This window comes from Psychromonas arctica, from assembly GCF_036697365.1.
In the GTDB taxonomy this organism is placed as follows: Bacteria; Pseudomonadota; Gammaproteobacteria; order Enterobacterales; family Psychromonadaceae; genus Psychromonas; species Psychromonas arctica_A.
This window is the reverse complement of record NZ_JBAHZA010000001.1, coordinates 1-57,671: the sequence shown is the minus strand read 5'-3', so window position 1 is coordinate 57,671 and position 57,671 is coordinate 1. Positions and strand designations below refer to the sequence as shown.

Annotated in this window: 47 protein-coding genes, 1 tRNA gene and 1 pseudogene (1 of these 49 running past the window's edge); 29 read left to right on the top strand and 20 right to left on the bottom strand. The window is 36.9% G+C overall.

Features of this window, described 5'->3' with window-relative positions; translation table 11 throughout:
- The 4 genes in view from V5290_RS00245 to V5290_RS00230 are tightly spaced (at most 2 nt apart) and all read left to right on the top strand, a layout consistent with a single transcriptional unit that may run on beyond the window.
- On the top strand, positions 1-805 hold the 3' portion of the coding sequence (locus V5290_RS00245; RefSeq protein WP_333380544.1) for an ABC transporter ATP-binding protein. Its footprint begins 89 nt before the window's first position; 805 of the gene's 894 nt are visible here — the last part of the coding sequence; its start codon lies off the left edge, out of view; its stop codon occupies positions 803-805.
- Positions 805-1,851, top strand: a complete 1,047-nt coding sequence (locus V5290_RS00240; protein WP_333380542.1) for an iron-siderophore ABC transporter substrate-binding protein — start codon at positions 805-807, stop codon at positions 1,849-1,851. Before V5290_RS00245 ends, V5290_RS00240 begins: the two co-directional genes overlap by 1 nt.
- Positions 1,841-3,772: an iron ABC transporter permease gene (locus tag V5290_RS00235; protein ID WP_333380540.1), complete on the top strand. Its 1,932-nt coding sequence runs from the start codon at positions 1,841-1,843 to the stop codon at positions 3,770-3,772. Before V5290_RS00240 ends, V5290_RS00235 begins: the two co-directional genes overlap by 11 nt.
- A 2-nt stretch (positions 3,773-3,774) precedes the next feature.
- Positions 3,775-4,371 carry a nitroreductase gene (locus tag V5290_RS00230; RefSeq protein ID WP_333380538.1) on the top strand — a complete coding sequence of 199 codons (597 nt, stop codon included), beginning with the start codon at positions 3,775-3,777 and terminating at the stop codon, positions 4,369-4,371.
- Positions 4,372-4,463: 92 nt separating this feature from the next.
- Here V5290_RS00230 and V5290_RS00225 read toward each other — a convergent pair whose 3' ends face one another.
- Complete coding sequence (locus V5290_RS00225; RefSeq protein ID WP_333380536.1) at positions 4,464-6,275, bottom strand: DUF3413 domain-containing protein; 1,812 nt, start codon at positions 6,273-6,275, stop codon at positions 4,464-4,466.
- A gap of 4 nt (positions 6,276-6,279) precedes the next feature.
- Positions 6,280-6,504 (bottom strand): DUF1414 domain-containing protein, encoded by a 225-nt coding sequence (locus V5290_RS00220; RefSeq protein WP_290037766.1) that lies wholly within the window; start codon positions 6,502-6,504, stop codon positions 6,280-6,282.
- 190 nt (positions 6,505-6,694) lie between these two features.
- Between V5290_RS00220 and yejK the strand changes: the two genes are divergently transcribed.
- The 6 genes from yejK (at position 6,695) to V5290_RS00190 (ending at position 12,097) form a co-directional block, all read left to right on the top strand.
- A complete protein-coding gene (gene yejK, locus V5290_RS00215) occupies positions 6,695-7,771 on the top strand; it encodes a nucleoid-associated protein YejK (RefSeq protein ID WP_333380534.1) in 1,077 nt (358 codons plus the stop codon).
- Positions 7,772-7,837: 66 nt separating this feature from the next.
- Positions 7,838-8,704, top strand: a complete 867-nt coding sequence (locus V5290_RS00210; protein WP_333380531.1) for a 6-carboxytetrahydropterin synthase — start codon at positions 7,838-7,840, stop codon at positions 8,702-8,704.
- Between the two features lie 67 nt (positions 8,705-8,771).
- On the top strand, positions 8,772-9,119 hold the full coding sequence (locus V5290_RS00205; RefSeq protein ID WP_333380529.1) for an HIT domain-containing protein: 348 nt from the start codon (positions 8,772-8,774) through the stop codon (positions 9,117-9,119).
- Between the two features lie 57 nt (positions 9,120-9,176).
- Positions 9,177-9,776: a penicillin-binding protein activator LpoB gene (locus V5290_RS00200; RefSeq protein WP_333380527.1), complete on the top strand. Its 600-nt coding sequence runs from the start codon at positions 9,177-9,179 to the stop codon at positions 9,774-9,776.
- A gap of 60 nt (positions 9,777-9,836) precedes the next feature.
- Positions 9,837-11,069: a hypothetical protein gene (locus tag V5290_RS00195; protein WP_333380525.1), complete on the top strand. Its 1,233-nt coding sequence runs from the start codon at positions 9,837-9,839 to the stop codon at positions 11,067-11,069.
- 23 nt (positions 11,070-11,092) lie between these two features.
- Positions 11,093-12,097, top strand: a complete 1,005-nt coding sequence (locus V5290_RS00190; protein WP_333380523.1) for an LPP20 family lipoprotein — start codon at positions 11,093-11,095, stop codon at positions 12,095-12,097.
- Here the strand turns inward: V5290_RS00190 and V5290_RS00185 are convergent.
- Positions 12,075-13,001: a 2-dehydropantoate 2-reductase gene (locus V5290_RS00185; protein WP_333380521.1), complete on the bottom strand. Its 927-nt coding sequence runs from the start codon at positions 12,999-13,001 to the stop codon at positions 12,075-12,077. The two genes, V5290_RS00190 and V5290_RS00185, sit on opposite strands and share 23 nt — an antisense overlap.
- A 188-nt stretch (positions 13,002-13,189) precedes the next feature.
- Here V5290_RS00185 and V5290_RS00180 point away from each other — a divergent pair, with 188 nt between their 5' ends.
- Positions 13,190-13,672, top strand: coding sequence for a YajQ family cyclic di-GMP-binding protein (locus V5290_RS00180; RefSeq protein ID WP_113818794.1), 483 nt, complete (start codon positions 13,190-13,192; stop codon positions 13,670-13,672).
- Between the two features lie 80 nt (positions 13,673-13,752).
- On the opposite strand, the gene V5290_RS00175 is transcribed toward V5290_RS00180, so the two are convergent.
- From V5290_RS00175 to V5290_RS00130, 10 genes are all read right to left on the bottom strand, one after another.
- Positions 13,753-14,424: a M15 family metallopeptidase gene (locus tag V5290_RS00175; RefSeq protein WP_333380518.1), complete on the bottom strand. Its 672-nt coding sequence runs from the start codon at positions 14,422-14,424 to the stop codon at positions 13,753-13,755.
- Positions 14,421-15,554 (bottom strand): succinyl-diaminopimelate desuccinylase, encoded by a 1,134-nt coding sequence (gene dapE / locus V5290_RS00170; RefSeq protein ID WP_333380516.1) that lies wholly within the window; start codon positions 15,552-15,554, stop codon positions 14,421-14,423. The genes V5290_RS00175 and dapE overlap by 4 nt, the downstream gene beginning before the upstream one ends.
- 9 nt (positions 15,555-15,563) lie before the next feature.
- On the bottom strand, positions 15,564-15,914 hold the full coding sequence (locus V5290_RS00165; RefSeq protein ID WP_333380515.1) for an ArsC family reductase: 351 nt from the start codon (positions 15,912-15,914) through the stop codon (positions 15,564-15,566).
- A gap of 124 nt (positions 15,915-16,038) precedes the next feature.
- On the bottom strand, positions 16,039-16,548 hold the full coding sequence (crr, locus tag V5290_RS00160) for a PTS glucose transporter subunit IIA (protein ID WP_113818790.1): 510 nt from the start codon (positions 16,546-16,548) through the stop codon (positions 16,039-16,041).
- Positions 16,549-16,614: 66 nt separating this feature from the next.
- Positions 16,615-18,336, bottom strand: coding sequence for a phosphoenolpyruvate-protein phosphotransferase PtsI (gene ptsI / locus V5290_RS00155; protein ID WP_333380512.1), 1,722 nt, complete (start codon positions 18,334-18,336; stop codon positions 16,615-16,617).
- Between the two features lie 49 nt (positions 18,337-18,385).
- A complete protein-coding gene (locus V5290_RS00150) occupies positions 18,386-18,643 on the bottom strand; it encodes an HPr family phosphocarrier protein (RefSeq protein ID WP_113818788.1) in 258 nt (85 codons plus the stop codon).
- 398 nt (positions 18,644-19,041) lie between these two features.
- Complete coding sequence (gene cysK / locus V5290_RS00145; RefSeq protein ID WP_333381268.1) at positions 19,042-20,007, bottom strand: cysteine synthase A; 966 nt, start codon at positions 20,005-20,007, stop codon at positions 19,042-19,044.
- Positions 20,008-20,266: 259 nt separating this feature from the next.
- Positions 20,267-21,694 carry an exodeoxyribonuclease I gene (sbcB, locus tag V5290_RS00140; protein ID WP_333380508.1) on the bottom strand — a complete coding sequence of 476 codons (1,428 nt, stop codon included), beginning with the start codon at positions 21,692-21,694 and terminating at the stop codon, positions 20,267-20,269.
- Between the two features lie 1,226 nt (positions 21,695-22,920).
- Complete coding sequence (gap, locus tag V5290_RS00135) at positions 22,921-23,913, bottom strand: type I glyceraldehyde-3-phosphate dehydrogenase (protein WP_333380506.1); 993 nt, start codon at positions 23,911-23,913, stop codon at positions 22,921-22,923.
- 363 nt (positions 23,914-24,276) lie between these two features.
- Entirely contained in the window at positions 24,277-25,170 is an 894-nt protein-coding gene (locus tag V5290_RS00130; RefSeq protein ID WP_333380504.1) for a D-hexose-6-phosphate mutarotase, read from the bottom strand.
- Positions 25,171-25,434: 264 nt separating this feature from the next.
- Here V5290_RS00130 and malQ point away from each other — a divergent pair, with 264 nt between their 5' ends.
- The 7 genes from malQ to V5290_RS00095 all read left to right on the top strand — a co-directional run bounded on the left by malQ (position 25,435) and on the right by V5290_RS00095 (position 36,183).
- Complete coding sequence (malQ, locus tag V5290_RS00125) at positions 25,435-27,642, top strand: 4-alpha-glucanotransferase (protein ID WP_333380503.1); 2,208 nt, start codon at positions 25,435-25,437, stop codon at positions 27,640-27,642.
- A 38-nt stretch (positions 27,643-27,680) separates the two neighbouring features.
- A complete protein-coding gene (gene glgB / locus V5290_RS00120; RefSeq protein ID WP_416351589.1) occupies positions 27,681-29,996 on the top strand; it encodes a 1,4-alpha-glucan branching protein GlgB in 2,316 nt (771 codons plus the stop codon).
- Positions 29,997-32,099, top strand: coding sequence for a glycogen debranching protein GlgX (glgX, locus tag V5290_RS00115; RefSeq protein ID WP_333380500.1), 2,103 nt, complete (start codon positions 29,997-29,999; stop codon positions 32,097-32,099).
- A 124-nt stretch (positions 32,100-32,223) separates the two neighbouring features.
- Positions 32,224-32,508 carry a YeaC family protein gene (locus V5290_RS00110; protein WP_333380498.1) on the top strand — a complete coding sequence of 95 codons (285 nt, stop codon included), beginning with the start codon at positions 32,224-32,226 and terminating at the stop codon, positions 32,506-32,508.
- 314 nt (positions 32,509-32,822) lie between these two features.
- Positions 32,823-33,398, top strand: a complete 576-nt coding sequence (lpcA, locus tag V5290_RS00105) for a D-sedoheptulose 7-phosphate isomerase (RefSeq protein ID WP_333380496.1) — start codon at positions 32,823-32,825, stop codon at positions 33,396-33,398.
- Positions 33,399-33,409: 11 nt separating this feature from the next.
- Entirely contained in the window at positions 33,410-34,177 is a 768-nt protein-coding gene (locus V5290_RS00100; RefSeq protein WP_333380494.1) for a class II glutamine amidotransferase, read from the top strand.
- Positions 34,178-34,872: 695 nt separating this feature from the next.
- The gene (locus tag V5290_RS00095) at positions 34,873-36,183 is read left to right on the top strand and encodes a dicarboxylate/amino acid:cation symporter (RefSeq protein WP_333380492.1); all 1,311 of its coding nucleotides are present in this window, start codon (positions 34,873-34,875) and stop codon (positions 36,181-36,183) included.
- Positions 36,184-36,243: 60 nt separating this feature from the next.
- Here the strand turns inward: V5290_RS00095 and V5290_RS00090 are convergent, their stop codons facing one another.
- Together V5290_RS00090 and V5290_RS00085 are read right to left on the bottom strand one after the other, a co-directional pair.
- Complete coding sequence (locus V5290_RS00090; RefSeq protein ID WP_333380490.1) at positions 36,244-36,630, bottom strand: MerR family DNA-binding protein; 387 nt, start codon at positions 36,628-36,630, stop codon at positions 36,244-36,246.
- 69 nt (positions 36,631-36,699) lie between these two features.
- A complete protein-coding gene (locus V5290_RS00085) occupies positions 36,700-39,081 on the bottom strand; it encodes a heavy metal translocating P-type ATPase (protein WP_333380488.1) in 2,382 nt (793 codons plus the stop codon).
- A 287-nt stretch (positions 39,082-39,368) separates the two neighbouring features.
- Here V5290_RS00085 and dinB point away from each other — a divergent pair, with 287 nt between their 5' ends.
- Positions 39,369-40,430: a DNA polymerase IV gene (dinB, locus tag V5290_RS00080; protein ID WP_333381266.1), complete on the top strand. Its 1,062-nt coding sequence runs from the start codon at positions 39,369-39,371 to the stop codon at positions 40,428-40,430.
- Positions 40,431-40,454: 24 nt separating this feature from the next.
- Here the strand turns inward: dinB and V5290_RS00075 are convergent, their stop codons facing one another.
- Positions 40,455-41,054, bottom strand: a complete 600-nt coding sequence (locus V5290_RS00075; RefSeq protein WP_333380486.1) for a MarC family protein — start codon at positions 41,052-41,054, stop codon at positions 40,455-40,457.
- A 107-nt stretch (positions 41,055-41,161) separates the two neighbouring features.
- Positions 41,162-42,439, bottom strand: coding sequence for a YjiH family protein (locus V5290_RS00070; protein WP_416351590.1), 1,278 nt, complete (start codon positions 42,437-42,439; stop codon positions 41,162-41,164).
- A gap of 429 nt (positions 42,440-42,868) precedes the next feature.
- On the opposite strand from V5290_RS00070, the gene V5290_RS00065 reads away from it, so the two are divergent.
- Both V5290_RS00065 and V5290_RS00060 read left to right on the top strand, forming a co-directional pair.
- A complete protein-coding gene (locus V5290_RS00065; protein ID WP_333380482.1) occupies positions 42,869-43,888 on the top strand; it encodes a GGDEF domain-containing protein in 1,020 nt (339 codons plus the stop codon).
- A 540-nt stretch (positions 43,889-44,428) separates the two neighbouring features.
- Positions 44,429-44,989: a glutathione S-transferase gene (locus V5290_RS00060; RefSeq protein ID WP_333380480.1), complete on the top strand. Its 561-nt coding sequence runs from the start codon at positions 44,429-44,431 to the stop codon at positions 44,987-44,989.
- 122 nt (positions 44,990-45,111) lie between these two features.
- Here V5290_RS00060 and pyk read toward each other — a convergent pair whose 3' ends face one another.
- Positions 45,112-46,542, bottom strand: coding sequence for a pyruvate kinase (gene pyk / locus V5290_RS00055; protein WP_333380478.1), 1,431 nt, complete (start codon positions 46,540-46,542; stop codon positions 45,112-45,114).
- Between the two features lie 74 nt (positions 46,543-46,616).
- A complete protein-coding gene (locus V5290_RS00050) occupies positions 46,617-47,477 on the bottom strand; it encodes a MurR/RpiR family transcriptional regulator (RefSeq protein WP_333380476.1) in 861 nt (286 codons plus the stop codon).
- Between the two features lie 217 nt (positions 47,478-47,694).
- On the opposite strand from V5290_RS00050, the gene V5290_RS00045 reads away from it, so the two are divergent.
- The 4 genes from V5290_RS00045 (at position 47,695) to V5290_RS00030 (ending at position 52,886) form a co-directional block, all read left to right on the top strand.
- A complete protein-coding gene (locus V5290_RS00045; protein WP_333380475.1) occupies positions 47,695-48,669 on the top strand; it encodes a glucokinase in 975 nt (324 codons plus the stop codon).
- Between the two features lie 109 nt (positions 48,670-48,778).
- Positions 48,779-48,866, top strand: a tRNA-Ser gene (locus V5290_RS00040).
- Positions 48,867-49,214: 348 nt separating this feature from the next.
- Positions 49,215-52,424: an RNA-directed DNA polymerase gene (locus V5290_RS00035; RefSeq protein ID WP_333380473.1), complete on the top strand. Its 3,210-nt coding sequence runs from the start codon at positions 49,215-49,217 to the stop codon at positions 52,422-52,424.
- A 9-nt stretch (positions 52,425-52,433) separates the two neighbouring features.
- Positions 52,434-52,886, top strand: coding sequence for a hypothetical protein (locus V5290_RS00030; RefSeq protein ID WP_333380471.1), 453 nt, complete (start codon positions 52,434-52,436; stop codon positions 52,884-52,886).
- Positions 52,887-53,252: 366 nt separating this feature from the next.
- Here the strand turns inward: V5290_RS00030 and V5290_RS00025 are convergent, their stop codons facing one another.
- Complete coding sequence (locus V5290_RS00025; protein WP_333380469.1) at positions 53,253-53,615, bottom strand: hypothetical protein; 363 nt, start codon at positions 53,613-53,615, stop codon at positions 53,253-53,255.
- 666 nt (positions 53,616-54,281) lie between these two features.
- On the opposite strand from V5290_RS00025, the gene V5290_RS00020 reads away from it, so the two are divergent.
- From V5290_RS00020 to V5290_RS00005, 4 genes and pseudogenes are all read left to right on the top strand, one after another.
- Entirely contained in the window at positions 54,282-54,452 is a 171-nt protein-coding gene (locus V5290_RS00020; protein WP_333380467.1) for a hypothetical protein, read from the top strand.
- A 355-nt stretch (positions 54,453-54,807) separates the two neighbouring features.
- Entirely contained in the window at positions 54,808-55,476 is a 669-nt protein-coding gene (locus tag V5290_RS00015) for a glutathione S-transferase family protein (RefSeq protein ID WP_333380461.1), read from the top strand.
- Between the two features lie 95 nt (positions 55,477-55,571).
- On the top strand, positions 55,572-56,699 hold the full coding sequence (locus V5290_RS00010; RefSeq protein ID WP_333381263.1) for a zinc-binding dehydrogenase: 1,128 nt from the start codon (positions 55,572-55,574) through the stop codon (positions 56,697-56,699).
- An 837-nt stretch (positions 56,700-57,536) separates the two neighbouring features.
- Positions 57,537-57,647 (top strand): annotated as a pseudogene (locus V5290_RS00005) (transposase); the annotation flags it as partial.
- Between the last annotated feature and the right edge of the window lie 24 nt (positions 57,648-57,671).

Sequence of the window (57,671 nt, the reverse complement as noted above, 5' to 3'; positions counted from 1 at the left end):
TGGCCCGAACGGCTCTGGTAAAAGTACATTACTAAAACTGATTGCTGGCTTGGAAAAAATTAATACAGGAGAGATTAAATTATCAGGAAAAGGAATAACGCAGTATTCCCGCGCTGACTTAGCACTTAAACTTGCCATGTTGCCACAACGTCATAGTACACCAGTTGGCTTGACGGTTGCTGATTTGGTTGAGTTTGGTCGTCATCCTCATCGACGTTGGTTTGCACCATTAACTAAACAAGATAAAGAAAAGATGCATTGGGCAATGCAAGAAGCCGGTGTGCTTGAATTTGCAGATTTAGCGATTGAAACATTATCGGGTGGTGAAGCTCAGCGTTGTTGGTTAGCAATGGTATTAGCACAAGATACCGATATTGTTTTGTTAGATGAACCGACGTCTTGGTTAGATATTGGGCATCAAGTTGAATTGTTGCATATCGTTAAACGTCTTAATGAACAATATGGTAAAACCATCATTTGGGTGTTACATGACCTTAACCATGCACAAGAATTTAGCCACCATGCGATTATGTTAGAAAAAGGCAAAGTGGTCGCCGCAGGTGATATCGATTTAGTATTAACGGCGGAACAAGTCTCTCAAGTTTATAATACGTCGGTCGCGCGTGTTGAAGTGGAAGGGCAAACTTTATTGTGGCCACGAACTAATGCGGTTAAATTGAATGATGCTAAGTTCATCGCTAATACCGAATTTTCTACCAATCTCGATTCCTCTACTAATACCAAATCAAGTGTAAAGACTAAGTTAAATGAAAAGACTGAATCAAATGCAAAGAGGGTTGACTGATGTTACGTTGGTTTATACCTATTGCTGCAATGTCCAGTTTTTTTGTACTACCTCATAGTGCTTGTAGTGAACAAGTGAAGCAGACGTTTGATCAATCTGTTAGTGAACAATCAGATGAAATAACAAACGTTAAAGCGACAACTAAAGTTAAAAATTTTGAAACCATTGACGTTTCAGATGATGCTATTTTACCTTTATCACTACCCACTACACTGATTAATACGCCTCGAGCGGTGGCCTTAAATTGGTCTGCTGCTGAAATGTTATTGTCTTTAGGCATTAAACCCGTTGCACTGACGTCAATTAATGGTTATCGAAAATGGCAATCTAATCATCCTGCTCTACCTGAAGGTGTTGCTGAAGTCGGTAATCGTGCTTTTCCTAGCCTACCTGCCGTTATAGAACAAAAACCTGATCTTATTATTGGTTATCCATTCCGCCATGCCCGTTTATTAGATGAGTTAAATGCCATCGCTCCGACGTTATTACTTCAACAATTTTCACGTTTTGAGCAAACTGATTATCGGTATATGAATCAAATGCGAAACAACTATATACAACTTGCAGAGCGTGTTGGTAAAACGGCAGTAGCGAAACAACAGTTGTTGGAAATGGATGCAGAGTTAGCTCGTTTACGTTTGATATTAGCCAGTGAAGGTTTGCAAAATAAGAAAATAGCTTATGGGAAATTTGTGGGGATGGGTTATGGCTTACGTGTTTTTTCTAAACAAAGTTTAGCGGCATCTATTGCGATGCAACTAGGGCTAGATTATCAATGGGACATTACATTGCCAGGTAAGGACTTTACTCATTTACAACTAGAGCAAATTAAAATGTTACAAGATACGGCTCTTATTCTGGTGCAAGAAACGGCCGGTAAAGGTGAAAGAATGATGACATCACCATTATGGGCACAACATCAGTTCGTTAAAAATGATGATATTTATACGGTGTCTCCACTGTGGAGTTTTGGTGGCCCTGTTTCTGTTGTAAGAATGGCGCGAGCATTCACTCACACCTTGTTGGAGAAAAATCATGCTCGCTAAATACGCTGAATTAATAAAAGGACGAAGTACTGCTTGGTCACTTATCTCATTATTTATTATCATTGTTGCTATATTTAGCTGGCAACACTACCAGCAAACAGTATTGATTAACGAGTATGAAACAACTTACTTTTATCAATTGTTACTACCTACTTTATTAATGGCTCTTTTATGCGGTGCTTTGTTGGCTCAATCGGGGGCAGTGGTCCAAACTGCTTTAGGTAATTCATTTGCTTCACCTTCAACTATTGGTATTAATGCTGGTGCGTTATTAGGTGCAATGGTTATTAATCTTTTTGTTGATGACCCGAGTATTTGGGAAGTGTGGATCGCTGCTTTTTCTTTTGCTTTAGTTATTTCAATGTTGATTTTGTTACTTTCGCAGGTTATTGGTGGCGGTAAATTACAGCTTATCTTAATCGGCATGGCGATGAGTCTTGCCGTGGGCGCTTTGTCATCTGCGATTATGATTTATGCAGAACAACGTATGGATGGTTTATTTCTGTGGGGCAGTGGCAATATTGGTCAAAGCGATGGTCAATTAGTCAGCCTAATTTTTATCCCTTCTTTATTGCTATTGGCATTACCTTTGTTATGCCACCGCCAATTAGATATGTTGAGTTTAGGTGATGATACAGCCAATGTTGTTGGCTTATCTGTTAGACGTTGGCGCGCCGTGTTGTTATTGATTGCGGTATTACAAGCATCATTAGTGACAGCGATGGTGGGTGTATTAGGCTTTGTTGGTTTAATGGCACCTCACATTGCCCGTATGCTAGGATTTAACAAATCACGTCAGCAGGTTATCTGTGCCAGTGTTTTTGGTGCTTTATTAGTGATTGTTGCTGAGCTCTTTTCGCGTTCATTACCTGTTTCAGGTTTCCGTTTACCGACGGGTGTATTAACCGTCTTAATCGGTATGCCATTTTTTTTGTACCTGCTCACGCGCAAAAAAGGTGCGATGGGCATGGCGATGCAAGAAAGTGGGTTTGGATTAGCTGCATTAATTAAGTTACCTAAATTCTTTGCCATTGCGATCCCTGCTTTTTTGTTGATACTCACAGCGCTGTATTTTTGGCCTAGTGAGATTGGTTTTGAATTTACAGCATCACGTATGGGTGTTGCTGTGATGGCGGGTATTGGTTTAGGAATGGCGGGTTGTACTTTACAAGCGCTGTTTAGAAACCCTATGGCAAGTCCAGATATATCCGGAGCAACGTCGGCATCAGTGTTATGTATTATATTAGCTTTACAGGTTTGGCCTGACGCTTCCCGTATTGATCTCTTTTTGTGGGCATTAGTTGGCGCCGCTATTGTGGTGTGTATTTTATTTATCGCAATGCGTTATCAATTACGTGTTTCTCAACTCGCGCTATTAGGGATTGCTATCTCTGCTTGGTGCGGAACCATTGCATCGATGGTATTAACATTTGGTTCTGGAGCTGCTTCTGTGACAGTGCTTTGGTTGACTGGGACAACTTATGGTGCCGATGCTCAGATTGGTTGGTTACTGATGATGGTGACATTACCTTGTTGTTTCGCATTATTAGCGTTGGCTCGGCAATTAGATTTATTCACTTTAGGTGAAGATTGGGGATTACACCTCGGACAACCGTTAATGAAACTACGTTTATTAATCATTTTGTTAGTGGTTTTGTTAACTGCAGCGGCAGTTGCAGCAGTCGGTGCGATTGCGTTTGTTGGATTACTTTCTCCACATATTTTACGCTTGATGGGGCAAACTCGTCATTGGGTATTATTGCTTGGCAGTGGTTTAGTCGGCGCTTGGTTATTATTACTGGCTGATGGACTGGGTAGAACCTTAATTGCACCTTTTGAAATTGCTAGTGGTATTTTGGTGTCGATTATTGGTGGTTTGTACTTTATTTGTTTAATTTTGTTAGGTTATAAAAGGAATTAAGAGTGTCAGCATTAGATCTTATTTATCAACGGAGTTCATGTCATGTACATGAAATGGAAGCTCCAGCTCCAGACTCAAAGAAATTAAAACGTATTTTTCAATCCGTTATGAGTGCACCAGACCATGGAAATATTAAGCCTTGGCATATTGTTGTTGTGGGTGCTGAGGAAGTACCAAGTATGTGTGAATTAATGTGTGAGGCCTGGCTACAACATGCTGAACATATTGAACCAGCCCGAATTCGTCGACTGACAAATTACTTAAAAGCATCTCCAATGGTCGTATTAGTCTCTGCAAATATTGTAGAGCCACATGCTGTATCTCGACGAGATCAAGTTTTAGCTGTTGCTGCTGGGTGTCAAAATATTTTATTAGCTGCCGAACAAGAAAATGTCGCAGCAATTTGGTACAGCACTGACGCAGCTGAATTAACGCAAGTACATGAGCTATTTGGTTTGACGTCAAAACAAGAGCCGGTAGCTTTTATTATGTTAGGAACGAAAAAACTGCAGGATACAAAAAAAAATAGGTCTGATGTGGCAGAGCATTGTTACCGTTGGGTGGGGAATGAGCAATTAGAACCGTTATTTAAGGAGTAGTTTTTAATTTATGAGATTAGTTTTAAACCAATATAAATAACTTATATTGGTTTAAAACTTAATGAGATATCAGTAGATAAGCTTATAACTTATTATTTTTGATTAAAACGTCTTAACTTAGATAATACATCAATTAGTAAAGTGATATTCGATGCATCATTGTCAGCATTTTGCTCAATATAATTACCTTGCCAGTCAATACTATCAATATCCCCATTGCCAGAAAATTGAGTAATACGTCTATTCTCATAGATGACGAAGTTATTGCTATCCCCTGACAATACAAAGTCTCGATCTTGTTTAGTAAATAAAGAGTACCCACTGCTAAATTGATTAGTTGGATTCTCAACACCAAACACATCTTGCATTAAGGTTGGCATGAGATCGACATGGCTCGTCATCTCATAAATAGTACGAGGTAGTTTATCTGGCCATACAATGACCATTGGAACACTTGCACCACTGATTAATGTATCGTTGGTATTTTGTTCTTTAAAAGATTGCCCATTGGTACCAGTAATCACGATAATGGTATCTTGGTAAGATTTTTGTGCTTTTAAACTATCTATTAAACGCTGTATTTTTGCATCTATTGCATGTACTTGAGATTGATAAAGCGTTAATTGCTCTGTTTGCTCAGGTATGGTTTTTTTAGTTGGCTGTGCAAATAAATGATCGTTTTGTTGTTCTAAATAAACATAAGCAAACCATGGGGTGTCTTGTTGCTGAGTTTTAATCCACTCTTCCCATTGTTGCACTACTTGGTTGTTATTCGCAGCATCAGAATAGTAAACCTTTGGTGCTTGCTTTAATTGGCTAAAGCTACTCTGTAAAAACTCAGGATGTACAAAGCCAATGCTCGAGAATAAGCCGATAGGGCGTTGCTCTTCGACAATTTTTGTCATAAATACTGGTGCGATATGATTATCGGTAATGTCATCCCAATAACTATTAGGCAGGCTGTAAAGCAAGCTAAATACACCTTGTGCGCTATTGTTCGCGCCACTAAAGTGATTTTTAAAATTAATAGCAGTATCACTTAATGTTTGCAGGTGCGGCATATTCTGCGGGTTAAGCATATCAGCACGAAGTGACTCAACGTTAACGAGTAAAATATTATAGTTTGCGCTAACCGTTGGTTCTGCAGCGTAAGTTAGATCCTGTAAAGGGTAGTTTAATACTTTAGGGTTGGTGCCCAAGGCGTTTAATTCACTTTTTTGGATAGCATCTTCGTTTAACCATCCTTGTTTAGTCAAGAACGTTCGTGCGGTCATCGGATAAGATAGTGGGTATAGTGAACGTTGATGAGTAATTGGTCGGTACTGCGTCGCATCAGCCCAAATATATACTAGATGGCTGAGAACAAAGCTTGCGAATAGGAATAAAGCAATAGGTTTACCAATCTGTTTTGCATGGATATGTCTAACTTTTTTCCACAAAATGATAGAGAAAAAGGCTTCAAGAGCAAAGGTAATCGGAATAGAAATATAATGAAGATTGATTGAGTAGATTTCTTCTACTTGCTCTGGCTTTTGTAAAAATTGCCAAATCAAGGGATTGAGGTGAAACTCATATAACCTAAATATTTGTGTATCAACAATTAAAAATGTGATCGCCGTAGTGGCGATCAAAATTGAAACTAGGCGATAAATTAAATTATTTGATATTAAAAAGGCTAGCGGAAATAATAAAATTCCAAATACCACAGCGGCTAGGAAGCTAAAATGTCCTATTAAGCTGATAAATTGATAGGTGATGCCGAGCCCTGTATCAGCTAAACCTGAGTACGCAATATAGCGTAAACTGATTAAAGATATAGCAATAATATTAAAGAACGTAAACCAATGTGCCCAAGTGACATTTTTAGCTACGTTATCGTGAAATTTATGACCTGTTTCAACCATCTTGTTATTTATCTTTTGTGTTGATAGAAGCACTTAATGCTTTAACGAATTTGTCACTGATTGCTTGACGTTGCGCTGTTGGTACTTGGCTATTAATAACATGAGTAATACTGTTACCTAAAATCATTAAGCTAAGATCGACAGAAACGTCGTTGTCATGAAGTACATCCATTACTTGATCCAGGATTGATTCGATTTTTTGGCTAGAGTACTTTGATTGAATTGGCATAATAAACTTCTAATGTAAGGAATAATAATTGCGTTATGATACCGCACTCGTATTATTATACCAATGACTTAACTCCTCGATTTTGAAAAGTTACACAGATAATTAAGCGAATAATTACTGTTTCAAGATTGATTGCGGTGTGTATAATTTGCCAATTAAGTTTATTCGTTTCTCACAAGGTCATATTTCTATGAACGTTTCCGCTACCAATATTATTTTACACTCTTTAAATTACAACAGTGAAGGCGTTTTATCGTGCAAAATGCGTGAAGGCGAACTGCCTATTTCACCCTCTATTGAACAGTTGGTGATGGACTTACATCGCAGCTACCAGAGCAAATCAAATAAAGCTTTTGCATTTTTTGCTGATGAAGGTGAAAAGTCACAGGTTTTTCAACGTGCTTTAACTGAAGAGATGAATGGTGAATTAGATTTTGTTGGATTTTCTCAACAAGCTGCTGGTCGTTTGGTTGATGAATTAAAAGATCACGATTTTGCTGAAGAAGGTGTGCTATTGATTAGCAAGTATACTTGGACAACCAGTGATTATTTACTCGTTGCCTTATTACAAAATAATCAATCGATTAGTGTTAACGAAAATCTTGAATTACAGGTTAGCCAGCATATTGAAACGAGCAAAATTCAATTAGTCGCACGTATTGATCTTACTTTATTAAAACGCGATCCAGAAGCTAACCGTTACATTTCCTTTATTAAGGGGCGTGTTGGTCGTAAAGTTTCTGATTTTTTCTTAGATTTTATGGGCGCGAAAGAAGGTTTTGATGCAAAAGTACAGAACGAAGGCCTTCTTAAGGCGGTAGAAGAGTTCTGTGAGAAGCAAGAATTGCCAACGGAGCAAAAACAAGAAGTACGAGAAGTTACTTTTAACTACTGTAAAGAACAAATAAAGGAAGGGCAGGATATCGACCTGTCTAGTTTATCGGAGGAATTTCAGTCAACGTCAAATCTAGAAGGTAGTTTCTATGACTTTGTTAGCGAAGATTATCAATTAGAGGAAAACTTTCCTGCAGATAAAACCTTAGTAAGAAAGTTAACTAAATATGTAGGTACCGGCGGCGGCATGAACATTAGCTTCGACCAAAAACATTTGGGCTCATCTATTCTTTATGATGAAGCGTCGGATACATTAACAATTCAAGGTATCCCACCAAACTTACGTGAGCAATTAAAACGTGATGCATTGATTGAGGCTGGTGAAACGGTTATCACCGACACTGTTAAGGATGATGGAAAAGCACCTTTTTAAGCATTAAGACAATATTCCGTTTAAATCGCTGTTGATGGAGCGTTTAAACAAAAAAGAGATAAAAGAATGAAATTATTTGTACGAGATTTAACTGTTATTGATTCAACTTACTTAGACGATGTTCGAGGTTTTGTAGGAGAAAGTTATCAAGTTGACGTGGTGTTGGATGGTCAACTAAACGAACAATCTATGATTTTAGACTTTTCTTTAGTAAAAAAACAGATTAAAGCGATTATCGATGCTGAAGTTGATCATAAACTGTTAGTCCCAGTCCTGTCTCCAGCTTGCTCTGTTATTCAAGAGGATGACCGTACGCAAGTTAATTATCGACTGACAAAAGATGATATTATTCAAGTTAAAGCGCCCCATGAAGCTTACTGTTTACTTCAATGTGAAGCATTAACAGAGGCATTTTTAGCCGATTACTTAGAACAAGTTATCTTAAATAAATTACCGGATAATGTAACTGGATTAAGCATTAGTTTACGCCCAGAGAAGATTGATACTCCGTTTTATCATTATACGCATGGCTTAAAAAAACATAATGGTAATTGCCAACGTATTGCGCATGGGCATCGCTCTAAAATTGATATTTATATTAACGATCAATACAGCAGCAATTGGGTTGAGCAATGGGCTGTCCGTTGGGCTGATATTTATTTAGCAAGCAATAGTGATGTGGTTAAACGTAGTGATTTATCATTTATAACAGAAAAACCTACTACAGAAGTGCACTGCTCTGCTTATCATGCACCACAAGGATATTTTGAGTTATTAATGCCAGCAAGTCGTTGTGAAGTATTAAACAATGATACAACAGTAGAAGAACTAGCTCGCTTTATTTGTGAAACCATTAAGGACAAAGAAGGTGATAACAAAGTCACTGTATTTGCCTATGAAGGTATTGGTAAAGGTGCCATTGTAGAGCTGTAAAATATTTTAGTAGATAATATTTAACATATATTATTAAAAGAATTTAAATGATTATTGAGGATTTAAGATGGCTGAAGAAACGATATTTAGAAAAATAATTGATAAAGAAATTCCATCGGAAACATTGTATCAAGATCAATATGTTACTGCCTTTCGAGATATCTCACCGCAGGCACCTGTACATATCCTTATCATTCCTAATAAATTGATTCCAACAGCTAATGATATTCAAGTTGAAGATGAAGTATTAGTTGGTAAGTTGTATACGGTAGCTAAACAATTAGCTAAAGAAGAAGGGATTGCTGAATCAGGTTATCGATTAATAATGAATTGTAATAGTGATGGTGGGCAAGAGGTTTACCATATACATTTACATCTATTAGGTGGAAAAAAATTAGGAAAGTTAGTAAGTTAACTTTTTAAATATGGTAAGTTACTGATAATATTTATTCTTTACAAGGTGGATTTTACGATGAAAATACATACTAGTTTATTACTGGTGGTCATGAGCAGTGTAATGTTAGCGGCTTGTTCTACCTCAGTAGAGCGTTTAGATGCTGGAGAGCAGATTGATTTAAGTGGTGCTTGGAACGACACTGATTCTCAGTTAGTCGCTGAAGAGATGATTGAAGACTCACTATCTCGAGCTTGGATTAGTAAATTTGTAAGTAGTGAAGGCAAAGATCCTGCTGTTATTGTCGGAACAATTAAAAATTTAAGTCATGAACATATTAATACCAATACATTTGTAGCTAATATGGAACGTGAATTAATCAACTCCGGCGAGGTACAATTTGTAGCAAGTGCTTCTAGTCGCCAAGAAATACGTGATGAACGTGCCGATCAGGATTTAAATGCCTCAGAAGCAACTCGTAAAGAAGCAGGGCAAGAATATGGTGCTGACTTTATGATGCAAGGTCAGATTAATACTATTGTTGATGTAGACGGCACGACTCAAGTGCGCTTTTACCAAGTGAACCTTGAGCTAATTAGCCTAAAGGATAATCGTAAAGTTTGGATTGGTGAAAAGAAAATTAAAAAACTTATCTCTAATAGTAAAATCCGTCCGTAACGTTATAAATATAATCAACAGGCTCAACAATGAGCCTGTTTTGTATGAACTGGAATAGCTATGCATAAATTGTTACTTGCCTTTGTTTTCTTACTTTCTGGCTGTGCTCAACACAATAACAATCGACTTGCAGATGATTTACAATTTGAAACACCAGAATCTATCCTTTCAGCATTACAAGAAACTAAGCCAAATGATAGAGATATTGCCCAGTACTACCTTAATTTAGGGTACTTACAGTTATTATCAGGGCAATTTCCAGCATCAATAGAGTCCTTATTAATCGCAAAAAAGCAGATGCAAATTTTGGCTGCTACCTCTGTTTCAGAGAATATTGGTGCAGGTACTATTAACGAAACCTTAAGAAGTTACAGCGGGTACCCATTAGATAGAGTCATGGTGCACAATATGTTGGCTTTAAGTTATCTGTTCAATCAAGATATCGAAGGCTCGCGGGTAGAAATGCTACAAGCAGATGTTGCGATGAAAAAGTTAGCCGATAATGATTCTTTAAGTGGGCAACTAGCCAGTACACATTTATTGTCTGCAATTATTTATGAATTATTAGACGAACGCTCTAATGCTTTTATCAGTTATCAACTGGCTGAAAATATTCTTAACCAACGTGAAATGCCTTTGCCAACCGGGTTGAAGTTAGGCTTATTAAGAATGAGCTTGAAGATGGGAAATGATCAGGCTTATCAGCGCTATAGTCAATCTTATCCGGATCTAGTAAAGCAAATAAAAGCTAAGGAGCAAGTATTCGTATTATATTTTAATGGTGTTGTTTCTAATAAAATACAAGCGAGTTTAACTGTTCCTAGTTTTAATGGACAACAATTAATTCGTATTGCGATGCCTACCTATCCGGAACGATTACCACGTCCTTTACATGCTCAAATAAGTGACGTAGAGCAGTTAGTAAGAAGCGAAGTGGCGGAAGATGTTAATGTTATTGCTCGAGAAGATTTAGATAAAGAGTATCCTTCTATTCTATTATTAACGACCACTCGTGCTATCGCCAAATATCAAGTGGCACAAGAAACAAAGAAGAAAGACCAACTGTTAGGCACCTTACTTAATTTTGCTACTTTGATCAGTGAGGTTGCCGATTTACGAAGTTGGAATATGTTGCCTGCCACCATACAGTTTGCATATTTAGAAACTAATTCAGATGATATCCTTTTGTCGACTCCTAAGACTGCTCAAATAGATGTCGATTTAAACGTTGGAAACCAACATGTTATTTTGGTCACCAATTTATCCGATAAAGTATTGCATTATCAGCAATAATTGCCTTTTATTAAGGAATTAATATGAAAAAAATTACCGTAATTATCTCGTTGCTAACGACTGTATTTTTACTTAATGCATGTGCAAGCCAACCCTCAGGAGAGGGCGATAATGAGCGACCAACTTGGATCGACCATGCACAGGTTGATTACCCTGAATCACAATATTTAACAGCCGTTGGTCAGGCCTCAAACCGTACTCGAGCTGGTAAAAATGCAGTTGCAAATTTATTGGAAATCTTTTCTGTAAATGTAAGGGCAGAAACCAGAACGTTAACAGAAGCAGTAAAGCAAGAAAGTGCTTTAGGGGTTAGTATGGAGAGTTCGAGTACTTTACAGCGAGATATACAAACAGAGACTGAGCAGGCAATTCAAGGTGTAGAGATTAAACAAACTTGGTTAAGTCCAAGTGGTGAATACTATGCGCTAGCTGTTCTTCATCGTTTAAGTGCATCGCAAAACTTAACCGAGTCAATCGTTGAGTTAGATCAGAAAACCGCAGAATTAATCGATTACAGTATTAACCAATCCCCTAATGCAATTGCATCTATTAATGCTCTACGTGCAGCGCGAGACGTGCAAATTACCCGTAAAATGTCGGATTATCAATTGCGTTACATTAATGGTAGTGGCGTTCCCACGGATATTTCAAGTAATAAGATTGAGCAATTAATTAAACAAAAATTAGCTGCTTTATCCATTAGCGCACAAGCTGATACTGAATCTCAAGTGAAAGCTATCCAATCTGGATTGTCTTCGTTAGGCGTAAAAGTAGCAGACAATGCAAGTATAGAAGTTTCTGGTAAAGCGGATATAACAAACCCGACCTTAATTGATGCTTGGTATTGGTTACGTGGAAGTTATGAATTAAGCATTAGTGAAAATGGGCAAGTGATTAGCCGTAAACGTTGGCCTATTAAAGTCTCAGCGAAACAAAAAGATCTACTGAAATTACGTTTACAGGATAAGCTAAGCACGCGAATGAATGAATATTTACAGCAATTAATTAGTGATTCTCCAACACTTTAATTTGCTTGTATAAATCATCTAAAATAGGCGTTTCAATATTATGTTGTTGCGCCTTTTTAATTAAATAACCATTAATAAATTCAATTTCAGTTTCTCGATTAAAGTGAATATCTCTGTTCATTGAAGAGAAATTATCAGCAGTTGCTGCAATAACATTTTCTACCGTTTCTTGTAACTCATTTAAATCAAAGCTTAATTGCTCAGCTTCGGCAACCGCAAATATTTCTAATACCAAGGGTTGAATTAATGGAGCAAATTGCGGCATACGTAACTCACCATTTTTTATTTGATGGATGGCAGTGAGAGGGTTGATCACAGCATTGATAATTAGCTTTAACCAACATTTTTCGATAATGTTTTTACTGATGTGTGCATTAGGCATAACTTGAAGCAGCGGAAATAAATAGCTGTTCAATGCTGATTCTACTTGCGAATGTTGAGTAACTTGTGAGTATTGAGGATAAAATCCAAAGTAACTTGGGCCTGCGCCGGTATGAGTAATTGTTAAAGGATCTGTCAGTAAACTGGCGTTTGCAGTGGTAGCACAAATGATCGGATTATTTGGAAAGTGTTTAACCACTTGTTCTGCACAGCCATAGCCATTATGCATTAAGATAATAGGCTGCTGTGGTTTAATCAGTTCTTTTTGTTGCAATAGGGCTGATAAAACTTGATGCGCTTTAACGCAGACTAGTAAGCCACTTTGCTCTGCTTGCTGTGAGGCATCTAATAAATGAATACCATGCGAGGCTTTAAATGAGTGTTGCTTACCTATTAGATCTGTAAACTGTAGGGTATTTTTACTTAGCGGCGAACGAGATACAATATGGCATGAATATCCTGCTTGTAATAACTTACTTGCCCATAAGCAACCAATCGCACCAGCGCCAATTATTTGTATCATAGTATTCCTACACTTGTAAATTACTAACTAGATTAAAACTAGGATCTATTATGCTAATTTGCTGATTTACTTACAAGGACGAAAACCAATACTCGGTAATGCTTAGTAAAGGGTATTAATAGATGATTGCTGTATTTTCTGGTAAATTCACTACCTAATATATTTTATAGTTTTAAAAAGGAAGAAAGATGCCTTCATTTGATATTGTTTCAGAGATTGATTTAGTAGAAGTTAAAAATGCAGTAGATAACACAAGTCGTGAACTTGGTACACGTTATGATTTTCGCGGCGTTAAAGCATCTATTACATTAAATAAAGAAGTCGTTAAATTAGAAGCTGAAGCTGAAATGCAAATCAATGCATTACGCGATATGCTACGTGCTAATTTAGTAAAGCGTGGTGTGGATACTCGTTCTATGGACCCTGATAAATACGAACAATCAGGCAAGTTTTGGTCACAAAACGTAAAATTTAAAGTAGGCGTTGATCAGCCAACGGCTAAGAAATTAGTGAAACATATTAAAGATAGCAAAATGAAAGTCCAAGTATCTATTCAAGGCGATCAGCTACGTGTGACGGGTAAAAAACGTGATGACCTACAACAAACCATGCGTTTAGTGAAAGAGTGTGATTTAGGAATGGGTTTCCAGTTTAATAACTTTAAAGATTAAGCAATATTAAACGGCTAGATAAAACCAAGTTACAGTTAATATTGTAACTTGGTTTTTTACTTTATAGGGAGAGTAAGCAATTATCTCGGGGTTATGTTACAGATATACTGCTGATAAATATTTAGTAGCTCTTGTTCGATTAATGATTTTCCAAAAATCGCATTAGATAGAATTGTTTCTCGGATTAAATCCACATCTAATAACTCTAAGCAACAGTCTGCAATCGGAAAATAACTCAAATGCCATGGCTCTTCTGCAACACCACCTTGATCTTTTTGATAAGGGCGGTAAAAACCAAATGTCTGAATATTCTCATTTAACCAAAAAGTTAATTCGCTAAAATATCCACCGGCTAAATACTCACTTTTCTGCAGTTGCAATGATTGACCCGATGGTAATAAACTTGGGTCATAAACATCGATATCTGTTCCCCAATGGTGTCTACTCGCACTTGGCAGGGCTGACCAATGTAATAGATGATAAAGCTTATCTAATTCACTGATAGAATTAGTATCTATAGGCTTTTCTTGTTTATCTAAAATTGTCGTGACACCAGAAAACTTGTTATTCCATATTTGTAATTGACGTTCAAAACTGCGAAAAGCACTAGCAATATGTAAGGTAAAGCCAGCATTTTTTGCGCTAGCCTGCAACGCAGTAAAATCAGAGATTACTTGCTTATGCAGCAGTCTATTTGGTGCAAACTCAACTAAGTGAGTTTGCGATTGCCCCGTCAATTCAAGTGGGTTCATGCGAGTAAGTTTTTCAGTGTTAACTTAAAGATATCAACTAACTCATCTAACTGCGCAATATTAGTTGATTCATTAACTTTATGAATAGTTGCATTAATTGGACCTAACTCAACGACTTGTGCACCTGTTGGCGCAATAAAGCGAGCATCAGAGGTGCCTCCACTGGTCGAAAGCTCTGTAGTAATGCCATTTGTTGCTAAAATAGCTTGAGCAACAGCATCAGTTAACGAGCCTGGTTCTGTGATAAAAGGTTGTCCGTTATAGGTCCATTTTATATCGTATTCAAACCCTGCCTTATTCAGAATACCTTCAACTTTTTCAGTTAACATATCAGCAGTTAATTCCGTTGAATAACGGAAATTACATTGTATAACTGCATCCCCAGGGACAACATTACTTGCACCGGTACCTGAGTTGAAATTTGTAATTTGAAAGCTCGTTGCAGGGAAATATTGATTCCCTTTGTCCCATTCTGTTTGTACTAGTTCTGTTAATGCTGGCGCAGCTAAATGAATTGGATTATTAACTAGGTGAGGGTAAGCTACATGTCCTTGCGTACCTTTAACGGTAATATCTGCAGTCAATGAGCCACGACGGCCATTTTTGATAATATCACCTACATGGTTGGTACTTGATGGCTCACCAACAATACAGTAATCAATCTTTTCATTGCGAGCTTCTAATACGTCTACTACACGTGTTGTACCATTAATAAATGGTCCTTCTTCATCACTAGTAATTAATAATGCGATAGAGCCTTTGTGATCTTTATGCTCTTCAATAAACGCTTCTAAACCTAACATGAAACAAGCAATACCACTTTTCATATCAGCAGCACCACGTCCATATAACATGCCATCAATAATCGTTGGTTCAAAAGGAGGAGTGCTCCATTTTTTTTCTGGTCCCGGTGGAACTACATCGGTATGTCCAGCAAAACAAAACAGAGGTGCTTCTGTGCCTCTTCTTGCCCATAGATTTAAAGTGTCTTCGAATTCCATGACTTCACAAACGAACCCGATTTTTTCTAAACGAGAGATAAGTAGAGCTTGGCATCCCGCATCTTCTGGTGTGACAGAGCGACGGCTGATTAAATCTTCTAATAATGATACGACAGGTGAATTGCTCATTGTATTTCCTTATACAGCAAAAAAAGTTTGATAATTTTTAACATTAAACCCAACAATGGCATTGCCATTATGAATAACAAGAGGGCGTTTGATTAAAGTTGGGGATTCAATGAAAAGGCTACTTACAGTACTTTCATTAAGGTTATCTTTTTGCTGATCAGTTAATGCGCGGTAACTGGTACTGCGCTTATTTAATAGTTCGTCCCATGAAGCAACTGCATAAAATTGAGTTAACAGCGCTTCATCTAACCCATCTTTTCGGTAATCATGAAAAATGAATTCAATATTATTTTCTTTAAGCCATTTTTGTGCTTTTTTTATAGTATCGCAATTAGGGATACCGTACATAGTTGTTGTCATTGGGAATGCTTATAGTATGAAAAAAAGATAAATGATTGTAGCAAGAAAGAGAAGTTAAGAACAAGGTGGTGGTAAAATGAAAAAAGCCGCAACAGCGGCTTTTTGTATTGAAGAAAAGTTATTCTTATTTAACTATTTTAAGTACAGGGTCAGAAGCAACTTCTACAGTGCCTGACATTTTCTGTAATTCTTTAATTTCATCCATGTTAGAGATGACAACTGGCGTTAAGATAGATTTTGCTTTTTCAGTTAATAAAGCGAGATCAAATTCAATGATAGTATCACCAGCTTTAACTTTTTGTCCTTCCTGTGCAACTCGTGTAAAACCTTCGCCTTTTAACTCAACAGTGTCGATACCAAAATGTACGAATAACTCGATACCATCGGCAGATTCTAACGAAAAGGCATGATTAGTTTCGAAAATCTTACCAATCTCTCCATCACATGGAGCAACCATTTTGTTACCAGTAGGGCGAATAGCAATACCATCACCAACAATTTTCTCAGCAAAAACTACATCAGGCACATCTTCAATAGCGATTATTTCACCAGATAATGGTGCAATAATGTCAATGGTATTTGCTGTTTGTGTATTGCCGCTCACTGCTTTTTTTAAAGAATCAAAAAAACCCATATAACTAAACTCCAATTTTAATAAATAAAAAGTAAGGAAATTAAATTTACCTTACTTATCAATCAGTTAACTAATGCCTTTAGCTTTATTGAAGTCGTTAACTAAGGCTTCTATTTCTGCAGCTGTTGCCATTGATAATGCTTTATCGGCTAACGCTTTTGCATCTTCAAAGCTAGTGCTACGGATAACTTTCTTAACAGTAGGGATTGAAATAGCACTCATTGAGAACTCATCTAAGCCCATACCAAGTAGTAATAGCGTTGCGCGTTCATCACCAGCTAACTCACCACACATACCTGTCCATTTACCAGCTGCATGAGATGCATCAATAACGGTTTTAATAATAGTTAAAACAGATGGTGTTAATGGATTGTATAGATCAGAAATTAGCTCGTTACCACGGTCTACAGCAAGCGTGTACTGTGTTAAATCATTAGTACCGATACTAAAGAAGTCTACTTCTTTAATTAAGTGATGAGCAATAGCAGATGCTGCTGGTGTTTCAATCATTACACCGATTTCAATCTCTTCATCAAAAGCAAGCTTCTCATTTCGTAATTCAGCTTTTAATGTTTCCAAGATCTCTTTTAACTTACGGATTTCTTCGACTGAAATGATCATTGGGAACATGATACGAATTTTACCAAATGCAGATGCACGAAGTAGGGCACGTAATTGTGGGTTCATGATCTCTGGACGATCGAAACAGATACGAATCGCACGCCATCCTAGGAACGGGTTCAATTCAGTTGGAAGATCCAGATAAGGAAGGTCTTTATCACCACCGATATCCATAGTACGGATAATACAAGCTTTACCTTCCATTGCTTCTACAACATCTTTGTAAGCAAGAAACTGTTCGTCTTCTGTAGGTAATTGGTCTCTATCCATGAATAGGAATTCAGTACGGTATAGACCTACACATTCTGCGCCATTGCGCTTAGCACCATCAGTGTCTTTCACAGAACCGACGTTTGCACCAACTTCAACTTGATGACCATCAGTAGTTGTTGCTGGTAAATCTTTTAATTTAGCTAGTTCAGCTTTTTCGTGCAAAAACTCTTCACGAACTGTTTTTGCTTCTTCTAGTTGTGCATCTGTTGGGTTGATGATTACTTTATTGTTTAAAGCATCAAGAACAACCATATCGCCATTCTGCACTTTTTGAGTAATATCGTTAGTACCAACAATTGCTGGAATTTCTAATGAACGAGCCATGATAGAAGTATGTGACGTACGACCGCCAATATCAGTAATAAAACCTAATACTTTATCAAGGTTGATTTGTGCTGTTTCAGAAGGTGTTAAGTCATTTGCAATTAACACAACCTCTTCTGAAATATCACTAAGATTAACAATCTCAATGCCTAATACATTTTTTAATAAACGATTACCGATATCACGGAAATCAGCTGCACGTTCACGTAAATATGGGTCATCTAGTTCTTGTAACATTTGTGCATTTTCTTCAACTACAGCATTAACTGCATAGTCAGCTGCACATTTGTTTTTCTTGATATAGGTGATGATATCTTCTTCAAGCTCTTCATCTTCTAGTAGCATTATATGCCCTTCGAAAATAGCTTCTTTCTCTTCACCAAATGTCTCAAGAGCTTTTTGCTTAACTACTTCTAGTTGAGCTGAAGTTTTTGCTCGGCCATCAAGAAATCGAGAAACTTCATTCTCAATATCACTTACTTTCTCAGTGTTGAGAGAAATTTCGTCTTCTTGTAATAACAATGCTTTTGCAAACGTAATACCAGGTGATGCCAGTATGCCAGATATCATAACCTATCCTTAAACTACTAAATTTTTATCTTATTGAAAGATATATGTATTAAACTAATGTTGCCATTAACTCAACAAGCGTATCAACAGCTTTTTGTTCGTCTGCGCCTTCAGCTTTAATGTTCACTGATGTGCCTTGAGTTAAACCTAGAGTTTGTAGTTTGAAAAGACTTTTTGCACTTGCAGATTTGCTACCTACTTCAACAGAAATGTCAGATGCAAAAGATTTTGCTTCTTTAACAAATTGTGCTGCAGGGCGAGTATGAAGACCGTTTGGAGCTGTGATAGTTACTGTTTTTTGATACATGGTAACACCTTAATAAAATTAAATTTGTAATGATAGCAAATTTTAATTGATGTAAAAAAAAATTGCTATTGAACGACATTGAAATTGTTAAAATGCAGCGTATAAACTTTAAAAATGAGAGGTCGGAATAAAAGAAAAATTGATAATAGCTATTAACTAAATATTCAGTTTTTCTCTAGGCTTACCCATCTTTAAGTAACCATTATTAAAACGTTCAATATCATGCTTAATGATCCTAAATATGGGGTACTAGGTCAACGACTTTCTACGCTTTGAAGGGGAAAACTATGTATTATTGCTGTTTTTGAGTGTTTTTTGAGCAGGCCTAACTTTTTACAAAATTCAGATATAAAAAAAGGTGCTAAAAAGCACCTTTTTTAAGCTATTTATGGGGTTGATTATGCGAAGTTTTCGCCTTCAAAAACACCAGCAAAAAGAGCTGTTGATAAGTAACGCTCACCTGAGCTTGGTAAAATAACTACGATGTTCTTATCTTTGTATTCAGGTTCTGCAGCTAAACGTGCTGCTGCGACAACTGCGGCACCTGAAGAAATACCAGCTAAAATACCTTCTTCTTCCATTAGTCGACGCGCCATTGCAATTGCATCTTCGTTACTTACTTGCTCTGCACGATCAATTAATGACATATCTAAGTTTTTAGGAATGAAGCCAGCACCAATACCTTGGATTTTGTGAGGACCTGGTTTAACTTCTTCACCTGCTAAAGTTTGTGAAATAACTGGTGAATCTGTTGGTTCAACTGCAACACTTGTAATTGCTTTACCTTGGATTTCTTTAATGTAACGGCTTACACCAGAAATTGTACCACCAGTACCAACACCTGCTACAAATACATCAATCTCGCCATCTGTATCATTCCAGATTTCTGGACCAGTTGTTTCTACGTGAATTTCAGGGTTTGCTGGATTTTCGAATTGACGCAGTACTAAGTATTTTTTAGTTTCAGATTGAGCTAATTCTTCAGCTTTGTTGATTGCACCTTTCATACCCAGTGCACCATCAGTTAATACAAGGTTTGCACCTAATGCTTTTAATAATTTACGACGCTCAACACTCATTGTGTTTGGCATTGTTAGAGTGATTTTGTAACCACGAGCAGCAGCAACAAAAGCAAGCGCGATACCGGTATTACCACTTGTCGCTTCAACTAGCTCAACATCCTTAGTTAACGTGCCGTCTTTTTCAGCAGCTAAAATCATGTTTGCACCAATACGACATTTTACGCTGAAGCTTGGGTTACGACTTTCAACTTTTGCAAATACATTGCCTGTAGTTACATTGTTTAAACGTACTAGTGGAGTGTTACCAATTGCTTGTGAATTATCGCTAAAAATCTTACTCATCATATTGTTCCTATTGGTTGGGTTTTTTTATAGATATCTTATAGCATATCCAATGTTTAAAAATGCGGAAGTGAAATTTTGTTATACCATATAGATTTTTGAGATATGTTGGATTATCACACTCTTTTAAAGTAATTGTTTACTAAGTGAAATTACATTTTATTTTGTCTAATAGGTGATTTTTGATCTTAGGTTTAGTTCATTATAAATAAAGCAATCTGCATACCATGCTAAACGGCCTGTATGCAGATTATAAATATCAGTTATTGCTTAAAAATTCTAAATAGTGACTGAGTTTTTGTAGCACTGCTATTTTCTCTTCGCTATGTTGGTGCTCGATGGCGAGTAGTTCTAAACGGGAAATATAGTTATCCATATTTTCAATGAAATAAGCTTCTCTATGTCGATTCCATTTTTGTAGTTCTTCGCTGCTCAATGTGTGAGGGTAGTTTCTTGCTTTATAGCGATTCCATAATACTTCGAGATTTGGATCGTCAAAGTTCACTTGATAGGATTCAATTTGGTGTGGCGATAACTGAGTGATCTCTTTTGACTGCTTTTTATCATTTGCCGAAGGAAAGCCGCCAGAATAAAGTTTTTGCTCTGGTTGTTGATGCGCAACATTGTTGACCTCTGTGTTAAAAACAGCTGTCAATTTTTCTACTAGTTGTTTATTGGCAAGGAATAAATTCATCGATTCTCTGCATTGCTTTGCATCAATACCTAACTCTTTTGCTCGCTCCGCCGTTAAGGTTTTTGCACTGGCAACAATAGGGCACTTATTAATATGAATGAGCTTAATCGGTGGGCGATTTATCCCTTCCGGTAAATTATCAGTTGAGGTATACAAGTATGATTGAATTTGTTCGATATCAAGTGACAATAATTGCGATAAGTCTTTATTTAAATCGACCACAATCACTGCATTGTTGTTTGTAGGGTGCTGTGCAATAGGCAAAATATAAGAGCAACAACCTTGTAACGCTGGAAACATGCCAGAGATATGAACTAGCGGAGCAAAAGTACCCAGCTTTAATTCATTTAAGACTTTATTTTTTTGTCTTAAGTTGTAGCAGTAATCATATAATTTAGGGTGTTTATCCTTGATTAATTTAGCCATAGCGATGGTGGCATAAACATCGGACATAGCATCATGAGCTTGTTGATGCACAATATCATTCGCTTTTGTTAATAATTCCAGCTTAAAAGAGGGGCTATCATTTTCATCAAATACCCACTCGATCCCTTCTGGTCTTAGTGCATAACATGCTCTGACCATGTCGATAATGTCCCAGCGAGAACAACCATTTTGCCACTCTCTTTGATAAGGGTCATGAAAATTACGATACAAAGTAAAACGAGTCACTTCATCATCAAAACGAATATTGTTGTAGCCAACGACACAAGTGTTAGCTTGTTGGAACTGCTGTAAAATATTAAAAATAAATTGATTTTCAAACTCACCATGTTGTAACGCATACTGTGGTGTGATACCAGTGACGAGACAAGCTTCTGGCGCTGGCAAGTAATCATTAGGTGGTCGGCAATACCACTGGTAAGGTTCTGAAATAATATTTAAATCAAGATCAGTGCGAATACCTGCAAACTGCGAAGGGCGGTCTGTACCTGGATTCAATCCGAAGGTTTCATAGTCATGCCATAATAGGCTCGGAGATACTTGATTCATAATATTTACCCGTAATTAATGTCGTTATATTGTGTCTAATTTACTATTAAAAAGCGAATCAATTGAGATGAATGTTATTGAAAAGTAAGTTTAATTGGTTAATTTACTTACGCTTTAGATGCTATCTAATAAAATAGCGGCGACGATTTAATCACTAATCCCATCTTTGTTATTTAGCGTTATCGATTTTTACTTTATTTATAAATGTTATCACTACTTGCAACTGCAAAAAATACAATCCGTAAAGCATAGTTCGAGTTTTTAAATAAATCGATTTTGTTGCTTTGTAAAATACAAACTACAGTTTTGCTTTGTTTAATAACAAATTGATGACCTAATGAAAGGTGACTTTCTTTTCATTTTTTATCGGTGAAATATATCGATGAGCGTATGTTTAGTAGTTCTCTGGAGTGAATATTAAGTTCATAGGAATATTATAGATTTTCCTGTTGTAAAATATTTTGTTTTAATAATGTTGCATTGATTACAGCATGGTTACAAAATTCACTTAAATTATTACACCGTTCTTACATATCAATTGATGCTAGATTTACACTTGTTTATTTTGAAGCTAATTGATTAAAGTGGGGTGTCTTAGTCTTTATTTATTTGGTTTGACTTGATTATTACTTTGAAAAAGTAACATGCTTAAACCTTAAACCTTAAACCTTAAACCTTAAACCTTAAACCTTAAACCTTAAACCTTAAACCTTAAACCTTAAACCTTAAACCTTAAACCTTAAACCTTAAACCTTGAACCTCGCATTTCGAATCTAGCATCTCAAACTCTAGATACAAAAAAGCTCATACCGAAGTATAGGCTTGATAACAAAATTTAGTAGTTTGTCTTGTTTAGAGATAAGAGCAACTAGGTCTAGCACTTTGTTTGTTTTTATCTAGTTCGATTTCGTTGTTACTTTGAAAAAGTAATATGCTCAAACATTAAACCTCGCATTTCGAATCTAGCATCTCAAATTCTAGATACAAAAAAGCCCATACCGGAGTATAGGCTTGGTAACAAAATTTAGTAGTTCGTCTTATTTAGAGATAAGAGCAACTAAGGCTAGAACTTTGTTTGTTTTTATCTAGTTCGATTTCGTTGTTACTTTGAAAAAGTAATATGCTCAAACATTAAACCTCGCATTTCGAATCTAGCATCTCAAACTCTAGATACAAAAAAGCCCATACCGAAGTATAGGCTCGATAACAAAATTTAGTAGTTCGTCTTATTTAGAGATAAGAGCAACTAAGTCTAGAACTTTGTTTGAGTAACCGATTTCGTTGTCGTACCAAGATACAACTTTAGCGAATTTGTCAGTTAGAGATAGGCCAGCTGCAGCATCAAATACTGAAGTTTGGATTTCACCGATGAAGTCTTGAGAAACAACAGCTTCGTCAGTGTAACCTAGAACACCAGCCATTTCGTTTTCAGAAGCACGTTTCATTTCTGCACAGATTTCTTCGTATGTAGCAGCAGTTTTTAGGTTAACAGTTAAGTCAACAACAGAAACGTCAGCAGTTGGTACACGGAAAGCCATACCAGTTAGAAGACCGTTTAGCTCAGGAATTACTTTACCTACAGCTTTAGCAGCACCAGTTGAAGATGGGATGATGTTTTGAGAAGCACCACGACCACCGCGCCAATCTTTAGCAGATGGACCGTCAACAGTTTTTTGAGTTGCAGTAGTTGCATGAACAGTTGTCATTAGACCTGATTCAATACCCCATTTATCGTTAAGTACTTTAGCGATAGGTGCAAGACAGTTAGTAGTACAAGAAGCGTTAGATACGATATCTTGACCAGCGTAGTCAGCGAAGTTTACGCCGTTAACGAACATTGGAACGTCGCCAGAAGGACCAGTTAGAACAACTTTTTTAGCGCCAGCAGTGATGTGCTTACGAGCTGTTTCGTCAGTAAGGAAAAGACCAGTTGCTTCAGCAACTACGTCTACGTCAACTGCATCCCATTTTAGATCTTCAGGGTTACGCTCAGCAGTTACACGTACTGTGTTACCGTTTACGATTAGGTTACCGTCTTTAACTTCAACAGTACCGTTGAAACGACCGTGAGTTGAGTCATATTTAAGCATGTAAGCCATGTATTCAACGTCGATTAAGTCATTGATTGCAACAACTTCAACATCAGCACGTTCACATGCTGCACGGAATACGAAACGGCCGATACGACCGAAGCCGTTAATACCTACTTTAATTGTCATTTTATTTTTCCTTATGGATGTTTGATTTTTTTAACTTGTCATCATTATAAATACCTTTGGCACTTAAGATTTGATGTTAGTCAAGTTATAAGCTCTAAAAAATACTTTTCTTGCTCACTATTTCGTTAATCAGCTGATAGTATTTTTTTGAACTAATATCACAGTAATTAAATTACTAGGGCATATTAAGGGCAATTCTCGATAAAATAAAGAAAAACCATCATTAAACTACTAATTCTCGCACTATTTTAGGTTTTTAATTAAGTCAATAGCTAACTGTAACTAGTTCAATAACCTTATTTCATAAAATAGAATTTTTTGTTTGTTATCTGTAACTTTTATTTAATTTCTGAAAGTCTTGCTCTATTTGATGATTGTTTTTAATGCATGTGAATCGCCAGGTTTTAGAGAATAACCAGGATCTGCAGTAATAGCTGACTCAATACAAAGCATGGTTTGATAGCCATCATCAGGCATATCAGCAAAGGCTTTAGCACCTTCAATCCATGGATTCCAAACAACTACGGAGTCATTTCCTTCGTTACTGACCGCGATGGTTCGCTTATAAGCATCATCATTAACTACAATCGCACCGTCACTTTTTTCATAGATAGAGTCAATAGGGCGATCAATGTTAAGTACTTGCTGGCTTTTTTTAGCTTGATTATTTTGTAATGAGTCGGTGTAGTTTGCTGCCAGGCCTGTCACTGTACATTGTCGATGATCCGCAATATGTAAATAAGTATGTAATGCACCACTATAATTAAAAGGCGTATCGCCAGTGTTTTCAGTGACTAATGTTAATTCAATATGATCTGTTAAAGATGCTTTTAAGGTTAAGTTGAAATCGTGTGGCCATATTGCTTTGGTTTGTTGGCTTGCTTCTAACAAAAACTCAATATCAATACCTAGATCGGTGATGTTAATTGTTGATAACGTCCACTCACTGGTACGCGCAAAACCATGTGAAGCTAATCCATTTTGTTTACTTTTTTCTGTATTTCCAAACCAAGGCCAACAAATTGGTACTCCACCTCGGATTGCTTTTTTAGAGTCATAGATTGCAGTTTTGCTCAAATAAATAAGTGGCGCTGCATTTTTAGCTTGAAAATGAACAAGGTGTGCACCGTATAAACTAAAGGCAGCATCAAATTTTTTATGCTTTAAAATGATAAATTCAAAACCATTTTGATCAATTTCAATACTTATATGTTCATTTAATGTTCTGATTGTCTTAAGTTTTAAATGTGAAATCATATTGTTTCCTATGTAATGAATAATATACAGCACAGTTATTATATTTAACTTCTCACCAGCAAAATTGATTAAAAATAATAAAACTCAGTTTTTACTATAAGTTAAATTATATATTTATTTATCCAACGAACTTGTTTTATCAGTTATATTTTATGCAATGAGGATATTTGAGTGATTAAGTCATTGCAAAACTTCGTCATTAGTTAAATACTCATTTTAACGTGTCAATATGACAGTAAGTTAATTTATATAGATAGGTGTTTTATGAATAGTCCTGCATTAGAGTCGTTTATGCAACTCAAGGGAATAAACCAGCATTTTGTTGATGCATGGGGAAATCCAGCGACAGTTACCGAAGACAAAATCAAAAAGCTGATTAATCACATGGGAATTGATGCTGACGATGAAGCTGCATTGATGGACTATTATCAACAGCAAGAACTGCAACACTGGTTATCGATTTTAGCACCTGTTACCGTTTTGCAAGAAGCAGGAAGCTACCCGTTAGAAGTACATTTACCTATCGACTTTGTGACAGATCCGCTTATCTACAGAATTACTACAGAAGACGGCCTAGAAATTGATACGTCATTAACTGCTACAGATTTCCCTTTAATGGGTAATAAAGAAATTAATGACATTGAATTTCAGTTATACGAAGTTGTAATAGCTGTGCCTTTGAATATCGGTTATCACCGTTTGACCTTATTAGAAGAGGGCAATGATGAACCACTTGCTGAGATGTCATTAATTATTACACCTACAAGTTGCTTTACACCTGAAGTTATCCAACAAGGTAAAAAACTTTGGGGGACCAGTATTCAGTTATATTGCTTGAAAAGTGATACAAACTGGGGTGTTGGTGATTTATCTGATTTAAAAGAGTTATTACAGAAAACGGCTGAAAATGGCGGAGACTTCATTGGATTAAATCCTATTCATGCATTAAACCCTTCACAGCCTGAGCAAGCAAGTCCTTATAGTCCTTCTTCTCGTCAGTGGTTAAATATTATTTACACAGATATTACCGCTGTGCCAGAGTTTCAATATTGCGAATCATTACAAAAGCAATTTGCAAGCGATGCATTTCAATCAACACTCGCTAGTTTACGTGAAACCGAATGGGTCGATTATGAACCGGTGACAAAAATAAAATTGTCCGCATTACGTGAATTATTTGATTGCTTAGTGAAAAGTGATGATGACAGTCATAATGTACAACAGTTAAAGCGATTTGATGCTTTCAGCCAATATGTCGTTGATAAAGGAGAAGCCTTAAAACAACAAGCAGCCTATGATGCATTACGTTTTAAATTTTTGTCAGAAGATAAAAATGCGTGGGGCTGGCCAGCGTGGCCTGAAGCATTTCAATCTTTTTCAAACGAAGCAACACAACAATGGTGTGCTGATAATCAACAAGAAATTTTATTCTGGTGCTATTGCCAATGGGTAACCGAAGCACAATTAGCCGAAGCTGATCAACTAGCACAATCTCTGGGTATGTCGCTTGGTCTATATCGTGATCTCGCGGTTGGCGTCGGAAAGAGTGCAAGTGATATCTGGGCTAATCATGACTTATATTGTGAAAATATTAGCATCGGTGCTCCACCAGATGTATTGGGGCCTCTGGGACAAAGTTGGGGGCTACCACCCTGGGCTCCAGATCAGCTTTATCAATCTGGCTACCAGCCGTTTATTGACTTGCTACAAGCAAATATGAGCTATTGCGGTGCATTACGTATTGACCATGTGATGGCTTTACTCCGCTTGTGGTGGGTGCCAGAAGGTGAGACTGCAGATAGCGGTGCTTACATTTATTACAATGTATATGACATGCTTAACATTTTAGCCTTAGAAAGCGTACGTAACCAATGCTTAGTTATTGGTGAAGACTTAGGCACCGTTCCAGAAGGCATGGATACTTTATTACAAGAAGCAGGTGTATATTCCTATAAAGTATTCTTTTTCGAACAAGCACCGGATGGTGGATTTATTTCTCCTAACCACTATATACAACAAGCAATGGCAACATTATCAACACATGATATGCCAACCATTAAAGGCTACTGGCATTGTGAAGACCTTTATTTAGGCCGCGAGTTAGGCCTTTATCCTGACCAAGCAGTATTTGAGCGATTATTAAATGATCGAGTTGTTGCTAAGCAACAAATTTTAAATAGTTTACACGGTCATCATTCTATTCCTGATGACCTTTACCATGATGCAAATAATACAGGTATGGATAAACAGCTAAATTTCAAGTTACAACAACATCTTGCAGCAGGGAATGCGTCATTATTGAGCCTACAATTAGAAGACTTCTTAGAAATGGATCAACCTGTTAATGTACCTGGTACGAGTGATGAATATCGAAATTGGCAACGTAAACTCTCACATAACATAGAGACAATTTTTGCCGATAAAGACATTATTTCTTTATTAAAGCAAGTAACGGAAGCTAGGTCTTGTTAAGTGTAAGACAGTAAATAATTTTTGATTAGGTAATGGATATGACTAAAAAAAATGTGGAAAAACCAGTAGCAGATAAAAATAAAAAGCAGCCAAAAACAAACTTGGTTAAAGATATTGAATCGCAGAATAAGTTAGTGGCAACCCCATTAAAGTCAACATTATTAACAAAATTAGAGAAAGCGAATCTAGCTAATCCTTTTGAAACCTTAGGCTTAATTAAAAATATAGATAAGTCAGGATATCTGTTGAGAGTTTGGTTACCTGATGCAAAGGCAGTGGAGTTTGTCGCTCTGGATGATTCAAATAATGCAGGGCAGTTAATTAATGTCTACGACGCAGGATTATTTGAAATTAATTTACCGGACGCGACTGAGCCTTTTGTTTACAAGCTGATCGCCACTTATGCTCATGACAAACACCAAGTTATTGATCCCTACCAGTTTCATGATATCGCATTTGAAGGCTTGTCGACTCTACATGAAGCACCACAAAATGTATATCACACCTTAGGTGCTCAACTTAAAACGATAAACGTTAATGGCGTTTCTATTAGTGGTGTGAGGTTCATTGTTTATGCACCGAATGCAAGTAGTGTAAGCCTTATTTCAGAGCATAACTTTTGGAATGGGCAACATCATCCTATGCAAAAAAGTTGGTGTGGGCATTGGGTACTATTTATTCCTGGTTTAAGTGCGGGTTGTGCTTATAAATATGAACTAAAAGATGCCGCAGGCCATCGTTTACCGCATAAAGCTGACCCTGTTGGTTTTCAAGCTGAACAATATCCTTCTCATGCATCGATTGTCGTTGACCATCAGCGCTATCAATGGAACGACCAAGCATGGCGTGATTCACAAGTCGGTGATAAGCGTTACGCACCGATGAGTATTTACGAAGTTCACCTTGGTTCATGGAAACGTAAGAGAGAGAACGGTGAGGATCGTATGCTCACTTATCGTGAGTTAGCGGAAGAGTTATTACCTTATTTATTAGGGATGGGCTACACGCACCTTGAAGTCATGCCTATCTCTGAATTTCCTTTTGATGGTTCTTGGGGTTATCAGCCAGTTGGCTTGTTTGCTGCAACCAGTCGTTTTGGTGATGCTGACGACCTTAAATACTTCATCGACCAATGTCATCAAGTTGGGTTAGGGATCATTATTGATTGGGTACCTGCTCATTTCCCTGCTGATCCACATGGCTTATCACGTTTTGATGGTACTCCTCTTTATGAATATGAAGATCCACGTCGTGGCTGGCACCCAGATTGGAACTCTTACATATATGACTTTGGGCGTGATAATGTTCGTCAATTCTTAGTAGCAAGTGCCTTAATATGGCTAGATAAGTTCCACGTCGACGGTTTGCGTGTAGATGCAGTTGCTTCAATGTTGTATTGGGACTATTCACGTGATGAAGGCGAATGGGTACCTAATGTGGATGGTGGTAATCATAACTACGAAGCGATTAGCTTACTGAAATGGTTTAATGAAGAAGTGTATGGACAATTTCCAAATGCCATGACTATTGCCGAAGAATCAACCTCTTTCACTGGTGTATCTAAACCCACCTTTGAAGGTGGCTTAGGATTTGGCTTTAAGTGGAATATGGGGTGGATGCATGATTCATTAAATTATATGTCGCAAGATCCTATGTACCGCAAATATCATCATCATGAGATGACCTTTGCCATGGTATATCATTATAACGAGCATTTTATTCTGCCGTTATCACATGATGAAGTAGTACATGGTAAAAAAAGCTTATTAGATAAAATGCCCGGTGATGAATGGCAGACAGCTGCTAATTTACGTGCTTACATGGGGTATATGTATGGTCACCCAGGTAAAAAGTTAAATTTTATGGGCTCTGAGTTTGCACAAAGCCGTGAATGGAACCACGACCAGAGTTTAGATTGGGGTATTTTAGAGTTTGAAAAACATAAAGGTCAGCAGCAGCTTATATCTGATCTCAATTACTTTTATAAAACTAATCCCGCTATGTATGAATCAGATTATCAACCTCAGGGTTTTGAATGGTTAGATCATAGTGATGATCACAACAGCATTATTTCGTTTGTTCGCTATAATTTAGACAAAAGCCAATATGTGATTTGTGTTTCTAATTTCACACCTGTGCCGCGTCAAATGTACCGAATTGCAGTGGATGAAATAGGCCATTATGAAGTCGTTATTAATACCGACAGTGAATATTATTGGGGTAGTAATTACCAAATGGGCGAAAAAATGGGGGTGTTTATTAGTGAAGCACATCCATGGCAAGGAAAAGAACATTCGATAGTAGTTAATTTACCACCATTATCAACGGTGTATTTAAAACGAAAGGGTGCTTAAATGTCTAAACATGAGATTGAAATTGAGATAGCCAGTCAACATCATCAGCAATCATTGTTCACTGCCAGTAAAGGTAATAGTTTTCCTCTAGGCGCAACCCTAGATGAAAAAGGCTGTAACTTTGTAGTGCATAGTCAAGGTGGTCAATCTGTTGAGTTATGCTTGTTTGATAAGCATGAAAAACAAATTGATAGTTACTCACTAACTTCATCTCATTCTCATTTATGGCACATTCATTTAGCAGGTATTAAAGCTGGTCAAGCATATGGTTACCGAGTTGACGGTGAATTTAAGCCTGCTAATGGATTATTTTTTAATAAAAATAATCTGCTTATTGACCCTTATGCAAAAGCTTTAAATAAAGTACAGCATAGCTTTGTACAGGCTCAAAGTGACCTCGATGATAATTATGTTGCTAAGTCTGTGGTGGTGGACAACGACTTTGATTGGCAGGATACCGAGAAGCCAAATATACCCGATGAAGATCGTATTTTGTATGAACTGCATGCTAAAGGCTTTACCCAAACAAATTCAAAAATCCCCCTAGCCATGCGTGGTAAATATCTTGGTTTATCGCACCCAGAAAGTATTAAGCATTACCAATCACTAGGCGTAACTAGTTTACAAATTATGCCAGTGTTTAGTTTTATGAGTGAACCTCGTTTAAGTGATCTTGGTTTAACAAACTATTGGGGTTATAACCCTATTAATTTCTTTTCCCCAGAACCGCGTTACAGCCAATATAATGCTGTTACTGAATTTAAAACCATGGTTAAGGAGCTTCATGCGGCGAATATTGAGGTTATTTTAGATGTTGTATTTAACCATACCGCAGAATCTGGTGCAGATGGCCTAGTACTAAGCTTAAAAGGCTTTGATAATCGTCAATATTATTGTTTTGATAGCAATAAACAGGGGATTGACTTCCAACGTTATAGTAATCATTCTGGTTGCGGAAATACGGTGAATATCGACTACACATGGTCATTAAAAATGACGCTAGATGCACTTCGTTACTGGGTAACTGAGATGCAAGTGGATGGTTTTAGGTTTGATTTGGCAGTCACTTTAGCCCGTGAACCATCTGGATTCAGTGAGCGAAGTGCATTTTTTAAAGCATTAATGCAAGATCCTATTTTAAGCCAAGTCGTTTTGATTGCTGAGCCTTGGGATATTGGTCCAGGCGGTTACCGTTTAGGTGCTTTTCCTGAACAATGGAAGGAATGTAATGACAGGTATCGTGATACCATTCGTTCGTTTTGGCGTGGAGACACAGGTAAAGTTTCAGAAGTTGCAACGCGCCTTTTAGGGTCGCATGACTTTTTCCCAAGTAAGTTCAGAACCAATACAACTAGTGTCAATTATATCTGCTATCACGATGGTTTTACCTTGGATGATTTGGTGTCATTTCAGGAACGTCATAATCAAGCAAATGGTGAAAATAACCGTGATGGGCATGGCCATAATTTATCAGAAAATTATGGTTGTGAAGGGCCGACAGAAGATCCACGAATTAATCGCCTTAGACAACAACAAAAACGTAATATGATTGCGACTTTGTTTTTATCACAGGGAACACCGCATTTTTTATCTGGTGATGAAATGGGCAATCACCAATCGGGTAATAACAACGCATATTGTCAGGATAATCAAATTAGTTGGATTAACTGGGATAGATCCGAGGACGATCAGTTATTGCTTACTTTCACCACTAATATGATTGCATTACGTGCTCAATCTCGCTTATTTGGTGGTTTAAACTTAAACGATAATGATCCTGAAAGTGATATTGTGACTTGGTACCATCCTGATGGTTACTTAATGGAAGAGGTAGACTGGCATGCGTCAAATTCACAAGCGATTGCGTTATCTTTAAAGGAAGGAAAAGCGGATGGCGAGCATTGGTACTTAATTTTAAATGCATCAAGTTATCAAATTGCTTGTGAACTACCTGATTTATCGAATAATAAGATTTGGCGTAAAGTATTAGATACAAGTTGTGCAAATGGTGCACTGGTAAACGATAATTCGCAGGAAGCTTCAATCCACGCTAAAGCACATTCGACAATACTATTTGAAGCCCAAAATAACGATAAAAAGTGAGTAAGCGCACTTTTAGAAAGATGTTCTTTCTAAAATGCTCATATCGCTTAAAACAGTACTAGATAATTTTAAACAAATAAATATACTCATCGCATTGAATCTAAAGTAGTACAAGGTAAAAAGTGTGGCTAATATTAATGAGTATGCAAAAAATATCACTCCTGAACTCTATCAAAAACTTAGTACCGCGGTGGAAACCGGAAAGTGGCTTGATGGTGCCGCTTTGACTGATGAACAAAAAGCGCATTCACTGCAGTTAGTGATGGCTTATCAAAAACACTTTAATATCGACCCTGATCATTTTACTATTGCGCAAAATGGTGAGATCCATATGCAATCGAAAAAAGAGCTAAAGAAACAGTTTGCTCAAACTGATGAGAATGATGATCTTCATTTACTAAACTTGTAAAAAGTCATGCAACTCCACTGAGAATGACAGTTTTTTGCAACGAAACCTTATGAAAAATACCCTGTCTATTATGATAAAATACCCTGTCTATTATGATAAAATAGACTTATGTAAAGGTACTTTAAACTGCCATTGTTAAGCAGTGATAATATGCATCACCGCTTTCATTAATAATATTGGTCTTAACTTTGTCATGAGCCGATATTTATCATTTCCTCATTAAGCTGTATTTAAGCTAGTTGTTTAATGAGTTTTTCTAGCGACACTCAAACTGAACAACGATTTGTCAGTTTTAATTGAATTAAGTGAGTATTATGAATTTATCATTAATTAAAGATGAGCTCGAAGAAGCACAAACCGTGCTATCTGCCTTCCTATCAGATCAAAACAACTTACAACATATTGAAGATGCCGCGACATTACTAGCAGATTCCTTTAAAAACGAAGGCAAAGTATTAGCCTGTGGTAATGGTGGTTCTCATTGTGATGCGATGCACTTTGCTGAAGAACTAACAGGTCGTTACAGAGAACATCGACCATCTTACCCTGCGATTGCTATTTCAGATCCAAGTCATATTTCATGTGTGGGTAATGATTACGGTTATGACCAAATTTTTGCGCGTTATTTGCAAGGTGTAGGGCGTCGTGGTGATGTACTTTTTTGTTTATCTACTAGTGGCAACTCAGAAAATATTCTAAAAGCAATTGAAGTTGCCAAAGAAAAGGGCATTAAAGTGATTGCGTTAACCGGCAAAGACGGCGGAAAAATGGCTGGTCTTGCTGATGTTGAAGTACGTGTGCCACATTTTGGCTTTGCTGACCGTATCCAAGAAGTACATATTAAGATCATTCATATCCTGATCTACTTAATTGAAAAGAAGATGGCTTAGGTTACTAGAAAATGTGTGAATTATTAGGCATGAGTGCCAATGTCCCAACGGATATCTGTTTTAGCTTTAGTGGTTTAATAAGACGTGGTGGGGCTACCGGGCCTCATAAAGATGGTTGGGGTATTACTTTTTACGAAGGTAAAGGTTGCCGGAGTTTTAAAGATCCTCAACCGAGTTGTGATTCTAAAATTGCTGAGTTGGTGAAGCAATATCCTATAAAAAGTAAATCGGTGATCAGCCATATTAGGCAAGCTAATCGAGGCGGAGTGAGTTTAGAAAATACACACCCGTTTATTCGCGAGTTATGGGGACGTAATTGGACTTATGCGCACAACGGTCAACTTAGTGGTTATGAAAGCTTAGAAATGGGATACGCTAACCCAATTGGCCAAACTGATAGTGAACGTGCTTTTTGCTGGATTATTGATAAGTTACACAAAGAATATCAACAGCAACCTGAAGATATGTTAAGTATGTTTAAAAAGGTAGCTGATTACGCTGACCATTTAAAAACATTAGGTGTATTTAATATGTTATTGACAGATGGCGAGTATGTCATGTGTTATTGCACTAATAATTTGCATTGGATCACACGCCGAGCTCCTTTTGGTAAGGCACAGTTAATCGATGAAGACATGACAGTCGACTTCCAAGAAGAAACTTCTGATAGTGATGTGGTGACAGTGATTGCAACACGTCCTTTAACTAAAGACGAAGCGTGGACAAAAATGCAAGAAGGTGAGTTTTGTGTTTTCCATTTTGGTGAACGGGTATTGTAAATGTTAACACATTGAATATTAAGCATTAATTTGTACATATATTAATGCTTAATTATTTACCTCAAACTGATCTTCCGTTTAATTGAATAATCATCGCAATTTGTAAATGGCTAACTTATTAAAAGATATTTACAACTAAACCTACCTCGAAGGCTTCACCTCTTGAAAAAAAATAGCTTCTATTGACTTGGTCTCTGATCAGCAAGTAAAACTTGGGCTGCTCCTACCAATTTATTATCGAGTACTGTATGAAAATTACTAGCATTGAATAAATTACGTATAGAAAACGTTATTGACCTCATGAAAGTGAATGCTCAAAAAGCGCACAACACATTTCAGCTATCAGAGTCTTTGATAAAAATAGATAATAAAATGATTATTAAGTCATTTAGCTTCAAAAGCATCTCTACAAGGCAGTATTACTGGGGCTCTAACAGTTTAGCTATCTTAATTAATGATATCGAAATTAATAAAATCCACTTCATACGACATAACTAACATTTCCTTATTGCTATCTAGTTATGGTATAGATAGCGCCGTTTTTTAGCTTCGGCTCTTTTATCAAGATAAATATGTTGCGTATCCCAGATGTTAATAAAGGATTAATCGACTCAGTCGAATGGCCATGATGGCTTAATTATCTGAGTAACATATCAAGATTAAGAGATTAAATTTATGGAATACAAGGAATTATTATGACAGCAACTAAGCAAAAAATGTCATTAACCAAGAAAGTTTTAATCGGCATGGGAATTGGTATCCTAACTGGTTTTTTAATTCGATCTTTATTGGCTGATGTAGCATTTGTGCAAGATTACATTGTTAACGGATTATTTTATGTTGGTGGTAAGATCTTTATCGCTACCTTAAAAATGCTAGTAGTACCACTTATCTTTATCTCATTAGTTTGTGGTACAAGTAGTTTAAAGGATATGTCTACATTAGGTCGTCTAGGTGGTAAAACACTTGCTTTTTACATGGCCACTACAGCGATTGCTATTACACTTGCTATCTTCATGGCAAACATCTTTGAACCAGGTGTTGGTGTCGACTTAGCACAAGCAACAACCTATGCTGCCAAAGATGCGCCTTCGTTAGGTGATGTTATTATTAACATGTTCCCAACTAACCCAATTAACGCAATGGCTGCAGGCAATACACTACAGATCATTGTATTTGCTATCCTGTTCGGTATTGCAATTAGTGCTTCAGGCTCAGCTGGTGAGCGTATTGCAGCAATCTTCTTTGATCTGAATAAAGTGATCATGAAGCTGGTGGTCATGTTAATGAAGATTGCTCCATATGGTGTGTTCTTCTTAATGGCGAAGTTATTTAGTGAAATTGGTTTAGATGCGATCTGGAACTTGATTAACTACTTTTTAGTCATTACGGCAGCACTTGTTATCCATGCTGTGGTTACTTATAGCGCATTCTTTAAAGCTTTCACGGGTCTAAGTCCGGTTATCTTTTTCAAAAAAATGGAAACTGCAATTAGCTTTGCGTTTTCTACTTCATCATCTAATGCGACTATCCCTGCGACATTAGAAACTACGACTAAACGCCTTGGTGTTAACAATAAAGTAGCGTCATTCACTGTGCCACTAGGTGCGACCATCAACATGGATGGTACCGCTATTATGCAAGGTGTTGCGACAGTATTTATTGCTCAAGCATTTAATATTGATCTCACAATATCTGATTACATTGCTGTTATCTTAACGGCTACCTTAGCTTCAATTGGTACTGCTGGTGTACCTGGAGTGGGGATTATTATGTTAGCGATGGTATTAAACCAAGTAGGCCTTCCTGTTGAAGGTATTGCAATGTTACTTGGCGTTGATAGATTGGTTGATATGATTCGAACTGCAGTTAATATTACTGGTGATAGTGTCGTTACTTGTATTGTTGCTAAGTCTGAAGGTGAGATGGATATTGATGTATTCAAAGATCCTAATGCAGGTAATAAGGAAGAAGTTGAAGAACTTGTTTCAACTAAAAATAGTTAATAGTGACGCTATTTTTAACTAAATTTAAGCCCAGTTAGTTAACTGGGCTTTTTTTATGGGTTAACTAAAAGCATCAATGATACTGCAATTTGCTTGTTCATTACCTGGACATTGTTGGGTTATTTTTTTTAGTTGATTGACTATCGATTGCTGTTGCTTAATGCGAAGCTCTATCTCCTGAATTTTTTGTAGTGCAATAGACTTCACGTCTGCACTGTTTCTATGTTCATCTTCAGATAACAATAATAGCGCCTTACATTCTTTAAGATTGAAACCCGCTTGTTTGCTTTTATAAATGAAATGCAATTGTTGCAATATCTCCTCAGGGTAGAAGCGGTAGTCATTTTCCTCTCTTGGTGGAGCAGAAATGAGGCCAATGGTTTCATAGTGTCGAATTGATTTAACAGATAAACCTGTTTCTTTTGCTGCTTGGCTGATTGATAACATAATCATTTCCTATATTGCTCTTAACCGTATGCTTTAATAACACACGGTTAATAAACGTAACCTTTTAGGTTATTTTAAACGAGTACGCTTTAGTAGCAATGAATTGCTCAACACAATTAAGCTCGATGCACTCATTGCAATGGCGGCAATAGAAGGGCTTAAATAGCCTAATGCTGCTGCGGGTATCGCTAATGCGTTAAAAATAAATGCCCAGAATAAGTTTTGACGAATCGTTGTCCAAGTTGCTCGAGATATTTTCATGGCCATTGCAATGAGTTGTGGATCGTCATGCATCAATGTCATCGAAGCAGTTTGCTTCGCTACATCACTGCCTCCACCCATTGCAATACTAACATCGGCTTGCGCAAGAGCTGGCGCATCATTAACACCATCACCAACCATGGCTACTAACCCGTCTTTTTGTAAGAGTGATAGTTGCTGTAACTTTTGCTCAGGTGTTTGTTCAGCATAAAAGCTATTAATACCTAATTCTTCACTCATCGCTTGCACAACACTGTGTTTGTCACCACTGATTAAAGTCGTTGTTATATCCAACTCTTTAAGTTCACCGATAGCTGTGTGACTTTCAGGACGAAGTTCGTCCGCAATACTAAAGAATCCTAATAAAGAGTCAGCATAACATACGTAAATAACGTTCTGATCAGCGGCTATGTTGATTTTATGATTTGCTAATTGTTGCTCAACGTTAATATCAAAGTGGCTTAATAACTTACGATTTCCCACTAATATATCTTGTTCTTTAAAGCGCCCATGCAAGCCTTTGCCATGTATGTTTTGTGGCTGACTTATTTGCTCTGCAGTAATATCCATTTCATTACAGTATGCAATAACAGCTTTAGCAATAGGGTGCTTACTTGATTGCTGCATCGCTAATAAAAAGGGTAAAAACTGTGAATCAAAAGCGGTCACATCATCTATCGCAACCTGGCCTTTTGTCAGCGTACCTGTTTTATCAAAAGCAATATGCTTTAGCTTATGAGCAAGCTGTAGTGTATTAATATCTTTAATTAAAATACCTTTTTGCGCGGCCAACCCTGTTCCAACTACCATTGCCGTTGGAGTGGCTAAACCAAGTGCACAAGGGCAAGCAATCACTAATACAGCAACACTGTGCATTAAAGCCTGCTCTAAATCGCCAGTCGTAAACATCCAAACAGTAAAGGTCATAGCTGCAATGAGCAGAACAATAGGAACAAAAATAGCACTGACCTTATCTACTAATTGTAAAATCGGAGCTTTACTCATTTGTGCTGATTCAACCAGTTGAATAATATTATGCAATTTCGTTTGTTCATTGACTGCAGTGGTTTTAATTAATAACGTGCCGTCGCCATTTAACGTACCCGCAAATACTTGAGCATCTTGTTGTTTCTGAATAGCGGCGCTTTCACCGGTTAATAATGATTCATCTATGTAGCTATTGCCTTCGATAACGATACCATCAACAGGCACTTTATCGCCTACAGCTACTTGTACTATGTCATTAACTTGTACCTCTTCTATCAGCGTTCGTTTGAAGGTCTTACCTTTTTTAACTAGCGCATCTAAGACCTGCAATTGACTTAATGCATTAATGGCTTTACTGCTCGCCTGCTTTGCTCGAAATTCTAAATATTTACCTAAGCGAATTAATACAATGACTAAGCTGCTGGTTTCAAAGTACAGGTGTGATGGTGTATTGCTTAAAAGGAGGAATAAGCTGAAAAAATAAGCCGCAGAAGTACCTAAAATAACAAGTACGTCCATATTAGCCGAGCCTCCTTTCAGACTATTCCAAGCGCCTTTATAGAAGCGAGCGCCTATAATAAACTGAAGCGGAGTAGCAAAAGCAAACTCTACCCAAGGTGATAATAAAGGGGTATCACTAAATAGCATATTAATCATTGCTGCCCAAAACGGCAGGCTGAGTAATAGGGCAATAACCAGACTCATATTTTCTTTGCGTTGTTTTTCTCGTTCTGATTTTTGTTTATTTTGTAATTGCTGTTGAGTAGTGATCGCGACTTTATGTGTTAAAGGATAAGGACTTAGTGCTATCAACTCTGTAATAAACTGTTTAGTTGAAATACCTGCAAAGGTATTTATCTGCAATGTTTTAGTTGCAAAGTTAGCCGTTGCATCGATCACTAAATGGTGAGATTTGATCGCTTTTAAAGTGCTTTCTACACAGCTAGAGCATGACCATTCTGCTTCAAACTTAATCGTTTGATGATCTGTTTGATATCCTTTTTCAGATAGTACTTCCATTATCATAGTAGCCAAAGGACGTTTATTATTGTTCTCATCAAATGTTAATGTTGCCTTTTCCGTTGCAAGATTAACCTGAGATTCAATACCTTCAATCCTATCAAAGGCTTTGTTAAGGTTAGTTGCACATGATCCACAGTGCATACCATAGACAGGAAAAGTGATGGTGTTTGGGTTATTCATTGTTACCCTCCTATACTAATCGTATTAATTCGTATTGTTGTCGAAGTCGTAGTGAAAGGTTAACCCTTACCCTAAGGGTAACGTCAACATAAGTCAGAAAATTATTAGTTACTTTATCTGCGCTTTACAATAAACTGTTTATAAATACAGTTGTTTGTTGGTTTTAAGTTACTCACGTTTAGTTCACTGAATAAGGTGTTTTTTGAATTATTTTATAGTTAGGTTTTTTGAAAATGTCTAAAGAAGCGCTAAAAGCGGTTATCTCAACTGTTGCAGAGCAGCAAGCTATGCGAAAAATAATTCATATTGATATGGACTGTTTTTATGCCGCAGTAGAGATGCGAGATAACCCTTCATATCAAGATATTCCACTAGCGATCGGCGGTAAAAGCCAACGTAGAGGAGTGCTATCAACCTGTAACTACCTTGCTAGAGAGTTTGGCATTCATTCCGCTATGCCAGTATTTAAGGCGAAACAATTGTGCCCAGATTTACTGGTAGTGCCAGGAAGAATGGCGGTATATGTTGAGATATCGCAAAAGATTCGGGCTATCTTTCACCGTTATACGCACCTTGTTGAACCTCTATCGTTAGATGAAGCCTTTTTAGATGTCACTGATTGCAGTTTATTCCAAGGCTCTGCTACCTATATTGCAGAAGATATTAGACGAGCTATTCAACAAGAGCTCAATCTCACTGCTTCTGCAGGTGTTTCTTATTGTAAATTTCTTGCAAAAATAGCTTCTGATGAAAATAAACCCAATGGGCAATTTGTGATCAGCCCTGAGCAAGCACCAAACTTTATTGCCTCGCTACCATTAAAGAAGATACCGGGTGTGGGTAAAGTTGCGCAAGGGCATTTAGCTGAAAAAGGGTTAGTTACTTGTGCAGATGTCGCACAGTATCCTGAACAAGCATTATTACTCACCTTTGGGAAATTAGGGAAATCATTATTAGCTTACAGTAAAGGTATTGATAACCGCGAAGTACAGCCGAATAGAGAGCGCAAGTCAGTAGCTGTGGAGCATACTTTTGAACATAATTTATTAACCGAAGAACAATGTTTATTAAAACTAGCTGATTTTTATCAAGAGTTGACCGAACGTGTCGAAAAACATTTATCAAAGAAAGTGATCACTAAATTAGGCGTAAAATTGAAATTCAGTGATTTTACAATCAAGAGTAGCGAGCGAAAGTATTCACAGTTAAATCAGAGTATTTTTGAACAATTGTTACACCAGTTGATTATTGCTAATCCCGATAAGCCGATTCGATTATTAGGAGTAAGCGTAGGGTTGAGCGAGAAGTCTAGCGAGCAATCCATTCAATTAAGCTTGATTGATGATTGATGATTGATCGCTAGGTCGTTACTTTTACATAGAAATGTTGCGCACACCTTCATAAATAAACTGAATAGCAAGTGCAGCTAAAATAACGCCCAAGAAGCGGCGTAAAATTTCATCACCCGTTTTACCAATAATCTTCTTTAGGTATTTTGAGCCAACCATGCCAACCATTGTAATAAGCAATACACTAACAATCGCTGCTGTTACAGATAACATGGTACTACCTGCTTCAGGTGGTTGCGAGTAAAGTAAAATAGCTAAAGTTAATGTGCCAGGCCCAGCCAACAGTGGAATAGACATTGGAAACACCGAAATATCTGCATTTTTGCCGCTACTAGAAAATTTAAGCTCCTGAGTAATCATCATAAAAGCAGTATAAAACAGCAGTAAGCCACCAGATATGCGTAACGAATTAATATTGATCCCTAGCTGGGAAAATAGGGTTTCACCGTAGTTGCCAAATAACACTAATGTTACTCCGCTGATAATAATAGATTTAATCGCCATTAAATTACGGTGTCTTTGATCACTGCCTGCGGTAAGTGAATTAAAGATTAATGCAGATCCGATAGGGTCAATAATCACTAATAAACCTGTGATGGCATGAAGATATAACGCAAAATCCATTTTAAACTCTCTTTTTTATAATCGCTGGATGCGATGACCTCAAAGGTCGGATAGAAAAATGGCAGGGTATTAGCCTGCCATGGTATGAATTAGCTATGATGCTACCTTTAGAATATAAAGTGCGCAACACCTGCAATCACAGGTAAAGTAACTAATGTTCTTAAAATAAAGATAATAAACAATTCTGCGATATTAACAGGTATTTTACTGCCTAATAATAGTGCGCCTACTTCACTCATGTAAATTAACTGAGTAACTGACATTGCCGCAATAATAAAACGAGTCATATCAGATTCAATTGACGCAGCTAAAATAGATGGGATAAACATATCCGCAAAACCTACCACGATTGTTGTTGATGCTTGTTCTGCTTGAGGAATTTGTAATAGCTCAAGTAACGGGATAAATGGCATACCTAAGTAATCAAAAATAGGCGTGTACTCTGCAATAATCAACGCAATGGTACCTATCGCCATTACTACAGGTAGAACACCAAATACCATATCAATTACATTTTTAATGCCATCCTGAATAGTGCTCTTAATCCCTTTAGCTTGCTCTGCACGTGTTAAAGCTTGGTGAAATCCCCAAGACAGTAAATGATGCCCTTCTGGTGTTTTTTCATCACCTTCTTGGCGCGCTGTACCATCGATATAGAGATCTTTCTTGTTACGTAGCGGTGGTAGTTTAGGTACGATGATCGCAGCCACAATACCCGCTAAACAGACAGATAAGTAAAAAGGTAAAAATAAATATTCTAATTTAACCTGCGAAATAACTACCAATGAGAAAGTAATTGATACAGCTGAGAAAGTCGTACCGATAACAGCTGCTTCACGTTGAGTATAGAAACGCGATTCATACTGCTTACTGGTCATTAAAATACCTACGCTACCGTCACCTAACCATGACGCCATGCAATCAATAGCACTTCGACCAGGTAAATTAAATACCGGACGCATAATCTTAGTTAATAACGTGCCAAATAACTCTAATAAACCAAAGTTAAGTAAGAGAGGTAATAATAAACCTGCAAAAATAAATACACACAGTAAAACCGGCATAAGATCATTAAGCACTAACGCACCAGTATTACCTGAGTTAATCATTTCAGGGCCAATTCCCCAATACGTAGCAACAATAAATATTGCGCCTAACACTCGAATAATTAACCAAATAGGGCTCACATTCAGCAAGTCATTAATAAAAGGCGAGCGCTTTAAAATCGCTGGATTGGCAATTTTGCTTATTAAGCTCAGTATCGCTGTGATCAAAACAACGATGGTGACAATAAGCGTAATTGTGTCACCTAATAATGCTTGTAAGGCTTTAGAAATAATAGCAATCGGGATAGTCAATGCATCATTGTACTGGATAGGTGCCATAAACAATATTAACCCAATTAATGATGGGATAATGAACGTTAATATTGTGCTTAGCGTAAATGATTTTCTTTGTGTCACTCTGTTACCTTCATAAAATAGAGCCGTCAAAACGACTAAAATAGGGTGCAATGTTGCACAGCGGCGCAAGAGTACTTGCTTTGTATAGTGTTGTAAATCGGCAATTAACAGCAAATATTACGTAATATCAATAAAAGTTATGTTTAGGTTTTTGATTTACTTATTCAGAGGGAGTTAAGCTGAAATAGCGCTTTCTCAAAGCAATAAATAACAGATACTTACACAGTGATTAAAGCGATAAGGTTAGAATATGGGATCGATAGTTAGTTCTAATATATTTTAATACATAAATACCTATTTAGGGTTTATAATTTGAGTTAATTAATTCATAAACCTAATAAGAAAGATATTATGAGCAAAGAGCTAATTGTAGAGTCCGCTAACAATCTGAAAAAAGCATTGCCTTTAATGATGAAATATTCAGTGCCAACCACACCGAATAATTATGCTCTTTGGTATCACTATGTTGCTGAAAAAAATCCAGCGCTCAAAGAGTCGATGGATAAGTTACTGTCTGCAAGTGATATTTGTCCTCCAATACAAGCAGAGTCACTTTATCGTAAACATGTCAGCTCTACTGTAGAAAATGAAACGTGGGAGTTTCGTTCAACGCTCGAAAACATGATGACTCAACTGGATCAGCTCATTGGCGATACCCATTCCGATACGACTGAATTTCAACACTCTTTTGATAAAAATGTATCTAATATTGGTAAGGTCGAAGAAGAGGGCTGGTCAATAGAGGAAGTGGTGGGGTTATTAAAAAGCTTAGAAAAAGATGCAAAGCAGATGCGTAATGCAACTCAATTTTTTGGTAATAGCCTTGCATCAGCTAAAAGTGAAATTGGTACATTAAAAGGTCAACTAGAAGAATCACGTAAAGCTGCATTATACGACTCATTAACTGGGCTTCTTAACCGCCATGCCTTTGATACAGAATTAACAAGCTATCTGCAGTCTAACAGTGGTGGTTTTTCAATTATCCTTTGTGATATTGACCATTTTAAAAAGTTTAATGATACCTGGGGGCATCTATTAGGTGACCAAGTATTGAAAGCGGTCGGCCGTAAAATTAATGAAAGTATGCGTGACCAAAGTAGTGCATATCGTTTTGGTGGTGAAGAGTTTGTGATGCTGTTACCTAAAACCAATATCCGAATTGCTCGGCACTTTGCGGAGTCTATACGTAAAAAATTAGAAAGACTATCTTTAAAAGATAAGCGTTCGGGACAGATGATTAACAACATCACCGCTTCATTTGGTGTGGTGGAAAGTCAGCCGAATGAGAGCATAACAGAAGTGATCGCGCGTGCAGACGAATACCTCTATAAAGCTAAAAACTTAGGAAGAAACCGTGTTCTGCCTATTTAATATAGTTAAATTATAATAATCTAAATCATAATGTTACTTTACCATGTTATTTAGTGGTGCCACGTAGTGGTTAATGTTGAGTTTATGCAACAATACAATATTTAACTGCTTTGTTATACCAATTATATTAAATAAGTGATCTAAATTTTACGCAGGAAAAATGACTGAGTTCAAGGCGTGATTTAAGTTAAGTAGTTGCTCTACTTCCGAAAATTACAACGAAGAAATAAGTTATTTTAACAAGTAAAATAGATCAGTTAATTAGTGTGATTGGTATTATTGCTTTCACATATTCTTGAAATAGTTATATTGACTAATATAACGGAGTTTCATAAAGTAAGTTATAGGCATTTTGCTTAAGCTTTACCCTTTACTTTGTTATGCCATTAATAAGTTTATGTTAATGAGATAACACGCGTCCTTATATCAATCATATTAAATAAGTGAGCTGAACTTTACGGAATATTAGTTCTGTAAAATACAACAGAGCATTTATTAAATCTGATTGATTTTATTACTCTTACTTTAAAGGCCTTCTCCATGGAATTATACGGTAGCTACACTTCTCCTTTTGTTCGTCACTGTCGCATTGCACTATTACAAACTGAATTAGAGTGTGAGTTTCTTGAAATTGATGCTGCACAAAGTGCGACATTATCTCCGACTAAAAAAGTACCTCTTTTAGTCGATTGTGAATTAAAGCTGACCGATTCAACTTCTATCCTGACACACTTGTATGAACTAGTGGGAGAAGGGTTTCTAACAGATGTAGAAGAAGTTGAGTTATACAATATGACCAACACAGTATTAGATGCTTGTGTAAACTTAGTAATGCTAGAGAAATTTGATGGTATCACTGCAGATAAAAGTGTGTATCTGACACGTCAAGTTGGACGCATTGAATCAGGTTTAGCTGCTCTGAATGATAAAAGTCTTAGCCAAGCTTTGCCTTTATCACAAGCTGAGATGCGTTTGGCTATCTTCTTAGAATGGGCATTATTCAGGAATAAAATTAATTTAGATGCTTTTCCTGAATTGCAACAGTTACTGGATCTTGCTCAAACTGATGAACACTTTGCACAGACTGCGCCTAAAGAATAATAGAAGAAAAACTCATTAGCCGTAAAGTTAAGTAAATATTAGCTGTTAGGGATAAAAACTATATTAAAAAGGCATGTTACTCATTGAGTAACATGCCTTTTTCTTTGATAGGTATTAATAGCTTACACTTTAATAATTTTACAAGTGTTGGTGAAACCTTGTTGGATATTATCACCGTGCGTTAACAGAATTAAATCACCTTCAGCAATCAAGTTAGATGCTTTTAATGTTGTTAATGCATTTTCGATAAATTCGATACTGTTAGTCGTTGTAGACTCAAACTTAACGGGTGTCACACCACGGTATAAAGCGCAGTAGTTCAAGGTTTGTTGATTACTTGAAAGAGCGTAAATCGGTAGACCAGAACTTAAACGAGACATTAACAATGGCGTTGAACCTGATGCCGTTAATGCCACAATCGCTTTAACACCATTAGTATGGTTTGCCGCGAACATAGTTGTCATTGCTAGTGATTCACCTGGATCATCGAAAGTGTGATTGATACGGTGGTTAGAAACGTTAATACTAGGGTGTTTCTCAGCACCAACACAAACTTCACTCATCGCTTTTACAGTTTCAACTGGGTAATCACCAGCTGCTGTTTCACCAGATAACATCACTGCATCTGTACCGTCTAATACCGCATTCGCCACGTCCATTACTTCTGCACGTGTTGGCATTGGCGCGCTGATCATCGACTCCATCATCTGTGTAGCCGTAATAACAACACGATTCAATCGACGTGCAGTACGGATCATTTTCTTTTGCACACCAACTAAACGAGCATCACCAATTTCCACACCTAAATCACCACGCGCAACCATCACAACGTCTGACGCAAGGATGATGTCTTCTAGCGCTTCTTGTGTTTCAACTGCTTCAGCACGTTCAACTTTCGCAACGATCTTCGCAAAACTACCCGCTTCTTGTGCTAATTTACGAGCATAATGTAAGTCAGCACCATTGCGAGGAAAAGAAACAGCAAGGTAATCACAACCGATTTCAGCAGCTGTAAAGATATCTCGCTTATCTTTTTCTGTTAATGCAGCAGCAGATAAACCGCCACCTTGCTTATTGATGCCTTTATTATTTGAAAGGGGACCGCCAATGGTAACAACAGTGTGTACTTTGTTACCTTCAACAGATTCAACTTTAAGTTGAACACGGCCATCGTCTAATAATAAAACATCGCCCGTATCAACTTCTTGTGGAAGGGTTTTGTAATCTAAACCAACATGTTGTTGATTACCTTGGCCTTTTTCTACATCACTATCTAATGTAAATTTATCGCCAACAGCTAATTGGATTTTATTGTTTTCAAAAGTAGATACACGAATCTTAGGGCCTTGAAGATCGCCCATAATTGCTACTTCTTTACCAAGCTTAGCTGCGATTTCTCTGACTTGTTGTGCGCGTTTAATGTGGTCAGCTGCTTCACCGTGGGAAAAGTTCATACGTACCATATTGGCACCAGCTGCAATGATTTGCTCTAAATTATTACCACGGTCCGTCGCTGGGCCTAAAGTAGTAACTATTTTCGTACGTCTTGCCATGTTAACTCCTGTTACATATAAAAAATATAAGACTAAAAGGGGGTTAATAAATGCACCGTTATACTGTAATACTTTTAAAACGCTTCATCATTAGTTTTTTCAAAACGAGAGTCTTTTATACCCGCCTTTACCCTTTTTAAATTATCTCTAAACTTTGCACCACGGCGTAATGTAAAGCCAGTAGTGAGTACATCAATAAGAACTAGTTGTGCGATACGCGAAGACATCGGCATATAAATATCTGTATCTTCTGGTACACCTAAAGAAAGCACTAAATTACTTTGTTCTGCCAGTGGTGAATCTTCAGCTGTTAAAGCGATAACAAAGGCATCATTCTCACGTGCTAATTCTGCTATTTCCACTAATGGCTTAGTTCTACCCGTGTGTGAAATTAATACAATCACGTCACCTTCACTACCATTAATACAGCTCATACGTTGCATTACGATGTCATCGAAACAAGACACTGGAATATTAAAACGGAAAAACTTATTCAACGCATCATGAGCAACAGATGAAGATGCGCCTAAACCGAAGAAGGATATTTTGTTTGCTTGCGTTAACACGTCGACAGCGCGATTAATGAGGTTAGTGTCTAACCCATTTTTAGCTGCGTTCAAACAAGCCATAGTAGATTCAAAAATTTTCGAGGTATAAGCCTCCGGACCGTCATCTTCATTTACATTTCGGTTCACATAAGGCGTGCCATTGGCTAAACTTTGTGCTAAATGTAGTTTAAAATCTGGAAAACCCTTGGTATCTAAACGACGACAAAAACGATTAACAGTCGGTTCACTAACCTCTGCTATTTTGGCTAGGTTGGCAATGCTAGAATGAATCGCTGTTTCTGGGGATACTAAAATAGCTTCAGCTACTTTTCGCTCCGATTTACTAAAAGTATCAAGGTTTTTTTTAATTAACTCTAACGTATTCATAATATGTTCACTCAGCAAAAAGTTGGTGTTTAGTAATAGAAAATTTGTAACTAAAAATGAAATAAAACTACGTAAACAACCCGTAATATTTGCTAATCATTATAGAATAGCTAATATTTTATGTCATTTTATTACATTCGAATAATGTTTCAGATCAAATAATTAAAATTTAAATTAAAAAATTGAGAGGCAGATCTGTCTCTTATCTCATAAAAATATGAAAAAAGGCAGGAGTCGTATCATGTTATCAGTTGTTGTAGATGTTGGTGGCACCAATATACGTTTAGCAGTGTTAGATGTTGTGACCGGAGAAATAAGCAAAGTACGAGAATATCCTTGTATGCAATTTATTACTTTAGATGCCGCTTTAGCACAATATTTTGTCACTTTACCCGACCCAGTCAGCCATTTATGCATCGGTATCGCCTGCCAAGTTGAACATGACCTAGTACAAATGACCAACTTAAATTGGAAATTTTCTAAGCAAGCATTACAACATAAATTGTCTCTTAAAACACTACATGTGATCAATGACTATACGGCTATTTCATTAGCCGTTCCCTTTGTCGAAGATAGCCAAAAAATTCAAATTGGTAGCGGCAAAGAAGTTGAAGATGGTGTAAAAGCCGTGTTTGGGCCTGGTACTGGGTTAGGTGTTTCACATTTACTAAAACACAAAGAGAAATGGCTAAGTTTGGATGGAGAGGGCGGCCATACTAGCTTTGCACCAAACACCTCACAACAAGCAGACGTGTTATTGCTACTTCAAAGCCAATTTGGTCATGTTTCTAATGAACGATTAATGTCAGGGCAAGGGCTAGTTAACATTTACCATGCTTTATGTCGATTAGCAGGCAAACAACCTGAATATTTCGAAGCAGCGCAAATATCAGAAGCAGCCTTGAATAATGAGTGTGAGCTCGCAACACAAACATTGAACCTCTTCTGTGAAGCATTAGGTAGTTTTGCTGGAAATCTAGCTTTAAGCTTAGATTGTAAAGGAGGAGTCTATATTGCTGGTGGTATTATTCCTCGGTTCGTTGATTTTTTCAAAATTAGTGAATTCAGAGCGTACTTTGAAGCAAAAGGGCGACTTAGCCATTATTTAAAAGGTATTCCGACGTTCCTAATTACACACCCCAACCCAGGGTTATTGGGCGCTTCAGTGTATTTACAACAAGAATTAGCATAAATCCCTGAATTATTAGCGTTAATGGTTGATTTACCGCAACGAGTTAACTATCATGCGCATCGCTTTATTATTAAAACTATTACTTTAGTCTAATAAACAAGCAATTTACGGAGAATTGGCCGAGTGGCTGAAGGCGCACGCCTGGAAAGTGTGTAAGGGGCAACCCTTCGAGAGTTCGAATCTCTTGTTCTCCGCCACATTAAGTACCGAATAAGTACGAGGAAACCCGCAAACCTTAATAAGGTTTGCGGGTTTTTTATTTCTAAGTTAACTTCTTTTTTTTTAATAAGCTTTTTCATCTGAAATTTATCTATGTCATTAAATGTAAAAATTAATCGAAGTTAAATGAAGATTTCGTTTAAATATTTTATAATATTTTTTTATTACTTTTTCTGCAACACGTCGTTCCTTACATAAAGCTAAATTAAGTATGTATCAAAGTTATTTATCTATACGTCAATCTTTTTAGTCAATTTGTAAACTATTAGTAAGTTTTATTTAAAAAAGCATAATTGAACAGGCACTTTAATTTAAAAGGACTTTTTATGAGTTATCAAGCAGAGTTTTCCGGCTGGGGTGAACTAATACTAACGGATTTAATGGTTGCTTATCGAAAAGCTAAAGTTGACTGTTTTATGGAGGACGGGTATCCCTCAGCTATAGATTTTGCTGAGTTTGAAGAAAACCTACTAGGTAATTTAAAGCACTTGTTAAAGGAATGGCAAGAACATGATGGACCAAAAGACTTAAGTAATTATTTTGGAAAATTTAGGGTTGTTCCCAAAAAGGTTTCAAGTAAACCTAAAGAAGATTGGAAAAATGGGCATACTCATTTTTCCAATAAAAAAAGAGCGTTTGAACATTTTTGTAAGTTTAATACCATAACGCCAGAATTTCGAATTGTTGGTAATTTCCCAGTTAAAACACACATTCTATCTGCGCTCTGGATCAATATGGTGGGTCATAAGTTTGATTCATGTTTAAGTGAAAGTGATGTTTATGGCGCGAGATTAAAAAGGCTAAAAGGTGAAGGTGCTAATAAAGAGAAGCCTTTTAATCTTGCTGGTATTGGTTCTTTTAAACCCTATTATCAACCTTATAAGCAATGGCGCAATGACGGTTTGTCGGCGATTAGAAGTGAACTTGAACATAAGCGTCCTGTAATAGCCGTTTCATTAGATTTAAAAAGTTATTACCACACTATTGATCCAAGCTTTCTCTCAGAGTTGAAGTTTCAAGAAACAATAGGTTTAGTTGAAGATAAAGTACTTTCAAAAACAGAACAAGAGTTTACAAAAAAAATAGTCAGACTACTTAAAGAGTGGGGAAAGGCTGCTAATGACTTTTCAAAAAGTTTAACAACTTCAGCTAAAGCAATACCTAGCGGGCTTGTTATGGGTTTAACCGTCTCTCGTGTGATTTCTAACGTATTACTTTGTAAGTGGGATAAATTAATTCGCGAGGAGTTGGCTCCGGTTCATTATGGACGGTATGTTGATGATATGTTCATAGTACTTCATGATGGTGGGAAAATTCATGACACTAAGTCATTTATGAGTTTTTTATCTGAACGATTAAAATTTGAATACCGAAATCGTGAAAAACCTGTTTTAAAGCCTGATGATAAAAACTCTGAACTATGGAGTATTGATTTACCTAAATACTACCTAAAAGAGACAAGAATCCAGTTTCAATCAACCAAACAAAAACTATTCATCTTAGAGGGAGAGGCTGGCTTAGATTTGGTTGATAGTATTGAACAAGAAATGTATAAGCTCTCGAGTGAGCATAGGCTTATGCCCTCAATTGATCAGTTTGAACAAACAACAGCCGCGAAAGTACTGATTGCTGCTGAGTCATCGAGTGAAAGTGCGGATACTTTAAGAAGGGCAGATGGATTAACCCTTCATCGATTGAGTTGGTCTATCCAGTTAAGGCAAGTTGAAACTGTTGCTCGCGATATTCCTCCCTCGGGCTGGGTAAAAGAGCGTAAAGAGTTTTACCAATTTGCACACGATCATATTTTATGCCCTGAAAAGATACTAAATCATTACACTTATTTGCCAAGATTGTTAAGCCTAGCTATTTCCCTTAAGGATTGGGACGATGCTAACAAAATTGTAACCGCCACATTTGATGCTTTAGATGACCTTATTACTCATTTAAAAAATAATCAAAACAGCGGTAATATAAATGGCGTTGAAAAATGTGTTTTCAATGATGAGTTATGGAATGAATTATATAAATCTTTAGCGCATTCATTTATTGATAGTGCGGCTAAGTCTTACCCTACCGAGTTTAAAAATGAAGCCGCGAGCAATTCGGTTAAAAAGCTTGCAAGGGTGTTCATGAAAACACTAACAGAGCGTTTTAGCTTTGAAAATGATGAGTTTTTCTCTTCATATATTGATAATGGTTTTTATGAAGTTGCGCCTAAGTTACAAAAAAGTGATTTGGCAAAGATCCCCTATAAAGTAATGCAACATTTACATGCTTTCATTGAAAAAAATGAAGATAATACGCAGTTAATATCAGAACAAAAAGAAATTCTATCGGCATTGAGCAAAGATGGGTTTTTAAACGCAACTCATTTAATAAAATTTTTGGCCAAGACACAAAATAAGCGGTTGCATCGAGGTGGTAATCTTGTTTATGAAAATATAACCCCTTTTGTTTTTCCTATTAGGCCCTATACTTCGTCAGAAATAGTTGAACTTGCACCTGAATGCATAGGCAAGAATGCGAAGAAAAACTCCAGCTCAATAAAAATGCTCGCAAAATATATTTCAGTGCTTAGAGGGGCTTGGGTTTCCCCAAATTTGTTAGATCCACCTGTCACCCCATCCAAACCTTCAAAAAATATCAAAATAGGTAATGGCAATGCTAATAAGGTGTTAGTTGCAGTTGCTAGTTTAGCCACTAAAGAAACAAGTTGGGAAAAATCAGCTTGTGATCGACCAGATCACTATTTGGAGCGTTATAAGCAAATTTGTGAATTGATTAATAATGTTATTTCATCAAAGCCTAAACCAGAATATTTATTTTTACCTGAATTATCACTGCCCCTTAAATGGGTTGATAGTATTTCTAGTCGTTTAATAGGTGTCGGGATAAATTTGATTGCTGGTACAGAGTACAGACATTCTAGTCATAATAAGCTTATTAGTGAAGCTTGTTTAGTTTTGAAAGATAACCGCCTGGGATACCCGCACTGGACTAAAATTTGGCAACAAAAAATAGAGCCCGCACCTTCAGAAGACGAAACACTTACAAGGATATTTGGTAAGACATGGAAAACATCAAAAAAATCCAAATGGTTGAAGCCAGTTTATAACCACAATGGTTTTCATTTTGGCGTGATGGTTTGCTCAGAGTTACAAAATAGTAAAACTCGAGTAGCTTTTCAAGGTAAAGTAGATGCTTTAGCCGTTTTATCTTGGAACAAAGATTTGGATACATTTTCCACACTAATAGAAGCAGCTGTATTAGACATACATGCATATACAATTTTTGTAAATAATCGCCAATATGGAGATAGTCGGGTTCGTGCTCCTGCAAAGCAAAGCTTTCGCAGAGATTTGGCTCGAATCAAAGGTGGTGAAAATGATTTTTTTGTGACCGTCAGCCTAGATATTAAAAGCCTTAGAGAGTTTCAAAATAGGGCTAAGCGTTGGCCAGTAGATACCGATTTATTCAAGCCTGTACCTGAAGGGTTTGTTGTTGCTAATTCACGTAAAATATTACCACCGAGGTAGAAGTTAAATATGACATGTTTTGAAACAGGTTTTGCCGTTTTATTAAATATTGAGACTTGGAAAAGTTGGGTTCCAATCATTAGCTTATTTGTGGCTATAGGGGCTTTATCTATCGCTTATTGGCAAGTTCAAGTAGGTAGAAATACCTCGGCTGCAGCACAAGCGCATGGAATTTATCAACAGTATTTAGCGCTATGCATAGCCCATCCTGAGTTTGCTAGTGGTGATTATGTTGCTAAATCAAAAAAAGACCCAGAATACGATAAATACACATGGTTTTTCTCAAATATGTTATTTGCTTTTGAACAAATATTAGAAGCTAAGCCAAATGATGAAAAGTGGATTGAAGCGATCAGATCTCAACTTAAAAAGCATAAAGTTCACCTTGCAAAATCAAGAACAGCACACAGTAAGCAGTGGCATAAAGACTTAGATAAAATTATAAGAAAAATAAATGGATAAAAGGGACTATTTTTACATTGGAGATGTTACCTATTTAATGCTTATTTATATTTAATTACGGGACATCCAATCTTTAAATTTAATAGTATTAATTGCTTATTAGAAATTAGTTCTTTAATTATATGTTTGGATGTTTCATTTTCGCGTTTACACCACTTTTTCTTCGCAACATTATATCGTCTATAAGGCACAATGATATGCACATGAAGGTGACTTGCTTAGTGTACACGTTTGGTTTTGAGGGATTACGAATCATAGTGTACCCATTATGCAAAATAAAGCCTAAAGGGTACTGTTTTATCCGACTTTGACTGTAGTCATTTAGGTATATCTAATGGGTATATTTTTAAAAAAGTATTTACTCTTTTATTCCTTAATCCACTTAACTATAGCTGTTGCTTGGCAAGATGTGACTCCAGTAAACCCATTTCTTCCCATAGAAATTCTTATGCGTTGCTCATTGATAGGGGAAATTGTATTTCCTTTGCTTTCTGCATGCTCCCATGCGATAGATGTCAATTGACTTTTGCATGCTGTTGCTACTGCATCACTTTCAGGTACAAATTGATAGCGAGAATAATATACCGTGATTCCAAACCCCTCATCATTATTTTCTATGCCGTATTCTGTATCTTTGTCATAGGTTGATAAAGGAATGTTAGAGTGGCTAACAGGAGCGGCGCAGCCAATCATAAAAACACTCATTAATGCGATTATCAAAAATTTCATACTTACCTCTAGTTGGTTAATTATTCATAGGTTTTGCGAGATAGAGAGCTCGAAAACACCTATATGCTTAAAAAAGCGCTAGAATATATATTTACACCTTATTTAACAATGGATTAGATGTTTTTTTACTGGATTTTTTAAAATATTGTCTAGTCTTTAGGCAGCACTTTTTAACTTATTGCTATGAGAGGTTTTATTGATTAAAGCAGTACAAAGGGGTGGTACAAAGTGAAAAAATAATATAAACGTAAGGTTTTGATTTTAAATGAACTTATATTGGCAAGTTACATTCGAGAGTTGGTCACATTAAATACCGTCGAGGTACGAGAAAATCCGCAACACCTTTTTATAGACCTGTAGGTTTTTTATTTCTTCACTTTTGTTCATTGCAATTTCACTGTACCAATATAAATAGCATAGATCGAAAATTTAATTGTTTAGCGTTTATAACCTTGTTGAACCTTCATCAAAATTACAAGTCTCAATATCGCTCATAGGTATTAATGTAACTTTTAATGATTTTCACATAACAAGCTGGCCAGCTACTGGCGGAAAATCTATTCAAATTTTATGTTATGTTTGCTTATACCTTAAAGGCTCAAGATGCATTTATTCTGAACTTTAATGCATTGTTAATAAATTAGTTATTTATGAAAGGTTAATTTAATGAAAGTTATAGTTTTAATGTTATTTACTTTATTTATGGTCAGTGCTTGTCAGTTAACTCGTGTCGAAGGAGAAGTAGACGATGTTGCAATAAAAGTGAATACAAAAGGTGATAAAAATACTTCAGGTAAATTTTGTCCACCGGGACAAGCTAAGAAGGGCAGGTGTTAATAAATTATTGAAACTAAACTAGTTAATTTTTTTCTTAATGATATATGACCTCCCTGTATCAATGATATGAAGCTCAGTGAACTAAGGAGTGACCATATATGTCCTGTACACTGTTAAGGCAATTCCCTTTATTATTGTCTTAAAAGCAATAGTGTTCCGTATTTATTCCCATATATCACCACATAAAAACAGGTAATAATGCATTCAACGTAAACATTGTTAGTTTCGATGTTGTTACTTTGATTGTGTCACTACTCTTTCATAAAAGTGATTTAATCTCATTGAAAAACAAGTTTTAGGCACCATTTATTAATAAATCGCCTTAATACTTTATCTTAATAATAGAGAGTGAATTATGATTACTTTGCACGGTTTTTCCGCTAGTAACTACTACAATTTAGTGAAGCACGTATTACTCTATAAACAACTACCCTTTCAAGAAAATCTGGTTTATGCAGGCAGTGAGGCGCTATTAGCTGTTAGTCCTGTTGGTAAAGTACCGGCTATAACTACGGCTGAAGGATTAAACCTTTCTGAGTCGAGCGTGATTTGTGATTTCTTAGAAGAAACATACCCAGAGATTCAACTCTATCCGCAAGACAATGGCGAGCGAGCTGTTGTGCGTCAAATAATGAAAATAGCAGAGCTTTATTTTGAGCTGCCATGCAGACGATTTATTCCTTATGTTTTTTCCGGTACTGATGCTCCAGAGTCGCTTAAAGTTGAAGTTCGTGAAGTATTAACACGCGGTATCATTGCTTTAAATCATCTATGTCAATTTACACCTTGGGTAGCTGGTAATGACTTTACTATGGCAGATATCTACGTGTATTACGTAAATCAAATCGTTATTAAGTTTGGAGCAAGCCAACTTGATTGGGATATCCTAGCTGATATACCAGGAATGAAGGTGTGGAATGCTTCGATGGGGGAATCTGAAATTGCTCAACAGATTGCAGCAGATCGTGATGCAAATATGCCCGAACTTATTGAAAAAGTGACAGCGCTAATTAACGCTAAATAAAGATGCTTTATTGGCATTAAAAATAAGCTAACAAATAAAAAGCTAATCAATACAATCTATTAATTGGTTAGCAATCAAATTATGTTCAGGAGAATATATCAATGACAAATATCCAACTTACTTCAACAATCAGCGAAGACAACAAACTAACACTGGCTTTAAAAGATATCGATATGCCACAGCCAGCTGACGATGAGGTTGTCGTTCGCCTTGAAGCTGCGCCTTTAAACCCTTCTGATTTAGGTGTTTTATTTAATGCTGCAGATATGGCGAATGCGACACAGTCAGGTACTCCTGAAAGCCCAGTGATCACTGCAGATGTTCCAGCTCAGTTTATGCCTTCTCTTGAGAAACGTGTTGGTAAAGCAGTCGCTGTTGGTAATGAAGGTGCAGGTACAGTGGTTGCAGCTGGTTCATCACCTGAAGCGCAAGCTTTAATGGGAAAAATGGTTGCTGTGATCGGCGGCGGTACTTATCGTCAATTTATTAGCGCTAAAGCGCAAAGCTGTTTAGTTTTAAAAGAAGGTACAACGGCTAAAGAAGGTGCTTCATCTTTTGTTAATCCATTAACTGCGTTAGCGATGGTAGAAACGATGCGTACTGAAGGTCATAAAGCGATTATTCATGCAGCGGCAGCATCTAACCTTGGGCAAATGCTAAATCGTATTTGTATTGCTGATGGTATTGATTTAATCAATATTGTTCGTAAACCAGAACAAGAGAAACTATTGCGTGATATGGGTGCTAAATATGTTGTTAACTCTAGTAGTGAATCTTTCCTGACTGATTTAACAGATGCGATTACTGAAACAGGTGCAACGATTGCGTTTGATCCGATTGGTGGGGGTCAGTTAAGCAGTGATATTTTGAACTGTATGGAAGCCGCAGCAGCAAAAGAGATGGAAGAGCATACAATTTATGGCTCAGATACTTTCAAGCAAGTTTATATCTATGGTGCTCTAAACCGCGGCCCTATTACTATTAATCGTAACTTTGGTTTTGCATGGGGTATCAATGGTTTCTTATTGTTCAATATACTAGGTAAATTAGGTACTAAAACTGTCGCAGCAATGCGTGAACGTATTGCGAATGAGATCACGACGACATTTGCTAGCCACTACACGCATGAAGTGTCGCTATCAGAGATGTTACAATTAGATTCAATCGCTGCTTACGCTAAGGTAGCAACGGGTGAGAAATATTTAGTAACACCACAAGCTTAATTGCTTATTTAGGGGAGTGAAATGCTCCTCTTCATCATCAAATGTTTGAAAGCAGAGACAAATGTCTCTGCTTTTTTGTGGGTATGAAAAAGTAGTTCGCTTGTTACCTTTTAGGATTTTTCTCGATGGATGTTTGTATTGGTTTTTGGGTTGACCCAAGCAGGGAGACTGAAGTCACCGCCCTTGGTTAGCGGTTAATAGTTCCTTGGGGCTTTGGTTTTAGAAACTGGTAAATAGTCAAAAGCGGTGAAGCCTTTGGGGCGGTGGCTTTAGCCTCCCTTGAAGATGTAATGAATAAAAGAAAATACTTTGTTTGTTACCTTGTTGTGTTTAAACATAAGCGAGAACACCCATTCCTTTTAACAGATTGCGATTCTATACCTAATATATAAATAGAAATTAATGGATGTCCAGTTGACTGTCATTTGGCTAACAAGGTAATTCAAAGCGGACACGCAACAGTTGACCATCGCTTCGCGATTATAGCCAACGTTGCTTGGTCGTTTAATGTTAAGCGTTGAGGCTGTAGAATTTCTGCGAAAAGAACGTTTTTAAGTTCTTTGTTCACAATCTCTTATTGTACAAAAAAACAACCTTTATTGAGCTAACCGTCTGTGATCTAATAGTTCTTATTCGCTCAGAAATAAATATGGTGGCACTCTTTTAAAGTAAAGAGGTAAACCTGACTTATCTTGTCAAAGTAAATTCATTCTGATTGATTTCACACAGCAAATTATTCTCGATGCACTTCAATAACTACTTTTCGATGTTGCAGCTTATTCATTTTAATAAGGTAGACGGTTAGGAGCTACTGTGCTTATTTTTTAAAGTAAGAGGAGTAAAGGAATGAATAAATTCACACTGCGCGGGCAAGAAAAAGTGAATACCCAATGGAAAATGTACTGTCTCGTTCATAATATAGAGAAGTTAAGGAATAGTTTACATTAAGCCAAAGGCTAAGCCCTTAAACCG

Coding starts and splice junctions, on each gene's coding strand:
- V5290_RS00240 (WP_333380542.1), top strand. CDS start 805: ATGTTACGTTGGTTTATACCTATTGCTGCAATGTCCAGTTTTTTTGTA.
- V5290_RS00235 (WP_333380540.1), top strand. CDS start 1,841: ATGCTCGCTAAATACGCTGAATTAATAAAAGGACGAAGTACTGCTTGG.
- V5290_RS00225 (WP_333380536.1), bottom strand. CDS start 6,275: ATGGTTGAAACAGGTCATAAATTTCACGATAACGTAGCTAAAAATGTC.
- V5290_RS00220 (WP_290037766.1), bottom strand. CDS start 6,504: ATGCCAATTCAATCAAAGTACTCTAGCCAAAAAATCGAATCAATCCTG.
- yejK (WP_333380534.1), top strand. CDS start 6,695: ATGAACGTTTCCGCTACCAATATTATTTTACACTCTTTAAATTACAAC.
- V5290_RS00210 (WP_333380531.1), top strand. CDS start 7,838: ATGAAATTATTTGTACGAGATTTAACTGTTATTGATTCAACTTACTTA.
- V5290_RS00205 (WP_333380529.1), top strand. CDS start 8,772: ATGGCTGAAGAAACGATATTTAGAAAAATAATTGATAAAGAAATTCCA.
- V5290_RS00200 (WP_333380527.1), top strand. CDS start 9,177: ATGAAAATACATACTAGTTTATTACTGGTGGTCATGAGCAGTGTAATG.
- V5290_RS00195 (WP_333380525.1), top strand. CDS start 9,837: ATGCATAAATTGTTACTTGCCTTTGTTTTCTTACTTTCTGGCTGTGCT.
- V5290_RS00190 (WP_333380523.1), top strand. CDS start 11,093: ATGAAAAAAATTACCGTAATTATCTCGTTGCTAACGACTGTATTTTTA.
- V5290_RS00185 (WP_333380521.1), bottom strand. CDS start 13,001: ATGATACAAATAATTGGCGCTGGTGCGATTGGTTGCTTATGGGCAAGT.
- V5290_RS00180 (WP_113818794.1), top strand. CDS start 13,190: ATGCCTTCATTTGATATTGTTTCAGAGATTGATTTAGTAGAAGTTAAA.
- V5290_RS00175 (WP_333380518.1), bottom strand. CDS start 14,424: ATGAACCCACTTGAATTGACGGGGCAATCGCAAACTCACTTAGTTGAG.
- dapE (WP_333380516.1), bottom strand. CDS start 15,554: ATGAGCAATTCACCTGTCGTATCATTATTAGAAGATTTAATCAGCCGT.
- V5290_RS00165 (WP_333380515.1), bottom strand. CDS start 15,914: ATGACAACAACTATGTACGGTATCCCTAATTGCGATACTATAAAAAAA.
- crr (WP_113818790.1), bottom strand. CDS start 16,548: ATGGGTTTTTTTGATTCTTTAAAAAAAGCAGTGAGCGGCAATACACAA.
- ptsI (WP_333380512.1), bottom strand. CDS start 18,336: ATGATATCTGGCATACTGGCATCACCTGGTATTACGTTTGCAAAAGCA.
- V5290_RS00150 (WP_113818788.1), bottom strand. CDS start 18,643: ATGTATCAAAAAACAGTAACTATCACAGCTCCAAACGGTCTTCATACT.
- cysK (WP_333381268.1), bottom strand. CDS start 20,007: ATGAGTAAGATTTTTAGCGATAATTCACAAGCAATTGGTAACACTCCA.
- sbcB (WP_333380508.1), bottom strand. CDS start 21,694: ATGAATCAAGTATCTCCGAGCCTATTATGGCATGACTATGAAACCTTC.
- gap (WP_333380506.1), bottom strand. CDS start 23,913: ATGACAATTAAAGTAGGTATTAACGGCTTCGGTCGTATCGGCCGTTTC.
- V5290_RS00130 (WP_333380504.1), bottom strand. CDS start 25,170: ATGATTTCACATTTAAAACTTAAGACAATCAGAACATTAAATGAACAT.
- malQ (WP_333380503.1), top strand. CDS start 25,435: ATGAATAGTCCTGCATTAGAGTCGTTTATGCAACTCAAGGGAATAAAC.
- glgB (WP_416351589.1), top strand. CDS start 27,681: ATGACTAAAAAAAATGTGGAAAAACCAGTAGCAGATAAAAATAAAAAG.
- glgX (WP_333380500.1), top strand. CDS start 29,997: ATGTCTAAACATGAGATTGAAATTGAGATAGCCAGTCAACATCATCAG.
- lpcA (WP_333380496.1), top strand. CDS start 32,823: ATGAATTTATCATTAATTAAAGATGAGCTCGAAGAAGCACAAACCGTG.
- V5290_RS00100 (WP_333380494.1), top strand. CDS start 33,410: ATGTGTGAATTATTAGGCATGAGTGCCAATGTCCCAACGGATATCTGT.
- V5290_RS00095 (WP_333380492.1), top strand. CDS start 34,873: ATGACAGCAACTAAGCAAAAAATGTCATTAACCAAGAAAGTTTTAATC.
- V5290_RS00090 (WP_333380490.1), bottom strand. CDS start 36,630: ATGTTATCAATCAGCCAAGCAGCAAAAGAAACAGGTTTATCTGTTAAA.
- V5290_RS00085 (WP_333380488.1), bottom strand. CDS start 39,081: ATGAATAACCCAAACACCATCACTTTTCCTGTCTATGGTATGCACTGT.
- dinB (WP_333381266.1), top strand. CDS start 39,369: ATGCGAAAAATAATTCATATTGATATGGACTGTTTTTATGCCGCAGTA.
- V5290_RS00075 (WP_333380486.1), bottom strand. CDS start 41,054: ATGGATTTTGCGTTATATCTTCATGCCATCACAGGTTTATTAGTGATT.
- V5290_RS00070 (WP_416351590.1), bottom strand. CDS start 42,439: ATGGCACCTATCCAGTACAATGATGCATTGACTATCCCGATTGCTATT.
- V5290_RS00065 (WP_333380482.1), top strand. CDS start 42,869: ATGAGCAAAGAGCTAATTGTAGAGTCCGCTAACAATCTGAAAAAAGCA.
- V5290_RS00060 (WP_333380480.1), top strand. CDS start 44,429: ATGGAATTATACGGTAGCTACACTTCTCCTTTTGTTCGTCACTGTCGC.
- pyk (WP_333380478.1), bottom strand. CDS start 46,542: ATGGCAAGACGTACGAAAATAGTTACTACTTTAGGCCCAGCGACGGAC.
- V5290_RS00050 (WP_333380476.1), bottom strand. CDS start 47,477: ATGAATACGTTAGAGTTAATTAAAAAAAACCTTGATACTTTTAGTAAA.
- V5290_RS00045 (WP_333380475.1), top strand. CDS start 47,695: ATGAAAAAAGGCAGGAGTCGTATCATGTTATCAGTTGTTGTAGATGTT.
- V5290_RS00035 (WP_333380473.1), top strand. CDS start 49,215: ATGAGTTATCAAGCAGAGTTTTCCGGCTGGGGTGAACTAATACTAACG.
- V5290_RS00030 (WP_333380471.1), top strand. CDS start 52,434: ATGACATGTTTTGAAACAGGTTTTGCCGTTTTATTAAATATTGAGACT.
- V5290_RS00025 (WP_333380469.1), bottom strand. CDS start 53,615: ATGAAATTTTTGATAATCGCATTAATGAGTGTTTTTATGATTGGCTGC.
- V5290_RS00020 (WP_333380467.1), top strand. CDS start 54,282: ATGAAAGTTATAGTTTTAATGTTATTTACTTTATTTATGGTCAGTGCT.
- V5290_RS00015 (WP_333380461.1), top strand. CDS start 54,808: ATGATTACTTTGCACGGTTTTTCCGCTAGTAACTACTACAATTTAGTG.